44 protein-coding genes (1 of these 44 cut by a window edge) are annotated in these 57,671 nt (G+C 59.8%); 14 read left to right on the top strand and 30 right to left on the bottom strand.

From position 1 onward, the window contains the following. From QVP03_RS10050 to QVP03_RS10040, 3 genes are all read right to left on the bottom strand, one after another. Positions 1 to 207 carry the 5' end (the start) of a TonB-dependent receptor gene (locus tag QVP03_RS10050; RefSeq protein WP_018695037.1) on the bottom strand. 2,130 nt of this gene lie to the left of the window's left edge, so 207 of the gene's 2,337 nt are visible here — the first part of the coding sequence; the start codon lies at positions 205 to 207; the stop codon falls past the left edge of the window. A gap of 65 nt (positions 208 to 272) precedes the next feature. Beyond that, entirely contained in the window at positions 273 to 686 is a 414-nt protein-coding gene (locus QVP03_RS10045) for a hypothetical protein (RefSeq protein WP_018695036.1), read from the bottom strand. A gap of 46 nt (positions 687 to 732) precedes the next feature. Next, a complete protein-coding gene (locus QVP03_RS10040; protein ID WP_022333324.1) occupies positions 733 to 999 on the bottom strand; it encodes a PqqD family protein in 267 nt (88 codons plus the stop codon). A gap of 74 nt (positions 1,000 to 1,073) precedes the next feature. On the opposite strand from QVP03_RS10040, the gene QVP03_RS10035 reads away from it, so the two are divergent. From QVP03_RS10035 to QVP03_RS10020, 4 genes are all read left to right on the top strand, one after another. Beyond that, on the top strand, positions 1,074 to 3,008 hold the full coding sequence (locus QVP03_RS10035) for a RecQ family ATP-dependent DNA helicase (RefSeq protein ID WP_022333323.1): 1,935 nt from the start codon (positions 1,074 to 1,076) through the stop codon (positions 3,006 to 3,008). Between the two features lie 89 nt (positions 3,009 to 3,097). Further along, positions 3,098 to 3,709 (top strand): 3'-5' exonuclease, encoded by a 612-nt coding sequence (locus QVP03_RS10030; protein WP_117507179.1) that lies wholly within the window; start codon positions 3,098 to 3,100, stop codon positions 3,707 to 3,709. Beyond that, on the top strand, positions 3,706 to 4,905 hold the full coding sequence (locus tag QVP03_RS10025) for a class I SAM-dependent rRNA methyltransferase (RefSeq protein ID WP_022333321.1): 1,200 nt from the start codon (positions 3,706 to 3,708) through the stop codon (positions 4,903 to 4,905). The genes QVP03_RS10030 and QVP03_RS10025 overlap by 4 nt, the downstream gene beginning before the upstream one ends. Positions 4,906 to 4,931: 26 nt before the next feature. Then, on the top strand, positions 4,932 to 5,291 hold the full coding sequence (locus QVP03_RS10020) for a winged helix-turn-helix transcriptional regulator (RefSeq protein ID WP_022333320.1): 360 nt from the start codon (positions 4,932 to 4,934) through the stop codon (positions 5,289 to 5,291). 291 nt (positions 5,292 to 5,582) lie between these two features. On the opposite strand, the gene QVP03_RS10015 is transcribed toward QVP03_RS10020, so the two are convergent. The 4 genes from QVP03_RS10015 to QVP03_RS10000 form a co-directional block, all read right to left on the bottom strand. After that, positions 5,583 to 6,437, bottom strand: a complete 855-nt coding sequence (locus tag QVP03_RS10015) for a hypothetical protein (RefSeq protein ID WP_278808654.1) — start codon at positions 6,435 to 6,437, stop codon at positions 5,583 to 5,585. A 556-nt stretch (positions 6,438 to 6,993) separates the two neighbouring features. Continuing rightward, positions 6,994 to 8,940 (bottom strand): membrane protein insertase YidC, encoded by a 1,947-nt coding sequence (yidC, locus tag QVP03_RS10010; protein ID WP_018695028.1) that lies wholly within the window; start codon positions 8,938 to 8,940, stop codon positions 6,994 to 6,996. A 40-nt stretch (positions 8,941 to 8,980) separates the two neighbouring features. Then, positions 8,981 to 10,600 carry a CTP synthase gene (locus QVP03_RS10005; RefSeq protein ID WP_022333318.1) on the bottom strand — a complete coding sequence of 540 codons (1,620 nt, stop codon included), beginning with the start codon at positions 10,598 to 10,600 and terminating at the stop codon, positions 8,981 to 8,983. Between the two features lie 12 nt (positions 10,601 to 10,612). Further along, positions 10,613 to 12,748: a DUF349 domain-containing protein gene (locus QVP03_RS10000; protein ID WP_407934856.1), complete on the bottom strand. Its 2,136-nt coding sequence runs from the start codon at positions 12,746 to 12,748 to the stop codon at positions 10,613 to 10,615. Between the two features lie 261 nt (positions 12,749 to 13,009). Here QVP03_RS10000 and QVP03_RS09995 point away from each other — a divergent pair, with 261 nt between their 5' ends. The 7 genes from QVP03_RS09995 to buk all read left to right on the top strand — a co-directional run bounded on the left by QVP03_RS09995 (position 13,010) and on the right by buk (position 19,793). Then, positions 13,010 to 13,681 carry a response regulator transcription factor gene (locus QVP03_RS09995; RefSeq protein ID WP_022333316.1) on the top strand — a complete coding sequence of 224 codons (672 nt, stop codon included), beginning with the start codon at positions 13,010 to 13,012 and terminating at the stop codon, positions 13,679 to 13,681. 30 nt (positions 13,682 to 13,711) lie between these two features. After that, on the top strand, positions 13,712 to 14,803 hold the full coding sequence (gene proB / locus QVP03_RS09990; protein WP_022333315.1) for a glutamate 5-kinase: 1,092 nt from the start codon (positions 13,712 to 13,714) through the stop codon (positions 14,801 to 14,803). 6 nt (positions 14,804 to 14,809) lie between these two features. Further along, positions 14,810 to 16,060 (top strand): glutamate-5-semialdehyde dehydrogenase, encoded by a 1,251-nt coding sequence (locus tag QVP03_RS09985; protein ID WP_022333314.1) that lies wholly within the window; start codon positions 14,810 to 14,812, stop codon positions 16,058 to 16,060. 107 nt (positions 16,061 to 16,167) lie between these two features. Further along, positions 16,168 to 16,536 carry a fluoride efflux transporter FluC gene (locus tag QVP03_RS09980; RefSeq protein WP_022333313.1) on the top strand — a complete coding sequence of 123 codons (369 nt, stop codon included), beginning with the start codon at positions 16,168 to 16,170 and terminating at the stop codon, positions 16,534 to 16,536. A 12-nt stretch (positions 16,537 to 16,548) separates the two neighbouring features. Beyond that, the gene (locus QVP03_RS09975; RefSeq protein WP_022333312.1) at positions 16,549 to 17,751 is read left to right on the top strand and encodes an acetate/propionate family kinase; all 1,203 of its coding nucleotides are present in this window, start codon (positions 16,549 to 16,551) and stop codon (positions 17,749 to 17,751) included. 19 nt (positions 17,752 to 17,770) lie between these two features. Further along, positions 17,771 to 18,679: a phosphate acyltransferase gene (locus tag QVP03_RS09970; RefSeq protein ID WP_018695020.1), complete on the top strand. Its 909-nt coding sequence runs from the start codon at positions 17,771 to 17,773 to the stop codon at positions 18,677 to 18,679. A 46-nt stretch (positions 18,680 to 18,725) separates the two neighbouring features. Continuing rightward, positions 18,726 to 19,793 carry a butyrate kinase gene (gene buk / locus QVP03_RS09965; protein ID WP_022333311.1) on the top strand — a complete coding sequence of 356 codons (1,068 nt, stop codon included), beginning with the start codon at positions 18,726 to 18,728 and terminating at the stop codon, positions 19,791 to 19,793. A 279-nt stretch (positions 19,794 to 20,072) separates the two neighbouring features. On the opposite strand, the gene QVP03_RS09960 is transcribed toward buk, so the two are convergent. From QVP03_RS09960 to aroQ, 3 genes are all read right to left on the bottom strand, one after another. After that, entirely contained in the window at positions 20,073 to 21,521 is a 1,449-nt protein-coding gene (locus tag QVP03_RS09960) for a lipopolysaccharide biosynthesis protein (RefSeq protein ID WP_018695018.1), read from the bottom strand. A 3-nt stretch (positions 21,522 to 21,524) separates the two neighbouring features. Further along, positions 21,525 to 23,000, bottom strand: coding sequence for a pyruvate kinase (pyk, locus tag QVP03_RS09955; RefSeq protein ID WP_022333310.1), 1,476 nt, complete (start codon positions 22,998 to 23,000; stop codon positions 21,525 to 21,527). Between the two features lie 149 nt (positions 23,001 to 23,149). Further along, positions 23,150 to 23,578, bottom strand: a complete 429-nt coding sequence (gene aroQ / locus QVP03_RS09950) for a type II 3-dehydroquinate dehydratase (RefSeq protein WP_018695016.1) — start codon at positions 23,576 to 23,578, stop codon at positions 23,150 to 23,152. Between the two features lie 262 nt (positions 23,579 to 23,840). On the opposite strand from aroQ, the gene thiL reads away from it, so the two are divergent. Beyond that, the gene (gene thiL, locus QVP03_RS09945) at positions 23,841 to 24,779 is read left to right on the top strand and encodes a thiamine-phosphate kinase (protein WP_022333309.1); all 939 of its coding nucleotides are present in this window, start codon (positions 23,841 to 23,843) and stop codon (positions 24,777 to 24,779) included. Positions 24,780 to 24,912: 133 nt separating this feature from the next. On the opposite strand, the gene QVP03_RS09940 is transcribed toward thiL, so the two are convergent. The 12 genes from QVP03_RS09940 to QVP03_RS09885 all read right to left on the bottom strand — a co-directional run bounded on the left by QVP03_RS09940 (position 24,913) and on the right by QVP03_RS09885 (position 49,220). Next, positions 24,913 to 25,188 (bottom strand): FtsB family cell division protein, encoded by a 276-nt coding sequence (locus tag QVP03_RS09940; protein WP_022333308.1) that lies wholly within the window; start codon positions 25,186 to 25,188, stop codon positions 24,913 to 24,915. After that, the gene (locus QVP03_RS09935) at positions 25,188 to 25,823 is read right to left on the bottom strand and encodes a 7-carboxy-7-deazaguanine synthase QueE (protein ID WP_022333307.1); all 636 of its coding nucleotides are present in this window, start codon (positions 25,821 to 25,823) and stop codon (positions 25,188 to 25,190) included. The genes QVP03_RS09940 and QVP03_RS09935 overlap by 1 nt, the downstream gene beginning before the upstream one ends. After that, positions 25,824 to 26,366 carry a hypoxanthine phosphoribosyltransferase gene (gene hpt / locus QVP03_RS09930; protein WP_022333306.1) on the bottom strand — a complete coding sequence of 181 codons (543 nt, stop codon included), beginning with the start codon at positions 26,364 to 26,366 and terminating at the stop codon, positions 25,824 to 25,826. A gap of 215 nt (positions 26,367 to 26,581) precedes the next feature. Continuing rightward, complete coding sequence (locus QVP03_RS09925) at positions 26,582 to 28,906, bottom strand: glycoside hydrolase family 3 N-terminal domain-containing protein (protein WP_022333305.1); 2,325 nt, start codon at positions 28,904 to 28,906, stop codon at positions 26,582 to 26,584. Positions 28,907 to 29,063: 157 nt separating this feature from the next. Further along, a complete protein-coding gene (locus QVP03_RS09920) occupies positions 29,064 to 30,911 on the bottom strand; it encodes a beta-N-acetylhexosaminidase (RefSeq protein ID WP_022333304.1) in 1,848 nt (615 codons plus the stop codon). A gap of 92 nt (positions 30,912 to 31,003) precedes the next feature. Next, on the bottom strand, positions 31,004 to 33,256 hold the full coding sequence (locus QVP03_RS09915; protein ID WP_022333303.1) for a glycosyl hydrolase family 28 protein: 2,253 nt from the start codon (positions 33,254 to 33,256) through the stop codon (positions 31,004 to 31,006). A gap of 24 nt (positions 33,257 to 33,280) precedes the next feature. Beyond that, positions 33,281 to 34,966 carry a RagB/SusD family nutrient uptake outer membrane protein gene (locus QVP03_RS09910; RefSeq protein ID WP_022333302.1) on the bottom strand — a complete coding sequence of 562 codons (1,686 nt, stop codon included), beginning with the start codon at positions 34,964 to 34,966 and terminating at the stop codon, positions 33,281 to 33,283. Positions 34,967 to 34,979: 13 nt separating this feature from the next. Continuing rightward, positions 34,980 to 37,967 carry a SusC/RagA family TonB-linked outer membrane protein gene (locus tag QVP03_RS09905; protein WP_022333301.1) on the bottom strand — a complete coding sequence of 996 codons (2,988 nt, stop codon included), beginning with the start codon at positions 37,965 to 37,967 and terminating at the stop codon, positions 34,980 to 34,982. A 32-nt stretch (positions 37,968 to 37,999) separates the two neighbouring features. After that, positions 38,000 to 39,976: a RagB/SusD family nutrient uptake outer membrane protein gene (locus QVP03_RS09900; RefSeq protein ID WP_022333300.1), complete on the bottom strand. Its 1,977-nt coding sequence runs from the start codon at positions 39,974 to 39,976 to the stop codon at positions 38,000 to 38,002. A gap of 13 nt (positions 39,977 to 39,989) precedes the next feature. Continuing rightward, positions 39,990 to 43,223 (bottom strand): SusC/RagA family TonB-linked outer membrane protein, encoded by a 3,234-nt coding sequence (locus tag QVP03_RS09895; RefSeq protein ID WP_022333299.1) that lies wholly within the window; start codon positions 43,221 to 43,223, stop codon positions 39,990 to 39,992. 13 nt (positions 43,224 to 43,236) lie between these two features. Further along, the gene (locus QVP03_RS09890; RefSeq protein WP_018695004.1) at positions 43,237 to 44,802 is read right to left on the bottom strand and encodes a hypothetical protein; all 1,566 of its coding nucleotides are present in this window, start codon (positions 44,800 to 44,802) and stop codon (positions 43,237 to 43,239) included. 299 nt (positions 44,803 to 45,101) lie between these two features. Then, positions 45,102 to 49,220, bottom strand: a complete 4,119-nt coding sequence (locus tag QVP03_RS09885; RefSeq protein WP_022333298.1) for a hybrid sensor histidine kinase/response regulator transcription factor — start codon at positions 49,218 to 49,220, stop codon at positions 45,102 to 45,104. 240 nt (positions 49,221 to 49,460) lie between these two features. Here QVP03_RS09885 and QVP03_RS09880 point away from each other — a divergent pair, with 240 nt between their 5' ends. Beyond that, positions 49,461 to 49,604: a hypothetical protein gene (locus tag QVP03_RS09880; RefSeq protein WP_193759115.1), complete on the top strand. Its 144-nt coding sequence runs from the start codon at positions 49,461 to 49,463 to the stop codon at positions 49,602 to 49,604. Positions 49,605 to 49,679: 75 nt separating this feature from the next. Here QVP03_RS09880 and rsxA read toward each other — a convergent pair whose 3' ends face one another. The 8 genes from rsxA to QVP03_RS09840 are packed head-to-tail and all read right to left on the bottom strand — an operon-like array spanning position 49,680 to position 56,852. After that, positions 49,680 to 50,258, bottom strand: a complete 579-nt coding sequence (gene rsxA / locus QVP03_RS09875) for an electron transport complex subunit RsxA (RefSeq protein ID WP_022333297.1) — start codon at positions 50,256 to 50,258, stop codon at positions 49,680 to 49,682. A gap of 2 nt (positions 50,259 to 50,260) precedes the next feature. Then, a complete protein-coding gene (locus QVP03_RS09870) occupies positions 50,261 to 50,845 on the bottom strand; it encodes an RnfABCDGE type electron transport complex subunit E (RefSeq protein WP_022333296.1) in 585 nt (194 codons plus the stop codon). Continuing rightward, positions 50,838 to 51,515 (bottom strand): RnfABCDGE type electron transport complex subunit G, encoded by a 678-nt coding sequence (locus tag QVP03_RS09865; protein ID WP_229065184.1) that lies wholly within the window; start codon positions 51,513 to 51,515, stop codon positions 50,838 to 50,840. Before QVP03_RS09865 ends, QVP03_RS09870 begins: the two co-directional genes overlap by 8 nt. Before the next feature lie 13 nt (positions 51,516 to 51,528). Beyond that, on the bottom strand, positions 51,529 to 52,494 hold the full coding sequence (locus tag QVP03_RS09860; protein ID WP_022333295.1) for an RnfABCDGE type electron transport complex subunit D: 966 nt from the start codon (positions 52,492 to 52,494) through the stop codon (positions 51,529 to 51,531). A 21-nt stretch (positions 52,495 to 52,515) separates the two neighbouring features. Next, on the bottom strand, positions 52,516 to 53,859 hold the full coding sequence (gene rsxC, locus QVP03_RS09855; protein WP_022333294.1) for an electron transport complex subunit RsxC: 1,344 nt from the start codon (positions 53,857 to 53,859) through the stop codon (positions 52,516 to 52,518). 28 nt (positions 53,860 to 53,887) lie between these two features. Next, on the bottom strand, positions 53,888 to 54,844 hold the full coding sequence (locus tag QVP03_RS09850; RefSeq protein ID WP_022333293.1) for an RnfABCDGE type electron transport complex subunit B: 957 nt from the start codon (positions 54,842 to 54,844) through the stop codon (positions 53,888 to 53,890). Beyond that, positions 54,844 to 55,266 carry a SoxR reducing system RseC family protein gene (locus QVP03_RS09845; protein ID WP_288210750.1) on the bottom strand — a complete coding sequence of 141 codons (423 nt, stop codon included), beginning with the start codon at positions 55,264 to 55,266 and terminating at the stop codon, positions 54,844 to 54,846. The genes QVP03_RS09850 and QVP03_RS09845 overlap by 1 nt, the downstream gene beginning before the upstream one ends. A 5-nt stretch (positions 55,267 to 55,271) precedes the next feature. After that, positions 55,272 to 56,852 (bottom strand): NAD+ synthase, encoded by a 1,581-nt coding sequence (locus QVP03_RS09840; protein ID WP_022333291.1) that lies wholly within the window; start codon positions 56,850 to 56,852, stop codon positions 55,272 to 55,274. A gap of 518 nt (positions 56,853 to 57,370) precedes the next feature. On the opposite strand from QVP03_RS09840, the gene QVP03_RS09835 reads away from it, so the two are divergent. Beyond that, on the top strand, positions 57,371 to 57,671 hold a 301-nt coding region (locus QVP03_RS09835; RefSeq protein ID WP_288210749.1), incomplete at its 3' end, for a cupin domain-containing protein.

Below are 57,671 nucleotides of genomic sequence, written 5' to 3'. Positions count from 1 at the left end.
CAGATTGTCGTAACCTTTTACCCGGTGGAGCAGGAACGCCCCCTGGGCATCGGTGCTGGCACCGATCGTAGTACCCTCCCAGTAAACCGAAGCGCCCACCAGCGGCTGGTTGTCGGCGTCGCGGACTACACCCCGCAAATCCTGTGCGCAGAGGGTACCGCACACGGCAAGGGAAGAAACAGATAAAATGATTTTGTTGATTTTCATTACATTCCGTTATTGGTTAAAACTATTTGCGGGCGGATGCGCGCAGCATCCGTCCCAAAAAGGTTTTAAGCCAATGCGGGAGGGGCACGAAGCCCTGCGGAGCGCACATGGCCCCGCATGACGAAAGGAGCGCCGCGTTCGGGAAGCGTCTCCCCGAAGAGCTTGAGGTCGGCCGCAACCGGAGCCTCCGCAACCAATGCGGGCGGCAGGTCGGTGACCGTGCAGCGGATGAATTTCTCGTGGTTATCGGAAGAGGAACCCGTATAGAGTTCGATTTCGGTCGAATGGTGGTTGCCGCAGCAGGGAGCCTTCAGCGACTCGCCGGCACCCGCGGCATCGGCGCCGTGCTGGCAGTGGTGGCAGCAGACATGCGACGACATCGTGACGCACTTGCACGAAAGCGACACATACGCAGGGCCGCCCCACGCCGTCAGGTAGATGGCGAGCAGCAACAGCGATATGAGTCTTTTCAATTTCATGCTACCTTTCAAGTTTTCCGTCCGTGCGCCGGACACGTGCCGCCGGTTACTCCAGCACGCCGCATTCGGCGAGCTTCGCAGCCCAGGCCTCGGCATCGCGCTGTGCGGTGGCTTCGTCCACGTCGTAACGCTCCAACAACAGGGCGGCTGCATCCCCGGTGGTAAAGTCCTTGCCGCCGAGCGCCTCCCAAAGATAGAGCGACGAATCGTTGAGCGCCAGGATACGGGTCATGTCGGCACCGCAGCGGCCCGGCATGATAATCACATGCTCCCCCGCCATCTCGCGCACTTTGAATTTTTCGCTTATCTTCATTTGTCGAACGTCTAATCCGATGCAAAAGTATAAAAAATTCCGGGAAACACCTAATTTTTCCTACCTTTGTATTCATGGAAAGGCCAGCGGACAAGATATACGACGTGCTGAAACACTACTGGGGCTTCACCGAATTCCGGCCCGTACAGGAGCGTATCATCCGTTCGGTGATGGACGGGCGCGACACCCTGGCCCTGATGCCCACGGGCGGCGGAAAGTCGCTTACCTACCAGATCCCCGGGCTTGCGCAGGAGGGGCTGTGCATCGTCGTGACGCCCCTGATCGCCCTGATGAAAGACCAGGTCGACCGCCTGCGGGCACGGCACATCCCGGCCGTGGCGATCCATTCGGGGCTCTCGCCGCGTGCAATCGACATCGCGCTGGACAACTGCGTCTACGGCGACGTCAAGTTCCTTTACGTCGCCCCCGAGCGGCTCGCAACAGAGGCCTTCCGCCTGCGCGTCGTGCGCATGAACGTATCGCTCGTGGCCGTCGACGAAGCCCACTGCATCTCACAGTGGGGCTACGATTTCCGCCCCTCGTACCTGCGCATCGCCGAGCTGCGCGAGAAGTTGCCCGGTGTCCCGGTGCTGGCGCTCACGGCCTCGGCCACGAAACTCGTGGCCGAAGACATCATGCGCCACCTGCGGTTCGGCGAACCGCATATCCTGCGGAGCAGCTTCGCACGTCCCAACCTTTCGTACAGCGTCCGCCACACCGACGACAAGAACGGGCAGCTGCTGCGCCTGGTACGCAACGTCCCCGGTTCGGGCATCGTCTACGTCCGTACGCGCGAAGGCACCGAGCAGGTCGCCGACATGCTGCGCAGGGAGGGTATAACGGCCGCGGCCTACCACGGGGGCATGGGGCATGCCGAACGCTCGCTACGACAGGAGGAGTGGGTCTCGGGCAGGACGCGCGTGATGGTCGCCACCAACGCCTTCGGCATGGGCATCGACAAACCCGACGTGCGCTTCGTCGCCCATTACAGCATGTGCGACTCGCTCGAGAGCTACTACCAGGAGGCCGGCCGAGCGGGCCGCGACGGCATGCGGAGCTACGCCCTGCTGCTGGTATCGTCGGACGACGGCGAACGCATCGTGCGGCGTTTCGAGCAGGAGTTCCCGCCGCTCGAAAAGATCAAGGACATCTACGAACGGGTCTGCTCCTACCTGCAGGTCGGCATCGGCGACGGCGCCCAGGCATCGTTCCTGTTCAACATCCACGACTTCTGCGCCCGCGAGCACCTCTACTCCGGCACGGTCGTAAGCGCCCTGAAGCTCCTGCAGCAGAACGGTTACATGACGCTGACCGACGCACAGGAGAACCCGGCGCGGATCATGTTCTGCGTGAGCCGCGACGACCTCTACAAACTCCGCGTACAGCGCGACGAGCTGGATCACTTCATCCGCACGCTGCTGCGCCTCTACAACGGGGTCTTCACCGAATTCCGGCAGATCGACGAGGGCGAGATCGCCACCTGGAGCGGCTATACCGTGCAGCGGGTCAAGGAGCTGCTCAAACGCCTCTGGCAGTTGCGCGTGATCCGCTACGTCCCCTCCAACCGCTCGCCGATCCTCTTCATGGACGAGGAGCGGCTGCCCCGCGCCGACCTCTACATCGCCCCCGAGACCTACAAACGGCGGCAGGAGCTGATGCGCGAACGCTTCGAACACATGCTCGCCTACGCCGCGAACGAGACCCGTTGCCGCAGCGCCGTCCTGGAAGGGTATTTCGGCGAGGGCGCCCCTGCGGCATGCGGCGTATGCGACATCTGCCTCGCACACAAACGTGCCGGGAAGCGGCAGGCGCAGGACGGCGCTGCGCCGTCATCCGACGGCGGGCTGCGCGAAAAACTGCTCCAAAGGTTGTCCCGCGGGGCTGCCGACCCGCACGAACTGGCCGCGGAATTCCCCGGGGAGGCACAGCAGATAGGCCGGGCGCTGCGCGAATTGCTCGACGAAGGCATCGCCGGCACGGGCAGGGACGGGAAAATCGGGTTAAAATAGGGTCGTAACCGCCCGCGGGGATGTAAAAAATCGCCCCGCATGCCGTTTTCCGGAAATAATTCCCTATTTTTGTGAGAATGTTCCACGGCATGACTACGACAAACAACTTTACGGATAAGATCAGCAACGAGGAGGCCGCAGCGCTTCCGGCCATCGAATTCAGGGGCGAAATACGCATCGTCGACAATGAGCGCGACATCGTCCCCGCCTGCAAATTCCTGATGAAACAACGCGTCATCGGTTTCGACACCGAGACCCGCCCGTCGTTCCGGCCCGGGGTGACGTTCCGCGTGTCGCTGCTGCAACTCTCCACGCCGCAGCTATGCTTCCTTTTCCGGCTGAACAAGATCCCGTTCGCTAAGCCGATCCTGCAGGTGCTCGAAAGCAAGGAGATCCTGAAGATCGGCGCCGACGTCGCCGGCGACCTGCGCTCGCTGCGCCAGATACGCCATTTCCGCGACGCAGGGTTCGTCGACCTGCAAACGATAGCCCCCCAGTGGGGCATCGGGGAGAAGAGCCTGCGCAAACTCTCGGCCATCGTGCTGGGGCAGCGCGTATCGAAAGCCCAGCGGCTGAGCAACTGGGAGGCCGCGACATTCACCGACAAACAAAAACTCTACGCCGCGACCGATGCGTGGGTCTGCACGGCGATCTACGACCGACTGCTTCACACACCCAAAATCAAACATCCCGAATTATGACACCCCAAGTATACCTGCGCAAAGGCAAGGAAGAATCACTCATGCGCCGCCACCCGTGGATTTTCTCGGGCGCCATCGACCACATCAAGGCTGAAGACGAATCGGAAATCACGGAAGGCGCCCTGGTCGAAATATATACCCGCACGGGCGATTTCATCGCCCTGGGACACTACCAGATCGGCTCGATCGCTGTGCGTGTGCTTACATTCGACAAGGAACCGATCGACCAGGCCTGGTGGAACCGGCGCATCGCCGTGGCCTACGACGTACGGCGCACGCTCGGACTCACGGACAACCCCGACACGGACTGCTACCGCCTCGTCCACGGCGAGGGCGACGGGCTGCCGGGACTCGTGGTGGACATCTACGGCACGGTGGCCGTCGTCCAGTGCCACTCCGTCGGCATGTACCTTGCCCGCCAGGATATTGCGCGGGCGATCCTGGCTGCCTACGGCGACCGCATCACGGCCATCTACGACAAAAGTTCGCAAACCGTGCCCTTCAACGCCAGGCTGGGTGCCGTGGACGGATACCTGTGGGGGAGCTCCGACCATTCGGCGCACGTGGTGACGGAGAACGGCGAGAAATTCCTCGTCAACTGGGAGCAGGGGCAGAAAACCGGGTTCTTCCTCGACCAGCGCGAAAACCGGGAGCTGGTCAAACGCTACTCGAAGGGGCGCACGGTGCTCAACACCTTCTGCTACACGGGGGGCTTCTCGGTCTATGCCATGGCCGGTGGCGCCGAGAAGGTCTGCTCGGTGGACTCTTCGGAACGCGCCGTCGTGCTGGCCACGGAAAACATGAAACTCAACTTCGGCCCGCAGGCCAACTTTACGGAAACGGCCGCCGATGCCGTGGAGTACCTCAAGGACATCGAAGACAAATACGACCTGATCATCCTCGACCCGCCGGCCTTCGCCAAGCACCACAAGGTGCTGGGTAATGCCATGCAGGGCTACAAGCGCCTCAACGCCCGCGCCATCTCGCAGATACGCCCCGGCGGCATCCTCTTCACGTTCTCCTGCTCGCAGGCGGTGTCGAAGGAGCTGTTCCGCACGATGATCTTCTCGGCTGCGGCCATCGCGGGCCGCAACGTGCGCATCCTGCACCAGCTGACGCAGCCCGCCGACCACCCGGTGAGCATCTACCACCCCGAAGGCGAGTACCTCAAGGGACTGGTGTTGTATGTAGAATAAGGAAAGAAAGACCGCCCCGAACGGACATGGAAAAAACCGCACACCCGACCTACGCCCACTGCCCGATCCGCCATATCGTCGACCGCTTCGGGGACAAGTGGTCGCTGCTGGTACTCTACAACCTCCATACGAGCGGGTGCCTGCGTTTTTCGGAAATCCACCGCCGGACGGCCGACATCTCGCAGAAGATGCTCACATCGACACTCCGCAAGCTGGAACAGGACGGGCTGCTGTCGCGCAAGGTCTACCCCGAGGTGCCGCCCCGCGTGGAATATGCGCTCACGCCCCGCGGCGAGTCGCTCATGCCCCACCTCACAGCGCTTATCGGATGGGCGGAGGAGAATTTCGACGCTATCCTCGAAGACCGGGAACGGGAAAAGATATAGCGACGGCCAGGGCCCGCCCGGCAAATCAAGCGGATACCCGCGGACAGCCCCCTGTCGTCAGCCATCGGCAAAACGTCGTCAGTCGTCAGCAAAATAAGAACGCTCGCACAAAGAGCAACGGGAAACGGGAAACGCCCATCCGCGAAACCGGGCGTCCCGAAAACAGGATGCCGGAAGCCAGACGGGCGAAGTAAATCCCGAAAAAGCGCACGCAAAGGCATCGGCTGGCGGCAACGAGATCGGCATCCGGCACATACCCCTCAACAAAAAAAGTCCCTTCCGGGACTTTTCCTATTTTACCTTTTCATAGACATACACTTCGTGCAGTTCGCTGTCGTACCCCGGGTAGAAACCCCTGACCATTCCCAGCACGATGCGCGAACCCCGGTTCGAAAGTACCAGCAGCTCGTCCGTCGCAGGGTCGACGGTCAGTCCCTCGATCTCGCCCGCGCGCCGGAAATCGGACATCATACGGAACGGCAACACCGCAGCATAGCTTTTCCCGTCGCGCAGGTCGGCAATATAGAGGTTGTCCGGCTCGTCCAGGTCGGCATCGCCGTCGTCGGCCGAAATGAGCATCTGCCCGCCGGCCATATATATCCCCTGCTGCCACTGCGGCACCGGGCGCAGGTGGACTTTGCGCACATACTTACCCGTCGCCAGGTCATAACCGTACAGGTAGCGCCCGTCGATCCAGTCGGCCATCCAGACCATATTCCGGTCGCGGTCTACGGCCAGCCCGCACACCTCGACCTGCCCCGAAGCCGGTTCCCAATCGATCGACCGCTTCCATGTCAGGTCGTCGGCATCGTACACGGCGACCTGGATATTCTCACCCTTGCCGTCTTCGAAAGTCTCGATGCCGGCATAAATCTCACCGTTCCAGACGTCGATATCGCCGATATGGTTCGCGGCGAGCGGCAACCCTTCGAACGGCTGCCCGTTACGGGCGACCAGCCGCCCCTGCTTGTCGTACTTGTAGAGCACCGTGCTGCCCGAAACATAATAGTAGTTCGAGTCAGCGGCGATCCCCTGCCGGCCTTCGACCGGGAAAACCCGCGACAGGCGATACTCCCCGCCCAGTGTCTGCGCCTGGAGTGCGGTTCCGGCCGTCAACAGGAGCAATACAAAAAAAGTTCGTTTCATCGTTATCTGCAATACTATTTGGCAATCATATACTTGATACGCCCGGCCTCACGGCCCGGATTTTCGTTCCCCACTCTGCGCCCCTGGATTTCCGTACTCCAAATCCTGCGCCCCGGATTCACACCCGGCTTCGTACTCCGGCAGCTGTCGTGCCCCCTCCCGGGCCGCGCCCGAAACTCCGTCCCGCCCCGAGGCAACTTCGACCTTGCTGCCCGGATTTATTCATCTCCGGCTGCGCGCCCCGGCAGCTGTTGTGCACAGCCCCGGCTGCGCCCGCGGCCCGATCCTCCCCTGAGCGCTTTCCGAGGAGACTTCTGCCTCGCCGCCCGGCAACACCTGAAAAGGCCGCCGCCGCGTAGTCGGGATATACGATCGCAAACCCGACGGAGCAAAAACGAGGCCGGAGCCGGAAACCCGCATCGCAGGAACCGCCTCCGGCCTATTCATATCGCGTATCGTCGGGCTTCGCGGAACCGCGCGGGCCACCGGGCTTCACGCATCGGCCTGCACCGTATCCGGCAATCCCCGCCGCCGGCCCTGCGCCGGTGCGAACCGTTTACTTGCGTTTGGTACGCTGCTGCGCCTCCTGCTGGCGGAGGAGCTCCTCGTAGCGCTGCTGGAACTTCGACTTCTTGCCCTTGCTCCGTTTGGCGGCATTGGCCTGCATGACGGCATGGATCTTATCGTCGTCGACCATGCGGCGGATCAGCAACGTCTGGCCGATGGTAAAGAGGTTCGACAGCAGGTAGTAGTAGCAAAGGCCGCTCGAATAGCTGTTGAACCACAACAGCATCATGATCGGCATCATGTAGACCATCATGAACTTCATACCGGCCATCTGGGGCTGGGACGAAGCCGTCTGCTGGTAGTTGAAATACGAATACCCGAACAGCGACACGGCCATCAGCAAGGCGAAAAGGCTCACATGGTCGCCGTAGAACGGGATCGAGAACGGCAGGTTCACGATGCTGTCGTACGACGAAAGGTCGTCGGCCCAGAGGAACGGTTGTTCGCGCAGCTCGATCGAAGCCGGGAAGAAACGGAACATGGCGATCAGGATCGGCATCTGGATCAGCATGGGGATACATCCGCCCATGGGGTTGATGCCCGCTTTTTTGTAGAGCTCCATCGTCGCCTGCTGTTTTTTCATGGCGTCCTCCTTCTTGGGGTATTTCTTGTTGAGCTCGTCCACCTGCGGTTTTATCAGGCGCATCTTTGCCATCGAAACGTAACTCTTGTACGTGAGGGGCGAGATGACGAGTTTCACCAGGATCACCAGGATCAGGATAATGATGCCGAAGCTGGCGATATAGTTGCGCAGGAAGTCGAAGACCGGGATCACGCACCAGCGGTTCACCCAGCCGAAGATACCCCATCCCAGCGGGATCAGGCGCTCCATGTGCAGTTCCTCGCCGTCCGCAGCGACGACCTTCTTGAGGATGGCGTATTTGTTCGGGCCGAAATAGAATGCGAAATCATACCCTTCGGTCTGCACCGTATAGGGCACGGTCATCTGCGCCGAAAAACTCTTCAGCAATTCCGAACCGGGAGCCGCCGTATCGAACGCCAGGTTGGCGTTGGTGACATTTTGCGGGGCGATGAACGCCGACGAAAAGAACTGCTGCTTGAAAGCCACCCAGTTGACCGATGTGGAGATGCTCTTCGACTTGGATTTTTCGCTCATCCCCAGATCCTCGATCGAGCTCTCGCCCGGGAACCGGTACGAAATCGTCGTGTACATGTTCTCGTTCTGGAATCCCTTTTCGTTCTGGTAGGAATTGTTCGACCAGTCGATACCGATCGACGCCTGGTTGGCCATCTGCGGCGCCATATTCACCAGCCGCACGTTGAAGTCCACGAGGTAGTCGCGCTCGGGCACCTGCTTATTATATATAAGGTACTCATATTCGAGCCAGGCATCCGCTGCCACGGGCAGGCGCATCACCACCCTCCGGGCATCGCCTTCGACCTGCTCGGGCTGCGCCCGGAAGACATAGTCCATCGTGTTGACCTTGACGTTGTTCAACCCGTTCTTCACGTAGAACGAAAGGTCGAACCTGGCACTCGCGGGATCCATCAGCTCGATCAGCTGGTCACGCTTGCCGCGGGGTGCATACTTGGTATAATCCTTGAGCGTCACGCCCGTGATCCGGCCGCCGCGGGTCGAAAAGGTCACGATCATCACATCGTTCTCGACGGTAAACTCCTCCGCCTCCGCGTCACGCGCACCGGCGAGGTATTCGCCCAACGCAGCGACCTGCTGCCGGCGTACGGCATCGGCGGCATTTGCCGCAGCCTCGGGCGCAGCCGTATCCGAAGCCGCCACGGCCGTACTGTCGGCTACGGGAACTACGGGGCGCGTCGCAGCGGCCACAGAATCCTGATAGGCCTGATACGCGGCCATTTCCTGCTGATATTTCTCCTGCTGTTTGGTATTGAAATAGGCGAACCCCAGGAAAAGCGCCGCCACGACGACAATACCTAAAATTGTTTTTTTATCCATTTAAAAATGTTTCGTTCTTTCGCTGTGATAAGTGTTGTTACTATTTCTTCCCGGCATATTCGAGCGCCGCTCCCACAAATGCCACGAACAGCGGCGAGGGGCTCAACACCGTACTCTTGTACTCGGGATGGTACTGCGTACCGACGAACCAGGGATGTCCCTCGACCTCGACGACCTCGACCAGCCCCGTGTCGGGGTTGATGCCCACGGCCTGCATACCGGCACCTTCGAACGCAGCCATATAGTCGTTGTTGAATTCGTAACGGTGACGGTGGCGCTCCGAAATATGGAGTTTGCCGTAGGCCGCCGCGACTTTCGAACCCTTCTTCAGCGTACAGGGATAAGCGCCCAGACGCATCGTGCCGCCCTTGGCCGTCACCCCCTTCTGCTCTTCCATCAGGTCGATCACCGGATGGGGCGTAGACTCCATCTCGCTCGAGTTCGCATCGGCGATGCCCAGCACGTTGCGCGCGAATTCGATCACGGCGCACTGCATGCCGAGGCAGATTCCCAGGAACGGGATCTTGTTCTCACGGGCATAGCGCACGGCGACGATCTTGCCTTCGATGCCACGGTTGCCGAAGCCCGGGGCCACGAGGATACCGGACATCCTGCCCAGCTTCTCGGCCACATTCTCGGCGGTGATCTTCTCCGAATTGACATAGCGCAGCTTGACCTTGCAGTCGTTCACGGCGCCTGCGTGGATGAACGATTCGCAGATCGACTTGTAAGCGTCGGGCAATTCGGTATATTTGCCGACCAGCGCGATCTCGATCTTCTTGGCAGGGTGCTTCACCTTCTCCACGAAGGCCGTCCACGCCGCCATGTCGGGTTCCTTCTCGGCCGGCAGGTTCAGTTTGTCGAGCACCACCTCATCGAGGTGCTGTTCGTGCATCTTCAGCGGCACTTCGTAGATCGTCGGGACGTCGATCGACTCCATCACGGCGTTGGCGTCGACATTGCAGAACAACGCCACCTTGCGGCGCAGGTTGGTCGACAGCGGATGCTCCGTGCGCAGCACGAGGATGTCGGGCTGCAACCCGTTTTCGAGCAGGGCCTTGACCGAATGCTGCGTGGGCTTGGTCTTCAGCTCGCCCGAAGCGGCCATATAGGGGATCAGCGTCAGGTGCACGAGGGCCGTGCTCTTGTAGCCCAGCGAATAGCGCAGCTGGCGTACCGATTCGATGAACGGCAGCGACTCGATGTCGCCCACCGTACCGCCGATCTCGGTGATGATCACGTCGTAAACTTTCTTCTGCGCCAGCATCTGGATACGGCGCTTGATCTCGTCGGTGATATGGGGGATGACCTGCACGGTCTTGCCCAGGTACTCGCCCTTGCGCTCCTTCTCGATCACGCTCTTGTAGATCTTTCCCGTCGTGACGTTGTTGGCCTTCGACGTGGGCTGGTTCGTGAAACGCTCGTAGTGCCCCAGGTCGAGGTCGGTCTCGGCGCCGTCCTCGGTCACGTAGCATTCGCCGTGTTCATAGGGGTTCAGCGTGCCGGGGTCGACGTTGATGTAGGGGTCGAGTTTCTGGATGGTCACCGAATAGCCTCGGGCCTGCAGCAGGCGGGCGATCGAGGCCGAAATAATACCCTTGCCGAGCGACGATGCGACACCGCCCGTAACAAATATGTACTTGGGTTTGGAAAGTTTCATTACTGACTATATCTATTTATTTTCGTTGTGCTCCTGGTTCTCCTCCTGTGCCTGGCGGTCGATGAGCTTCACCTTCTCGATCGCGGCGGCCATCTCTTCGCGGGCGCGGTCGATCTTGGCCTTCACATCGGCGACGAGCGCCTCGGCGTTCTTCGACTTGGCGAAGAAACCGATGTTGTTCTCCAGCAGGCCGATCTCCTGTTCGAGCTGGCGCACCTTATTGTAAAGGCGCTCGCGCTCCGAACGCAGGCGGTTGCTGCCCGCCGATTTGAGCGTCGAGACCTTCTCGCGGAAACGGTTCATCGAACGGTCGCGCTCCGAACCGCGCAGCGTGTTGAACAGCGCATCGACGGCGGCTTTGTATTTCTTCTGGACAGCATCCTTCTGCTTGATGGGCACGAACCCGATCTCGCCCCAGCGGCGCTGGAACTCGCGGATCACGTCGTATCCGCCGGCCTTGACGTCGGCCGCGGCCATCTCATCGAGCAAGGCGAGTTTCTGCCGGAGGTTCTCCTCGTGCTCGCCGTCCACACTGGCAAAATGCGAAGCCTTGCGCTCGAAGAACTTGTCGCATGCGGCACGGAAACGCTTCCAGATCGCATCCGAATGGCGGCGCGACACGGCACCGATCTCCTTCCAGCGGGCCTGCAGGGCGATCAGCTCGTCGGTGGCCTTCTTCCACTCCTCGCTGTTCATCAGCGACTCGGCGGCCTCGCATATCTCGGTCTTCAGCTGCAGGTTGTGCTCCATCTCGGTCTTCACCCCGGCATAAAACTGCCGCTTGGCCTCGAAGAACCTGTCGCATGCCGTGCGGAAACGCTCGTAGATACGGTTGTTGTCCTTCTTGGGTGCGAAGCCGATGGTTTTCCAGGTCTTCTGGATCTCCAGCAGGCGGTCGCTCGCACGGTTCCACTCCTTGCGGGTCGTGAGCGGCTGCGCGGCCAGCTCCTCGGTGGCGGCACAAAGCTCCGTCTTGAGTTCGAGGTTTTTGACCTGCTCGCCCTTGAGCGATTCGAAATGCTCCTGATGCTGTTTGTTGATACGGCTCGACGCCGCCTTGAAGCGCTCCCAGAGCACCTCCTTATATTCATTGGCTACGGGGCCCGTCTCGCGCCACTCGTCATGCAGCTTCTGCAACTTGTGGAACGCCTCCACGACCGAAGGCTCCAGCACCAGCGCTTCGGCCTGCTCGCAGAGGGCGATCTTCTGCTCGTAGTTCTTCTTCAGGTCGAGGTCGCGCAGCTCCTTGTTGATTTTGATGAAGCTGTAAAAATTCTCGACATGCAGGTTGTAGGTCTCCCACAGGTCTTTGACGTTCTGCTGCGGCACGATGCCGGTCTCCTTCCAGCGCTGCTGCAATTCGCGGAACTTATTGAAGGTATGGTTGAGCGTCTCGTCCGAATTGACCAGTTCCTTGAGCTCCTCGATGATCCCGAGCTTGACCTGGAGGTTCTTCTCCTTCTCGGCCTCGAGGTTTGCGATGAACTCGTCGCGGCGATGGCGGTACTCCTTGAACAACTCCTTGAGCTGTACTTCGGCGCCGTCCACGGCCGGTGCGAAATCCTCCTCGCGGCCCCCTTCCTCGACGAACTTGCGGCGTGCGGCCTCGACCTCGGCGCGGCGGATGCGGTAGAAAGCGATCTTCAGCGCCTCCACATCCCGGCGGATCGACTGCACGGGCTGCTCTTCGAGCATACGCATAAAGAGGGCTACCAGCTCTTCCTTGCCCTTCCCGGCAAACTTGTCCTCGGCGGACGGCGCTTCCTGGGCCAGTTGGTCGGCAGCGGCCTCTTCAGCCGTCTCGCCCTCCAGTTCCAGCCCGGCATCCTGCGCGGCGAGCGCCGCCTCCTCGTCCGCGAAATCCACTTCGGCACCGGCCGGCACGGCCTCCTCGCCAGATTCGGTCTCCACCGCCTCGGCAACGGGCTTGATACGGGCACGCTTCGCACGCGGCGCGGCCTCGGGTTCCGCCACGGGCTCCTCCGCCGCAGGCGCTTCAGCCACGGGCACCTCTGCCGCGGGCACCTCTGCCGCGGGCGTTCCCGCAACGGATTTTTCCGTCTCGGGTTCTTCTGCCGCGGGTGTTTCCACGACGGGTTCCGCCTCCGCTGCTGCGGAGGCCTCGGTTTCAGGGACTTCGGAAGTCACTTCGGAAGTTACGGTCTGCACATCTTCAGCAGCATCGCTGACTCGCTCCTCGGGAGCAGGAAGATTCGGATTTTCAGTAGCCATCTCAGTACACGTTTTTGATTTCCATATATACGGAAGTATATAAATCTCGCAAATATAACCATTTTTCCCGGGCTACCGAACGATTTAGCCGGAAATTTGCTAACTTCGCCCGAGATATGAGCGGCACGCAACCGCGCCCAATTGCCGCGTGCGATACAAAACCTGTCAACCGGAACCATGAGCCACCGCATCCTGCTTGTCGACGATGAAATCGACATCCTCGAATTCGTGAGGTACAACCTCCAGAAGGAGGGCTACGAAGTATTCACGGCGCAGAACGGCGCCGAGGCGCTGAAGGCCGCCGCCAAGTACCGTCCGCACCTGATCCTGCTGGACATGATGATGCCCGTCATGGACGGTGCGCAGACCTGCCGTGCCATCCGCCAGGATCCGCAGCTGCGCGACACGATGGTGGTATTTCTCTCGGCGCTGGGCGAGGAGGATCAGCAGCTTACGGGCTTCGGCGTCGGGGCGGACGACTACCTCACCAAGCCGATCAAGATGAAGCTGCTGGTCAGCCGCGTGCAGGCCATCCTCAAGCGGATCGACGCCGAAACCGCGCCGGCGGAACCTGCCGCGGCAGGTATCGCCGTCGACCGCGAGCGTTACACCGTGACGCGCGACGGCAACGAGATAGCCCTTCCGCGCAAGGAATTCGCGCTGCTCGACCTGCTCTATTCGTCGCCCGGGAAGCTCTTCTCGCGCGAGGAGATATATACGAAGATCTGGGGCACCGAGGTGGTCGTGGGCGACCGCACCATCGACGTGCACATCCGCAAACTGCGCCAGAAGATCGGCGACGAACGCATCGTCACCATCAAGGGCGTGGGCTACAAATTCGAACCCTGAGCCGGGCCATTCCCGGCGAATGAAACGCATATGGACACACAGAACAAATACCGGCGCATCGTCATCAAGGTGGGCAGCAACGTGCTGACGCGCGACGACGGCCGTCCCGACACCACCCGCATCTCGGCCCTGGTCGACCAGGTGGCCCGGCTCCACCGCGCGGGCACCGAGGTCATCCTGGTTTCGTCGGGGGCCGTGGCCTCGGGGCACAGCATCCTCGGGCAACGCGCCGGGAAGCTCGATTCGGTCTCCGCACGGCAGCTCTTCTCCGCCGTGGGGCAGGTCAAGCTGCTCAACCGCTACTACGACCTCTTCAACGAATACGGCATCGTCTGCGGGCAGGTGCTCACCACCAAGGAGAGCCTCTCCACACGGCGGCAGTACCTCAACCAGCGCAACTGCATGGTGACGATGCTCGCCAACGGCGTGCTGCCGATCGTCAACGAGAATGACACCATCTCGGTCACCGAACTGATGTTCACCGACAACGACGAGCTCTCGGGGCTCGTCGCGGCCATGATGAACGCCGAGGCGCTCATCATCCTGAGCAACATCGACGGCATCTACGACGGCTCGCCCGCCGACCCCGCGTCGCAGGTCATCCGCCGCGTGAAACCCTCGGAAGACCTTTCGCAATACATCGACCCCGTACGCTCGTCGCGCGGCCGCGGCGGCATGGCCACCAAGAGCCGCGTCTCGTCGCGTGCGGCGGCCGAAGGCATCGAGGTCATCATCGCCAACGGCCGCCGCGACGGCATCCTCACCGACCTCGTACTGGCCGCAAAGGATGTGCCCTGCACCCGGTTCGAACCGGCTCCGAGGGCAGCCTCGGGCGTCAAGAAATGGATCGCCAGCAGCGAAGGGTTCGCCAAGGGCATCCTGCGCATCGACCAGGGCGCCGCCGAAGCCGTCCGCGCCAGCAAGGCCGCCAGCATCCTCGCCGTGGGCGTCACAGCCGTCGAAGGCGACTTCGAGCGCGACGACCTGGTGCGCATCCTCTCGCCCGACGGGGCACAACTGGCCGTGGGACGCATCTCGTGCGACAGCGGCACCGCCCGCCGCAACATCGGACGCAAAGGGCTCAAGCCCCTCGTCCACTGCGATTACCTCTACCTGGAATAAACGATTATGGACTACGAATCCCTGTTCAAGGCCGCCCGGAAGGCCGGGACGGCGCTGACCGACGTCGAACCCGAACGCCTCGGCCGCATCCTGCAACACGCCGCAAGGCTCCTGCGCGGGCATACGCCCGCATTGCTCGAAGCCAACGCCCGCGACATCGAGGCCATGCCCGCCTCGTCGCCCATGCTCGACCGCCTGCGGCTGACCCCCGAACGCATCGACGCCATCGCCTCCGACATGGAGGCCATTTCGCACCTGCGCTCGCCTCAAGGCGAGGAACTGGCGCGCTGGACGCGCCCCAACGGCATGACCATCGTCAAGCGCCGCGTACCGTTCGGCGTGATCGGCATGGTCTGCGAAGCCCGCCCCAATGTCACGGCCGACATCTTCGCGCTCTGCGTCAAGACGGGCAACGCCTGCGTCCTGAAAGGGGGCAGCGACGCCCGCCATTCCAACGAGGCGATCGCGGCGCTGCTGCACGAAGCGCTCGGCGCCGAAGGCATCGACGAAAACACCTTCACGCTGCTCCCCGCGGGGCACGAAGCCGTGGGGGCGCTGCTGAGCGCCGTGGGCTATGTCGACGTAGTCATCCCGCGCGGCGGGGCGGGGCTGATCCGCTTCGTCCGCGAGAACGCCCGCATCCCGGTCATCGAAACGGGCGCCGGCATCGTCCACACCTATTTCGACATCGACGGCGACCTCGAAAAGGGACGTGCCGTGGTCTGCAACGCCAAGACGCGCCGCGTGAGCGTCTGCAACGCCCTCGACTGCCTGGTCATCCACCGCGGCCGCCTCACCGACCTTCCGGAGCTGTGCGCACCGCTGGCCGGGGCGCATGTGACGGTCTACGCCGACGAAGAGGCTTTCGCCGCCCTCGACGGGCACTACCCCGCCGGGTTGCTGGAACATGCCGCCGAAGAGCATTTCGGCACCGAGTTCCTCGACTACAAACTGGCCGTCAAGACCGTCGCATCGCTCGACGGGGCACTGGCGCATATCGCCCGCTACTCGTCGCGCCATAGCGAGGCCATCGTCACCGAAAACAAGCAGGCCGCCACGCAGTTCACGCGCAGCGTCGACGCCGCCTGCGTCTACGTCAACGTCTCGACCGCCTTCACCGACGGCGGGCAGTTCGGCTTCGGCGCCGAAGTGGGTATCTCGACGCAGAAACTCCACGCCCGCGGCCCGATGGGACTGCCCGAGCTCACGACCTACAAGTATATCGTCTCGGGCGACGGACAAATCCGCCAACCTTAAACCCCGATACGACAAAAAACCTCGAAAAAACGGCAGGAAAAATAACAATCCGTAAGCATTTTTTCTGTAAATTTGCATATCCTTAAAATTTGGCGTATATTTAACTTATGATTCGTGAACTTCTGGCCGTAGGATGCGGCGGTGCTGCCGGCAGCATCGTCCGTTACCTGCTTTCCGGCGGGATCATGGCGGGGCAGACGCTGCTGGGATTCCCAGCGGGTACGTTCACGGTCAATGCCGCGGGTTCGCTGCTGATCGGCATTCTACTCGAAGCTACCAGCTCCGAGACACTCGGATGGCTGCTCATCGTGGGTTTCTGCGGCGGGTTCACCACTTTTTCGACCTTTTCGGCCGACGCGGTGCGCCTGCTGCGTGCGGAATGTTACACGGCGGCGGCCTACGTGGGGCTGAGCGTGGCAGTATGCATTGTTTTTGCAGCCGCCGGCATGTGGATAGGAACGACATTTAGAAATTAACTATAAAGAGAAATGGTAATTTTGGTATTGAACTGCGGCAGCTCGTCGATCAAGTATCAGGTGATCGACATGGAAGCCGCATCGAGCAAACTGCTCGCGAAAGGAATCGTGGAACGCATCGGCCTGCCGGAAGGCGACCTCACCCATAAGCCCGTCGGCAAAGAACCGTTCGAGCTGCACCGTCCCATCCCCGACCACACCACCGGCATCAAACTGGTGCTCGACGCGCTGACCGACCCCGTACACGGCGTCATCGGCTCGCTCGACGAGGTGAAGGCCGTCGGCCACCGCGTGGCACACGGCGGCGAGTTCTTCCCCGAGAGCTGCATCGTGACCGAGGAGGTGAAATCCAAGATCCGTTCGCTGTTCGAAATCGCACCGCTGCACAACCCGGCCAACCTCGAAGGCGTGCTGTCGATCGAGAAAGTCCTGCCGGGCGTCCCGCAGGTCACCGTCTTCGACACCTCGTTCCACCAGACCATCCCGGCCGTAAACTACATGTACGCCCTGCCCCACGCCTATTACGACAAGTACCGCGTGCGCAAGTACGGCTTCCACGGCACCAGCCACAAATACGTGGCACAGACCGGCGCCCGGCTCGCGGGCCTCGACTTCGAGAATTCGAAGATCATCACCTGCCACATCGGCAACGGCGCATCGGTCACGGCCGTGCTCAACGGCAAGTCGCATGACACGTCGATGGGCTTCTCGCCCGTGGACGGGCTGGTGATGGGTACCCGCTGCGGCAACGTCGACCCCAGCGCCATCACCTTCATCGGCGAAAAGGAGGGCATGTCCTACGCCGAGGTGAACGAGATGATGAACAAGAAATCGGGCGTTTTGGGGCTCACCGACCTTTCGAGCGACATGCGCGACATCGACCGCGCCTACGACGAAGGGAACCCCCGCGCCATCCTCGCCCGCGACATGCACTACGGGCGCATCCGCAAATTCGTCGGGGAGTATGCCGCCGAAATGGGCGGCGTCGACCTGATCGTCTTCACGGGCGGCGTGGGCGAGAATTCGTGCGAGATGCGCGAGACGGTCTGCACGGGGCTCGAATTCATGGGCGTCGAGTTCGACCACGCAGCCAACAAGGGCGCCCGCGGCATGGACAAAATCCTTTCGAAACCCTCCTCGCGGGTCAAGGTCGCCGTCATCGCCACCGACGAGGAACTGGTCATCGCCACCGACACGTACAATCTGGTAAAATAAATAAAAGCACAACACCACAATGATCCAACATCTTACAGAAATCGTCGACGAGGCGAGAAAAAGGGGTAAAAAACGGCTGGCCGTAGCCTACGGCCAGGATTCGCATACGCTGGAAGCCGTCTACGAAGCCTACAAGGAAGGTATCGTGGAGCCCACGCTGTTCGGTGAGAAGAAAGTCATCGAGCAGGTATGCGCCGAAAACGACATCGACATCAAGGCATTCAACATCGTCGACGAGGCCAGCGACGTGAAATGCGTGCAGCAGGCCGTGGCCGCCGTCGTGGCGGGCAACGCCGACGTGCTGATGAAGGGACTTGTCTCGACCGACAAGTACATGCGCGGCATCCTCAACAAGGAAGCCGGGTTGTTCCCCCCGAAGGGCGTGCTGAGCCACGTGTCGATCGTCGAGATGCCCTGCTACCACAAACTGCTGGTCATCTCCGACGTCGCGGTCATCCCGCTGCCCGACTTCAAACAGAAGATCAAGCAGATCGGCTACCTTGCAAAAGTCGCCAACCTGCTGGGCATCGAAACCCCCAAGATCGCCTGCATCGCCCCCTCCGAGCAGCTGCTCCCCAGCGTCATTTCGTCGACCGAAGGCGCCCTGCTCGCCAAAATGGGCGACCGCGGACAGCTGGGCAACGTCATCATCGACGGCCCCCTGTCGCTCGACGTAGCACTCTACAAGGATGTCGCCGAGCACAAGAAAGTCAAAGGTTCGTCCGTAGCGGGCGACCCCGACTGCCTGCTTTTCCCCAACCTGGAGTCGGCCAACGTCTTCTTCAAGTCGGTGACGCACCTCTGCGGAGGCGAACTGGCCGCCATGGTCGCAGGCACGAAGGTGCCCTGCGTACTGACCTCGCGCGGCGACACGAGCAAGACCAAACTCTACTCGATCGCACTGGCTTGCCTGGCCGTAAAACAATAGGCACACACCTACACCAACCTACCAACTACTAACCGGAACCGAATTTATGGGCTTCAAAATCTTAGCGATAAATCCCGGCTCTACGTCCACCAAGGTCGCCCTCTATGACGAGGAGCGGCCTTCGTTGGATCTGACCCTGCGCCACACGGCCGAACAGATCGCACGTTACGCCAACATCATCGACCAACTGGACTGGCGCCGGGAAATGATACTCACGGCGCTGTCCGAACACGGGTTCGACATCATGCAGCTGTCGGCCGTCATCGGACGCGGCGGGCTCGTACGCCCCATCCCGGCCGGCGTATACGAAGTCAACGAAGCCATGCGGCGCGACCTGACGAACGCCACGATGGAACACGCCTCGAACCTCGGGGGATTGCTGGCCGCCGAGATCGCCGCCATGGCGGGCGTCAAAGCCTACATCGCCGACCCGGTGGTCGTCGACGAGATGGAGGAGGTGGCACGCCTGAGCGGCCATCCCGACTGCCCGCGCAGGTCGATCTTCCACGCACTCAACCAGAAAGCCACGGCACGCCTGCACTGCGACCGCATCGGCATCGTCTACGAAAAGGCGAACCTCGTGGTCGCACACCTGGGCGGGGGCATCTCCGTCGCCGCGCACAAACAGGGACGTGTCGTCGACGTCAACAACGCGCTCGACGGCGACGGTCCCTTCGCACCCGAGCGGGCGGGCAGCCTGCCTGCGGGCGAATTCGCCGACCTTTGCTTCTCGGGGCGTTACACGCGCCGCGAAGTCCAGAAAATGCTGGCCGGCCAAGGCGGGCTCGTCGCGCACCTGGGCACCAATTCCATGATGCAGGTCTCGGAGCGTATCGCGCAGGGCGACGAAAAAGCCCGGCTCGTGGCCGAGGCCATGTGCTACGGCATCTCGAAGCAGATCGGCGCCATGGCCGCCGCCATGTGCGGCCGGGTCGACGCCGTCATCCTCACCGGGGGCATCGCCCACAACGAGTTCGTCGTGCGATACATCGAACAGCACTGCTCGTTCATCGCCCCCGTTTCGGTCTACCCCGGCGAGAACGAACTCGAATCGCTGGTCGCCAACGCACTGGTCGTCCTCCGCGGCACCATCGTCCCGAAGGTCTACGCCTGACGGGTAAAGGAGCTGCGCACGCGACGGAGCCACCCAAGCGGCAGCGACCGCCAAGGCAGCAAGTCCCGGACACCGCATACGCCGTGCAAAACGGCGAACCGCGCGCCAAACAGAAACCGGGCTGCAAAACGGAACCGCGCGCCAAAGCACCTCACAGGCAAACAGGAAACACACCGCCAAACAGGTACCGCGCCGCAACAGAAACGTCCGCCGGATCAATATCCGGCGGACGTTTTGCCTGTGTATATCCGGCAGTGACGGCCAGCCCCGGCAGCCGGCCTATTTGCGGATGAACTGGCGCCTGGCCAGTGCGACCACCTCGCGGAAGGCTTCGAGCCGGAACAGTGCAGAAAGCAGGACGTAGCTGACCACGCCCGCGGCGACTTCGGCCAGCAACCGCAACAACGCATTGCCCGGCACCGCCAGCGCCGTAACCCGCACGAGAGCGTACATCGCCCCGGCCACGAGCAGCATCGGCAGCACCGTGCGCACGAAGCGTCCTGCGCCGAATGACGTGAAACGGGTCGTGGCGAAGAAGTTGATCGCCATCTCGCAGAAGGCGATCACCACCAGCCCCCAGATGACGGCCTGGACGCTGACCGGAATCGTCACGGCGAACACCACCGACATCATCACTTTCTTGGCGACCTCCAGTTTTACGATCAGCGCACCGCCGCTCTTGACTTTCAACACATTGTAGGCCACCAACCCCAGCGGGTAAAAAAGCCCGGCCAGGCATACCGCTTCGAAATAAGGCACCGTCGCCATCCACTCCCCTCCCAGGAAGACGGCGAACATGTCCTCGGCGATGGCCGACAGACCGAGCATCACGGGGAACATGGCATAGGCCACGACCATGACGATCTGCCGGTAACTTTCGGCCAGTTTCGGCGCGTCGTCCTTGATCTTGGCCAGCGCCGGGAAGGTCACGTTCTGCACGGCCTGCATGGCCGAAGTCGCCGGCTGGTCTTTCAGCTTGACGGCCTGCTCGTACGAGCCGAGTGTCTCCTGCGGATAGAGTTTCCCGAGAAATATCTGGGGCACCTTGTTATAGAGGGTCGAGATGAAATCGGTAGCCAGCAGGCTGAAACTGTACGGCGCCATTTCGCGCAGCGGCCGCCGGCTGCACTTCCCGCAGGGACGCCAGTCGCTCAGCCACCACAACAGCAAGGCCCGCACGGAGGCCTGCAATACGCGCTGCACCACGATGCACCAGATCCCGAACCCGGCCAATGCGAGGCCGATGGCCACCATCCCGGCGATGAACCACGAGGCGAAGGTGACCTTCGAGAGCAGTGCGAAGCGGAATGTCCGGACAAAAATCGTATTCTGGATCGCACATGCGGCGCTCAGCGGCAGTTGGAGGAAGAATACCGGTGCTATCCGCGTGATTTCCGGCATGTCGTAGAACCGCGCGATGCTCCCCGCCAGCGCTACCAGCACCCCGTAAAGCACGAGCGCAACCCCGACGTTGAAGGCGAAGACCGATTTGTAATCGTCGGCCGTAGGTGTCCCCTTGCGGATCAGCGCCTGCGAAAAGCCGCTGTCGGCAATCACGATCGCCACGGCAAGGAAGGCCGTCGGGATCGCAATCACACCCATGATGGCGGGGTTCAGCAGCCGCAGGATCGTAAGGCTCACGGCCAGCTGGAGAAGCATCGTACCGACTTTCTCGGCCATGCTCCACGCCACGCCGCTGGCTACCTTATCCCTGAGCTGCCCGTCCACAGCCTAAGATTTTTGCGCGGCAACGATCTCTTCGTTACGCTTGCGGATATTGAGGATATTGGCGATCTCGACGTAAGACGCACCGCCGTCGGGGCCGAAACTGCCGCCCACGATTGCCAGCAGGTCTTGCCCGTCGAGCTTCTGGTGCTGTTCGATGACCTCCAGCGCGTCGATCAGGAAGTGGTACCTGTCCTTCAGCTCCTGGTTGCGCAGGATCGGCACCACGCCGTACGACAGGGCCAGGATACGCTGCGCATGCAGCTGATAGCATACGGCCATCACGGTTTTCTGCCCGCGGAATGCCGCCAGGTAACGGCCCGTACGGCCGGTCTTGGTATCGAGCACCACATATTTTATCGGCAGGTTGGTCGAGGCACGCACGGCCGAACGTGCCAGCTGCGCCGTGATCTCGTGGTTCACCGAGACCATGTCCATGTCGATCATCGGTTTGAAATGCGTCTCGTCACGCTCGATCTCGCGGGCGATGCGGGCCATCGTTTCCACCGATTCCACGGGAAAGTCGCCCATCGCCGTCTCGTCGCTCAGCATCACGGCGTCCACGCGCTCGTAAATGGCACTCGCCACGTCGCTCACCTCGGCGCGCGTCGGACGCGGGCTCTTGACCATCGAATAGAGCATCTGAGTGGCGATAATCACCGGACGCTTGGCGCAGATGCACTTCTCGACGATACGCCGCTGGGTATTGGGAATCGCCTCGGCGGGAAGCTCCACGCCCAGGTCGCCGCGCGCCACCATGATGCCGTACGACGCTTCGATGATCTCGTCGATGTTGTCGAGCCCCTCGCGGTTCTCGATCTTCGAGATGATCTTGATCTTGCTGCCGTGGGCATCGAGGATGTCCTGCACGGCTTTGATGTCCCTGGCGCTGCGCACGAACGAATGTGCGATGAAGTCCACGTCGTTCTTCACGGCCCACTCGATAAACCGGCGGTCTTTCTCCGTCACCGAAGGCAGGTTGATCGACACCGACGGCACGTTGACGCTCTTGCGCGAACGCATGGCGCCGCCCACGACGAATTCGCAGATCAGCTCCTCGGCGGTCTTTTCCACAACACGGATCTCCAGCTCGCCATCGGCGATGAGCATCCGCGCCCCGACGGGTATGTCATCCACGATGTTGGGGACGTTCATGTAAACCACCTTGCGGGTCGTCTTGTCGCTGCCGTCCGAGCCGCGCACGGCGACACGGTCGCCCGGCCGGAAATTGATGCTGTTGCCGTACTCGTCGGCGATCGTCGTGACACGGATTTCGGGGCCCTTCGTATCTATCATGATCGGGATAGCCGGGTTAACGCGGTGTACGGTCTCGACAATATGCGTAGCGCCCTCTTCCGAGACATGCGCCGAATTGACACGAACCACGTCCATACCGGCATCGAAAAGGTTTTTCACGAACTCTTCGGTGCAACGGAAATCCGACATTGTTGCGACGATCTTGGTTTTTTTCATTCTATACATAAAAGTATGATGCTAAAATATTAGTATTTCGACATTTTACGTTACGCCCGGTGCCGCTCCTGCACACGCTCTGCGCGGACAGCCCCGGGGAACTTCCGCACGCCCTCCCCTACCGGGCCGGGGAATGGGCCGCTCCGGGAACCCGGGGCTTACTCCCTGCCGCGGAGCAACAGGGCCTCGACGCCCAGCCGGTATGAATCCAGCCCGAAACCCATGATCGACCCCACGGCCACGGGAGCCAGGAGCGAGACGTGGCGGAACTCCTCGCGCGCGAGGATCGACGAAATGTGCACCTCGACGACCGGCACCGACACCGCCGACACCGCATCGCGCAGCGCCACCGACGTATGGGTATATCCGCCGGCATTGAGCACCACACCGTCGTAGGTACCGTCGGCCTGCTGTACGGCGTCGATCAGCTCGCCTTCGAGGTTGGACTGGAAATAACCGAACCCAACGGCCGGATAGAGTGCTTCGAGCTCCCCGAAAAAGGTTTCGAAAGTCCGGGTGCCGTAGACCCCGGTATCGCGCCGCCCCTGCAAATTGAGGTTCGGGCCGTTGAGAATCAATATCTTCATCTTCGAGACTGTTTGACACGCACGGCATACCCGGCGCAATCCGCAGGCAAAGATAGTGATTTTAAAGAATTTTTAATACCTTTGTTCGACATCGCCCGTTAAATAATGATTTCAAACGCCGCCCACGCCCCTGCCGCGGTTCGCACAGGCTTCGTTCCCGTCCCCAGGCGGGGACTCCGCCCCCGGGGCGGCAGCCGCACGTGAAAAACCCGAAAACCCGCACCGGCCGGCGGGGCGCCGCGGCCGGACACACCCGAGAACCATGACCGAATTCGGATTCATAGACCACATAAAAGAACTCTTCGCCGCTCTGCCCGACAACGGGTTCGAAGGGATCGGCGACGATTGCGCCGTGCTCCCCGTCGGGGAGGGCGAATCGCTGGTCTTCACGACCGACATGCTCGCCGAAGGCGTCCATTTCCTGCGTCCCGCAACTTCGCCCCGCGAACTGGGGCGCAAATCCCTTGCCGTAAACCTGAGCGACGTCGCTTCGATGGGCGCCCGCCCGGTGGCTACCCTGCTGTCGCTGTCGCTCCCGGCCGACACGGCCGGCACATGGGCCGAAGAGTTCATGCTCGGCTACCGGGAACTCTCCGAAGCGTTCGGCGTCACGCTCGCCGGGGGCGACACGACCCGCTCGGCGGCAGGCATCACGATCAATGTCACGGCCATCGGCCGCATCGCCGACGCACACATCAAGCGCCGCAGCGGGGCACGCCCCGGCGACGCGATACTCGTCGCCGGAGAACTCGGACTTTCGGGCGCCGGACTGCATGACATCCTCGCCGGACGCTACGACACCCCCGCCGCCGCAGCCCACCGCAACCCGCTGCCCCAGGTGGCCGAAGGCATCTGGCTCGGTGCACGCTCCGAAGTACACGCCATGATGGACCTCTCGGACGGGCTGGCCTCGGATATCCGCCACATCATGGAGCGCTCGGGGGTAGGCGCCGCGATCGACATCGGCCGTATCCCCCTCGCCCAAGGGGCAGACGTCGAAACAGCCGCCTGCGGGGGCGAGGATTACAAGCTCCTGCTCACGGCCGACGCGGCGGCCGCCGACAGGCTCGCCGCCGATTTCCGCGCACGCTTCGGCACGCCGCTCCACCCCGTCGGCCGCATCACGGGCAGCGGCAAATTGGAGTGGCTCGAAAACGGCCGGCCCCGGGCCCTGGACTGGCACGGGTTCACGCATTACTGACCGGGTGTTGGCAACGGCCACCACCCCGGATTTACCGGGCAGGCGGAAAACGGCCGCATCCCGGCAGGCACGGCTGTAACACAAAAAAACGGCAGCCCGCCGGGTCGCCGTCAAGTCATACGGATCGGAAAAATCACTCCTTGATGATGTATACATGCTCGTCGCTGCGCTGCATGTGATAGTTCTCGCGGGCATACTCCTCCAGATAGTCGTCGTAGCGCAGGCGCTCCAGCAGCGTGCTGTCCTGTTCGATCCTGGCCCGGTAAAACTCCCGTTCCCGCTCCAGGGCGTTGATCTGCCGCTTGATCTTCACTGCATGCAAAAGGTTCCGCCCCACCACGAACAACGTGACGACGACGATGACCGCCGTGGCGGCGATCCAGAACTTTTTGCCTACTTCGAAGCCCATCAGGGTATGTGCATGTATTTATGAGTCTGGATCGAGATATTCCATTTCGGATGCGCCTTCGCATACTCGACGATCGCGGGCATCATGCGTTCCGCAACGCTCCACTCGGGTTGCAGGTAGAGGATGCACCCGGCTCCCACCCGTGCGGCATTGCGCTCGGCCCATTCGAAATCGGCCTCGTCCCCGACGATCACCTTCAGTTCGTGCGCCTTCCCGAACGCTTCGTCCAGCGGCGGTTGCTGCCGCTTGGGCGACAGGCACACCCAGTCGAAATACCCCGAGAAGGGGTGCGTCCCCGACGTTTCGAGGAATATCTCCAGCCCCTTGGCGTGCAGTGTTTCGGTCAGCACCCCCAGCGGATAAAGCAGCGGTTCGCCGCCCGTGATGACGATCGCCTGCGCAGGACATGCCGTAGCACGGTCGATCACCGTCCGTACGTCGGTCGGGGGATAGAGCCTGGGGTTCCACGTGTATTTGGCGTCGCACCAGCGGCATCCCACGTCGCATCCGCCCAGGCGGATGAAATAGGCGGGTTTCCCGGCATGGAAGCCCTCGCCCTGGATCGTGTAGAAATCTTCGACCAGGGGCAGCTTGCGCCCGCCGTCGAGCTGTTCGATATCGGTCTTCAGAGCCATCTATTCGGTAACCACGTAAATATCCTTCAGGCTGCGTCCCAACTGGTCGTAGTCCAGGCCGTAGCCCACGATGAACTCGTTGCCGATCTCCATGGCGCGGTACTTGATCGGCAGTTGCTTGCGGTAGGAACCCGGTTTGAAAAAAAGCGTGCAGACCTCGATGCTCGCGGGATTATGCGACTTCAGCTCGCCGATCATGTGCTCGATGCTCTCGCCCGTGTCGACGATGTCCTCGACGATGATCACATGGCGGCCTTCGATGCTGTTGTTCAGCCCGATCAGGTTCTTCACGCACCCCGTCGAGCAAGTACCTTCGTACGAGGCCAGCTTCACGAACGACAGCTCGTTGTTGAACTCGATTTTCTTGATCAGGTCGCTCATGAACATGAACGAGCCGTTCAGTACGCCCACGAACAACGGCGTCTCCTTGTCGCGGTAGTCCTCGTTGATGCGGCAGGCTACGGCGGCCACGGCCTCGTCGATCTTGGCGGCGGGGATCATGATCCTGAACTTTTTGTCGTGAAGTTTGATGATATCCTCCATTTCAGTTACGGTTATTTGTGCAAAAATAACTATTTGCCTGCAAGAAACGAACGATTCCGACAAAAATAATCCGAAATAATGCGAATCCCCCAAAGGCTGTTGCCCGTTTCCGAGCCGGCAGCAGGCCGGATCGACAACACATAATTCCGGCAGGAGGCAAGAAAAAACCGTCCCATGCAGTGAGGACGGCCTTTCAATATTACACCTAATCGTACTTACGGGATATTGGGTGTATCCCAGACTTTGGTTTGCGTGCAACTGATCCGAAGCGTTTCACTGCCGCAGCGCATCCTGAATTCCCCCTCCTCGAGCCTCCAGCAGCCGTCGTGCCCGACGAAGGCCAGGTCGCTGGCCGGAACAGCGAACGTCACCGTGCGGGATTCGCCCGGTTCGAGCGCAACCTTCTCGAAATCACGCAGGCGGATTACATCCGGTGTAAGGCTGGCGACCAGGTCGCTCGAATAGAGCATCACGGCCTCCTTGCCGGCCACTTTACCGACGTTGGTCACATCGACCGTAAAGGTCAGCACATCGTCGGCACCGAACATGCGGCGGTCGACACCGAAATTGCTATATGCAAATTCCGTATAGCTCAGCCCATGCCCGAACGGCCACTGCACATCCATCACGGCGTCGTAATTGTATTCGCCCGTCATGGCTGCCATATTCTCGCAGGGCTTATAGTCGTAAGTCGCCAATGCACCGACCATGCGCGGATAAGTGAACGGCAATCGGGCGCTGAAATTTGCATCTCCCGCAAGCAGGTCGGCCAGGGCATCGCCGCCGTAATTGCCCGGCAGCAGGATGTCGACCACGGCCTGCGCAAGCGGCTCGATATCGCCTATGACGCGCGGGCGGCCTTCATTGAGGATCAGCACAAGCGGCTTCCCGGTCGCCGCAAGGGCCCGCACCAGCTCCTTCTGGTTCTGAGAAAGGTTCAGGTCATCCATGTTACCAGGCGTTTCGCAGTAGGAATTTTCGCCTATACAGGCAATAATCACATCGGCTCCGGCCGCCGCTGATACGGCCTTGTCGATCCCTGTCACGCACTCTTCCTGCCAGTTGTCATAGCGGGGCGGCGCATACTCCACACCGGGGACATAGTCCACATGGTCGAATTTATTGCGTAAAGCCTCATAAATGGTATTGTAGTCCCCGGCAAATTCGTCACAGCGGTCGCCCTGCCACGAATACGACCATCCTCCGTTGAGGCAGCGCATCGAATTGGCATTCGGCCCCGCGAGCAGTATCCGTGCAGACCGCTCCAGCGGCAACAGGCCGCCTTCGTTCTTGAGCAGTACCTCCGACTCCACGGCAGCCTGCAATGCCACGGCAGCATATTCGTCACTGGCGAATTCCGGGAAATCGCCGGTATTCCAAAACGGTTTTTCGAAAAGGCCGAGGCGGAATTTCAGGCGCAGCACACGGCTCACCGCATCGTCGATGCGCTCCATGGAGACCTGCCCCTCCTCGACAAGTTCCCTGAGATAGATACAGAAATCCCAACTCGACGGTACCATAGCCATGTCGATACCGGCATTGACCGCAATGCGCACGGCATCCTTACGGCTCGCGGCAATATGGTCGCGCTCGCAAAGGTTGTAGATGTCATTCCAGTCCGTCACGATCAGACCGTCCCAGTTGAGTTCCTCCTTGACCCATCCCGTGAGCAACTCCCGGTCTGCATGGAACGGCATACCGCCGTTGCTGGCCGAGTTGACCATCAGCGACAGCGCCCCGGCCCGAATGCACTCCATAAAAGGAGCGAAATACTTCTCCCTCAACACATTTCGAGTCACCGAAGAGGGTGTGCGATCCTTGCCCGACACGGGTACGCCATAGGCCATGAAATGCTTGATGCAGGCCGCGACATGACGGTCGTCGACACGGTTGGGATCATCCCCCTGGAATCCGAGCACCGACGCCACGGCCATCTGCGAATTGACGTAAGTGTCCTCGCCGTAACTCTCCCACATGCGCGGCCAGCGCGGATCGCGCCCCAGATCCATGACCGGGGCAAAGGTCCACGGTATCGCACATGCCCGGGTCTCATAAGCCGAAATTTCGGAGCATCTGCGCATGAGTCCGCGATTGAACGACGCCCCCATATTGATGCCCTGCGGAAAGAGGGTCGCCCCCTGCGTATAGGATGCGCCGTGAATCTGGTCTACCCCATAGATACAGGGAATCCCCAGTTCGTCGAGCGAACGTTGCTGGATGCAATTGATAAACCTGGCCCACACCTCACGGGGCTGCCCCACGCCGAAGGGAATATTCAGGATCGACCCAACCTTATAGCGGCCGATCACCGTATCGAGCAGCGCCTCGCTCAACACCGGGTGCTGCGGGTCGCTCTGGTCGATCACCACCCCGGCCGTCAACTGGCACATCTGCCCGATCTTCTCTTCGAGGGTCATCTTTTGGAGCAGCTCCCCGATGCGGGTTTCTATCTTTTTATCGGGCGCTATGGCCGGGGGTATCCGGGTACATGCGGCCAGTCCGCCCAGCAAGCCCAGAAACAAAATCGGAATTTTTTTCATTTCTATTTTTGATATTCGGTTTTCTGGTATATCCACTCAAGGTCTTTTCTGAACCGGCACCTGCCCCGAATCCGTACCGGCAACGCAAATACCACAGGTACAAACCCCGGAGGCCATGCTGTCCGGGTTCCGGCACGAGAGAATCAGGGGGGGGGCATCAGCGGTTCGTCGAAGCATATACCTCGGGAGTTTCGAGATAGGTATAATAATTCTCCACATCATGACACGCGTCGACGTAGAGTTCGGCAATGCTGCCGGCAGGTTTCCCTCCGGCAAACAGGGCCGCCTTCACGGTCGTCCCGGCCTCCACGACGAACGGGCCGGAGTAGATGTCCGACCCGACCGTCGGGTCGCTGCCGTCGAGCGTATAACGCACTTCGGCCGGATATTTTTCCGTATCCAGCGTAACCCGGGCCTTGCGGCCCTCCCTGACGATGCGTGCCGTGATCTCGACATCGTTGCTAAGCGTGAAGGCATTGACCCCACGGGCAAGCAAGCGGGGGATCTGGCTATTGACACGACGGCGGAAGTCCGCCCACAGACGGCGCTCCCGGGGTGTCCATCCCAATTCGGCAATGGCGAGCAGGCGCGGAAAAATCATGTATTCCAAATGCTCGGGAGTACCTATGAACTCGGCCCATGTGCATCCCTGCACCCCGATAATATGCGATGCAGCATTCGGGCGGATGTGCTCGACCGAATCCGGGGCCACATATTCGCCTTTAACAAGCGACTCGTTGGCCGCAGCCCTTTCGGGCGTATCGGGGACAGGTTCGAAGCTGTACATTTTCTTGATGGGTGAGAATCCGCTCATCGCCCGCGGCTGCGTGTGCGGATTAGCCTGGTACCAGTCGAAATAGATGATTTCGCCCGGAGACATGACCGCGTCGTACCCGCGGTTGGCGGCTTCGATAGCCCCCCTCTGTCCGCGGTACGAAATCGCAACGGACGTAGGCCGCAGATTGTTCCGCAGTATCTCGTCCCACCCGACCATCATCCGGCCGTGTTCGGCAAGGAATTTTTCGGCATGTTCGATCAGGTAACACTGCACTTCGTCCAGACCACCCAGCTCCTTGGCGAGCAACTGGCATTTGGGGCAGGTTTTCCAGGCGGCCTTGCGGGCTTCGTCGCCGCCGATGTGTATCCGCCGGGAAGGAAAAAGCTCCATAACCTCGGTCAGCACACCGTCCATGAATTCGAAAGTTGCGGGATTGCCTACGCAGAATTCGCCGCTCGTATAGGGCTTTCCGCTGCAACACAATTCCGGATAGCCGATAAAAACCTCGTCGGAGTGCGCCGGGAATTCAATCTCGGGAATCACCTCGATATAACGGGCCGCAGCATAAGCCACGATCTGCCGGATGTCATCCTTCGTATAATAACCGCCATAGGCCCCGGGCGTCCCCTCCGGAACGTAGCGTCTGTCGCCGAATTCCCACCACTTGAGCCAGTCGGCCTCCGTCCGGAAAGCTCCGAGCCGGGTCAGCAAAGGGTACCTGTCGATCTGAATGCGCCAGCCACCGTTGTCGGTCAGGTGCAGGTGGAAGACATTAAGCTTGTAACGTGCCATTTCATCGAGTATCTTGAAAACCTCTTCTTTGGCAAAGAAATGGCGCGAAACGTCGAGATGGATACCCCGGTAGCCGAAACGCGGATTATCGGTAATCTTCACACACGGGATACCTTTTGCCGTGAGCAGCTGCAGCAGCGTCTGCCGGGCATAGAACAGCCCGGCGGAGTCGGCCGCGGTGATCCGGATGCCGTCGCTGCGGACTTCGAGCCCATACCCCTCGCGTGAAAGGTTCGGCGAAGAGGCATCGAGTTCACAGACGACCCTGCCGTCGGCGACACCCCGGGCGAAAGACACGCTGTCGGTCTGGAAATAGCCGCCGGTAAAGGTCATCTCCGCGGGCAGGGGAACAAGGTCTGCACCCGGCTGCGGATCGTGGCATGCCACCGCAAAAAGCAGGCTCGCGGCAACGGAAATCTCTGAAATGATTCTCATATACGGAATAGAAATTAATACTCCTTGCCGGGGAGCCCGGACAACCGGGCTCCGCCGGAAAGGGCAGGAATGAATAAAATGGATTGAATGTACTATTTGAACGATATCCAGGTGTGTTCCCAAGGCTCGCTCGAAGCATCTTTCAGGACGATCTCCTTGCCGAAGGAGGTGATCTTGCGCGAATTATAGATCAGGTTGTCGAAATCTATACTCGTATAGGTATTGTTGACATTTACCTGCGAGGGCTGGCACCCGAGCCCGTCGAGGATCGTCACATTGCGGAAGACCACATTCTTCATCTCGCAGGACTCGCCTTTGTTGACCTGGCTGGTATAGATCGGGGTGCCCGAAGAATGGATATTGTCCACCACGCAGTCTTCGAAGAGCACGTTGTCGATCAGCGCCGGCCCTCCGGCCTCCGAAAAATCGCCCAGTTCCTGCATAATGGCGAGCGCCTGTCCGCGGGCAGCCTCCAGCACGGTACAGTTGCGGATCTCGATATTGCGGATATCGCCCGATGCCCACCATACGTTGCCGCACTCGGGGCCCACGACGATGCCGCGGGCATAGTCGCCCCAGATGATACAGTTGGTGATCCTGATGTCGTGGACATTGCCATAGGGATCGGCATTGGAACGCACCTTGAGCGTGATGCAATCGTCGTAAGCACGCAACATGCAATCGTTGATCGTGGCCCCGGTGACCGTACACAGGTCGATACCGTCGCCGTTGAGATCCCAGTGGATCATATTGATGTTTTCAATGGCCACGTTATCGGTATTCATGACGCGCAGGCACCAACTCGGGGCATCGATCATCGTAACGCCTTCGATCCGGAAGTCCGTATAGCCGCCCTCGTGTTTGTTCCCCTGCACGTCGATCATCACATCGGCGTTGGAAAACTCCTCGCCCCAATGGCGCATCTTCTCGCCGGAGATGACGCCCCGGCCTGCAATCGTCACGCCGTTGCCCCTGACCTGTATGTTCTGCGGATAGAGCACCGCCCCTTCGTCGACATAGAGCGTTTGCCCCTCGGTCAGGACGATAATGCCTTCCGTATGCTCACCGGGGCCATAGTAGCTCACATTGCCGCCCGACACCGCAGGCTTCCGTGTATCGGGACGGCTCGGCATGAGGAACAGGTTGTGGTAGCGGTCGCCGTCGAACTCGACCGACACCTTGCGTTTCTCATACGCCGGAAGCGTGAATTCGACCGTATTGCTGCTGGCGCTCTCCTTGGTCGTAATCCCGTACGCCGACGGACGTACGGCCACACGCGAAAATCCGCTGCGTTTTTCGACCTTCACACGCACGGCATCCGCAAAATCGTGGGTAAAGAGCGCATAACACATCGTATCGCGCAGTTTCTTGGAGTTGTCCCAGTCATTCCATATTTCCTCGTGATGGTTCGGGGAATCGGAACAAAGGGCATTGCGCACCTCGACGGTCTGCCAGCGGCGATCCTTGAGCACGTATACGTTGTAATAGGGATTCGCGTCCCTGAACTTGTCGTCGCCCGGCAGCACCGGGAAGAATTCGCCCTTCGTCAATTCACCGCCCTGTTCACCGTAGGCCGCAACGCGGTAAGCCACATCGTACGTGAACTCCTCTTCCAGTTTCGAGAAGTCTATCTCCAGGTCGATCGTCTGCCCTGCAGCGACACCCTCCCGCAGCATCATGTAACCATCTGCTTCCGAATTGGGGAACCTGACCTTGAACCCCAATTTCCAGGCCGCTGTCTGCCGGGCCATCGGGAAGATGTTGAACTCCGCCCCCGCGCGGCCTACCTCGACCTGTTTTTCCAGCGCCTCACCGAAAGGTTCGGTCTTTCCCGAAGCGATGTAAAGCGCATCGGTCATACGCGGAAGGGTGAGTACGACGGATCGCAGCGTATCGGGGGCATTTACCAGTACCACCTTCACGGACGAGGTAAGCGGTTTGAGCGTAAAACCCTTGCTTATCTGCTGCCGCGTCGCGCATTGCATCCAGATCGCAGGGATTTCGGCGTCGATATCCTCCACACGCAGGATATACTCGGTCGAGTGCGCCCCGGTGGAGGTGTTCGTAAACGAGAGGTTGTCCTGCGAGGCGAATGCGAGCGCCGTCGCCCGGTTGCCGGATGTTTCGATCCCCCGCAGGGCAGCCTGGCTGGGAGCCATTTCCACCTCCGTACAGCGGTTGTCGTCGAAGCAGAAGATAGCCTGCGGCCAAGAGGCGATCCCGTCAGGAGTATACCCGTCCTGAGTGTTGTAATCGGGATTGAAGGCAAACGTATCGTCCTCGGCGCAGGATGCCGAACAGAAGATCGCCGCAAACGCGAATGTCGCCCAAATCTTGTTTTTCATCGTATCGTATTTTTATCGGTTTGACTATTTCCAACCGTCGTTTTGGACGAGGTTGTGATTTTTGAAAAGCTCGGCATCCGCAATCGGATAGAAATTCATCCTGTCCTCCCAGCCGCGCTGCTGGATCACCGACCGCATATAGCTGAACGAGCCATCGTTCTGCGGAGTAATCGTAAGCCCATAAACCTTCGTCGTTTCGGCACCGATCTTCCAGCGGCGGATGTCCCAGAAACGATGCCCCTCGAAGGCCAGTTCCACACGACGCTCGTAGCGCAGACGCTTCACCACACGACGCTCGTTGCGCAGACGCTTCACGAAGGCCGCATAATCCGTTTCCGTAATCCCCGGCATATTGTACCGGGCACGGACTGCATTGAGCGCCTCGCGTGGTGAGAGCGTATACTCCACCTCCCCCTTCATGCCCGTAAAATCGGGGTTCTGCGTAGCGGCAGCCAATGCCTCGGCATAGTTCAGCAACACCTCGGCATAACGGAAGAAGGGAAAGATGTGCTGATAACTCATCTCGCTGCCCGTCACGAAACTCGTCGCCTCGACAATGTGTTTGCGCAGGTAGTACGAAGTCGGTGTAGCACCGTCGAGCGGCCGGCCATTACGGCCGCCGACATACGACTGGACGGGCTGTCCCTTGAACGTCGCCCCGTTGTATATCAGCGTCCTGGCAAAGCGCGGATCGCGTGCCGACGCAATGAACATCCGCGACCGCATCGACTCGTCGTTCCAGTCGAACGGTTCGCCCGTCGCCATATCGAATGCCTCGGCGAGGTTCTGCGACGGGCAGACGCCCGAATTCCCGCCTTCGAAGCCTACCGGGAAATTGGCCGCCTCGAAATCGCTGCTCACCGGGCACCACTTGCCGAAGATCAGTCCCTGCGCATCGGCATTGTTCGTGGTTTCCTCGCTGACAAGCTTGTAAATACCGGCATCTATGAGCTCCTTGGCCGCGGCCGCGGCTTCCAGGTAACGGCCTGCATCACCGCCGGGGTTGTTGAGCGGACTGGCGGCATATAGCAGCATACGCGCCTTGAGCGCCATCGCCATGCCCTTTGTCACACGGGCGACTTCACCCTTTTCCGTCCCCAGATAGGTCTTGGGCAACGACGGGATTACGGCATCGCATTCCGAGACGATCCATCCGGCGGCATCGTCGTACGAGACCGGAACGAGCGTATTGACCTCCTGCATCGTGAACGAACGGTCACCGATCACGATCCGGTTATAGCGCCGGAGCAATTCGAAATGGAAATAGGCACGCAGGGCCCTCACTTCGAACGGATAGTTCTTGAGCTCCGCCAGATTCGTCTTGTAATTGTCCTGATACTGTGCCTCGGGAAAATCATCCGGGCAGTTGTCGAGGAAATAGTTGGCCGCGGCAATAGCCGAATAGAGCGAAGCCCAGCGGTCGTCGATCAGATTCGTACCGTTCCAGCTCCCGTCGTAAAAGCGTTTGATACCGCCCGTAGACCAGGCGTATACCGCATCGTCGGTCGCAGCGTCGATCATCGTACCTTCGACATCCAGCAACCCTTCCTGCACATACGAGTAGACGTTCGTCGCACTCTGCTTCACGCGGTCGAAGGTCGAGAATTGATATTTCGTCGTCTGGTACACCGACTCGTCGAGTTCCAGGAAATCGCTGCACGCAGCCATCAGGAGCGTGCATCCGGCTAATAGGATCAGGTATTTTTTCATCGTTGTGGCGTATTTAGAATATGACATTCAGGCCGATCTGGTAGCTGCGTGACGAGGGATACCCCGTGCTGACGTATTCCGGATCGAGAATACCGACATGGTCGGCCGAGAAAAGGTTCAGGCCGCGGAAATAGAAGCTGCATTCGCGCATACGCAGTTTGCGGGCAATCTTCGACGGCAATTTGTAGTAAGCCTGCAATGTACGCAATTTCAGGAAATTGCCGTTTTCCGTCCATAGTGAACTTTGCGTGTAGTTATTCCCGTTTGCCAATGTGGTCAGGCGCGGATAGCGGCCTTCGGTATTGAAGCGTGACCAGCGGTGCTCCATATAGTACTCCGAAACGTTGCGGTCGTTGCCGTACAGCGGCTGGTAGATGCTCGACAGCGTCGTCTCCAGCGTCGAATGGGCGACACCCTGGAAATAGGCGCTGACACCGAAGCCCCTGTATTTCAGCTCGACGCTGAAGCCGTAATAAATCTCGGGCACCGCGGCATAGAGCTGGTAGGTGCGGTCGTAGTCGTCGATCCTGCCATCGCGGTTCAGGTCGCGGTATTTCACGTCGCCCGGGCGTACCGTATTCTGGTACGAGGAGACAGGAAGCCCCTCCCGGAGCGAACCGTCGGCATTGAAATCGCCGTCCTGGTACATCCCATCGGCCACCAATCCGTAGAACGTCCCTACCGGCTGCCCTGTAATACGCATATAGTCAAAAGGTTTGTATTCCTCTTCCTTGTTGAGTATCTTATTGCGGGCATAGGCGATATTCCCCCGCACGGCATATCCGAAGTCGCCTGTGCGGCGGCGCCATCCCACAGCCAATTCCCCGCCATAGTTGCGCACCTTACCGGTAAAGACGTCGGGCACGCCGACTCCCAGCACGCTGGAAACGGTACCCGCGGCCGACGTCCGGATGTTATGACGCATGTTGCGGAAGAAATCCACCTCGACGCTCAGGCTTCCCAGCAGGCTGAGTTCCAACCCGACATTGGTTTTATAGTCGCGTTCGGGTTCGATCCCCGCAGACGGCAACGCCCCTTGCGCGAGGCTGTTCGACGAAGTGATCCCGGCAAAAATATAACTGTTGCCCGGGCCGTTGAACTGCTTGTCCATGTCATACGACAATCGCGCGTCCATACCCACAATGCCGAACGACGCGCGCAGTTTCAGCAGGTCGACGACACGGCTGTCACGCAGGAACGCCTCGTTCGAGATGATCCATGCGCCCGACACGGCAGGATAGAAGCGGTACTTGTCCCCGTAGGGCATACGGCTGCTCCCGCCGTAAGTAGCGACGGCATTGACCACGTAGCGGTCGTCGTAATTGTAGCCGGCGCTGGCAATATAGTCACGGTACATGTACGTATTGTTGGCTCCGCGGTAACGGGATTTGTTCTCGCTGAAAATCAGGCGCCCCGTCACCGTATGTTTTCCGAAAGAACGGTCGTAGAGCACCTTGGCCCACACCGACGCCCGCATGACCGAATAGGAAAGGAAGCTGTCGAATGCCAGTTCGGTATCGTTCCCCTGCGGAACGAATGCCAGGGAAGCGGCATTGCCGTCCGCATCGAAGACCGTCGAGGTATTCGAATAGGCGTATTTGCGTGAGTGCGCATCGGTAATCTCCGCGGAATTGTCATAGGCGACACGCACCTGTACCGAAAGTCCCGGGGTTAGTGCCGACAAGTCCTGATCGATCGTCAGGTCGGCGAACAGCGTACGTTGCAGCAGCGTGTTGTACCCGCCCGCGGTCTTGTCGGCCAGGGGATTGGCGAACAGCTGGCTGCGGGCCCAGCCCCCGCCGGGAACCCGGATCGGGAACGCTGCCGACGGCGTGTCGTACATATCGTCGAGCGCGACGCCCGCATTTGGCAGTTGGTATTGCATCAGCCGCCCCATCAGGTTCATCCGTGCAGTCGTGGTTTTCGTGATCGCGGCCTCGAGATTCGAACGCAGCTTGAGGGAGTACATCTCGACCTGGGTCGAATAGCCGTCGTTCAGGTCGGTATTATCCAGGAACCCGCGGTTGGAGTTGTAGTTGGCCAGCACGAAATAGCGCATACTGCCGCCGCTCCCGTCGAACGAGAGATTCAGGTCGTGGTTGAAACCCGCATTGCGGAGCACGGCCTTCCGCCAGTCGACATTGGGCAGTACATCGGTGCGCTCCCCCCGCACCATCGAACGGATGTCGCGCTGCGTATAGCGGGGTGCGAGCCCGTCGTTTTCCAACGCCTCGTTGACAGCCGTCGCATAGGTCGCGGCATCGGCCATATCGGGAATCCGGAACGGGGTCTGCACACTGAAATTGTAGTCGATACGGGTACGCAGGCCGTGGTCGCCGCCGCGCCGGGTCGTAATGGCGACGATACCGTCGGCGCCCCGGTTACCGTAGAGTGCCAGCGATGCGGCGTCCTTCAGCACGGTGATGTGCTCCACTTCCTCCCGATCCAGGCAGGCCGCATCGCGTTCGATGCCGTCGACCAGTACGACCACACTGTTCCCGCCGAACGAACCGACGCCGCGCACATTCAGGTCGGGCGCCGAGTCCCACGGCAGGTTCTCGCCCTGGCGCACGCCAAGTCCCGGAATCAGGCCGTAAAGGTTGCTCATCAGGTCGGTACGGCCGCCCGCTTCGATCTCACGTGCCGTAGCGCCGGCGAGCGATGCCGACGCGGAGCCTTTGCGGATGCGCTCGTCATAGCCCACGTCGAACAGCACGTCATCGTCCGTCAGACGGATATGCATCTCGCCACCGCTGACGGCTACCGTGCGGCTCATGCGGTTCAGAAGGGTAAGCGTCATGCGGTCACCCTCCCCGGCATCGACCTCGGCCATGCCGTCGGCGCCCGTAACCGCCACGGGGGTTCGCCCGCGGCCGAGCGTCACGGCAACCTCGCCCAGCGGCTTGTCCCATGCATCGGTCACATACACCTTGACGCGCTGCGCCTGTGCCAGCGGGCAAACGGCAGTCAGGAACAGCAGTATGATTGATATCTTTTTCATTGTATGCTCTCTGTTTGTTTAACCATGTATGTCTACCATCCGGCATTCTGAGTCAGGCCGTACCCCTTGTTGACTTCGTTCGAAGGAAAGGCACTCAGATACCACTTCGGATCAAAGCTGTTCTTCCAGGCGCGGTCGGTTTCGGGAACCGGCTCAGAGAAATTGAACCGGAAATTCGAGGAATCCGTTCCGTCCAGGATCGTCACCCTGATCCCGTAAAGCGTCTGCCGGAAAATATCGGCACGTTTCCAGCGCACGATGTCGAACCAACGAATCTCCTCGAAGGCGAATTCCCGGGCCCGCTCGTCGAGTATCTCCTCGCGCAGCTCGGCATCCCCGGCAAGCGCACATTCGGGATAGGACGGCAGCACCTTGTCGCGGTGCAGGCGGTGCAGCAATTCGTCGGTCATGGAGGGCAGCCCCACGCGGTTGCGGGTTTTGTCGAGCCACTTGCAGGCCTCGTCCTTGCGCCCCGTCTCGTTCAGTGCCTCGGCATAGGCCAGGTAAACCTCGGCCAGGCGCATATAGGAATAGTTCATCGGTTTGTCGTAGAACGTCGCACGGTTATAGTCCCAGAGGTATTTACGGTTGCAGAAACCCGTTGCGGCCCGATCCTTGGCATAGTTCACCAAATCCTCGCTGCCACCGCCTTCCCACATCTGGGCCACACGGTCGCGGAACGGGCCGCCGGGCACCATCACCGACTGGTAGAGGCGCGGATCCCGGTTCGAGAAAGGATTGTCCGTCACCGTTCCGGCCGAATTGTGCGTCCGGATCCATTCGGCATAAGGCGCCGGTTCCCCGTTCGAGAAAGGGAATTTATCGACATAGTTAAGCGTCACGCAGCCACCGCCGTACCCCTGGGCGTTCGCGCCGTTGAAATCGGTCGAAATGCCGAAGTAATAGGCATGGTAAGTATCGCCGTAGGTACGCTTCGACCGCCCGGTGGCAATCAGTATTTCGCCGTTGTAACGGTCTGCATAGCATGCACCGAATGCCTTTCCGTAACCTTCGGCCGTCTTTTCGGTCGCCTCGACGAGTTTATAGGGATTGCCGTTGTTGGCATTCTCCGTGATGAACTCTTCGCAAGCCGTAACCACGCGGTTCCAGCGCTGGGCATCGTAATTGCCGTACCATGCCACTTTACGGACACTCTCCTCGGCGATCTTGCCGATATTGCCCAGTACCGGTTGTTGCGGCTCGGCATAAGGCTGGTTCGCATTGAACAAGGGGCTGGCCGCATAGAGCAGCACACGAATCTTGAGCGCCAGCGCCGAAGCTTTCGTAAAACGCCCGTCATCGGCCGGGTCGACCGTCCATGGGAGCTCCCGGGCAGCCTGTTCGCACAGCGCGACGATGTATTCGACCGTCTCTTCGAAAGTCCGGCGCGAATAGTCTATATCGGCCTCCTTACCCGCCTCGACGGCTGTCTTGAGCAGGGGAACCCCACCGAAGTGGCGCAGCAATTCGTGGTACTGGCACGCAATGACCATTCGGGCCTCGCCCTTGCGCCGAATCTTTTCCGCCTCGCTCATATCGGGCACACGGTCAACATTCTCGATGTAGAGGAACGCCTTGCGGATACCCGTCCACGTCACGTCCTGCTCGGGGTTAAACCCCATCTTCGTACCACTCGACTCATTCTCGGTCTCGGCGTCGTATGCGCCCCCGTAATACATGCTGTAAACGCCGCCCCACGAACAATGCGTGCTGATGATATCGGTCAGGGCATCGAGGTTGTCCCATGCCAGTTTGTTACCGGCATTCTGGTGTTCGTACGACCCGCCGTTAACGCTGGGATTGTGCATCGTGAGCCCGCAGCGCAACGTGGCATAGGCCGAATTGAGGGCCCGGTCGGCATAGAGCTTCGACGAGAAGATCGTGTCGACGGTCACATCGCCGCCGGGCGCTTTCTCCAGGAACCCGTCCCCGAATTTCAGGTCGCTGCAATTGGTCAGTCCCGACACGAAACCGCCCAAGATCAGAATGGATATTATCGTCTTTTTCATAGTGGAGTGTCGATTAGAATGTGATGTTAACACCGAAGTTGAAAATGCGCACGTTCGGGTAGGAATCGATATTCGAACCGCTCGTCGCCCCCTCGGGGTCGATATCGATGTCGTTGAGATCCGAGAAAAGCGTCAACAGGTTGTACCCGCTGAAATAAACCTTCAGCGACTTGACGCCGACCTTCCGGAATGCCGGAATATCCCTGAACGTATAACCTATTTCGGCAACCTTCAGCCGCAGGTACGAGCCGTCCATCAGCCACAGGTCGGAATCCTCCAGGTAGTGCGACTTGTTGAGGAAGGTCAGCCGTGGAAAACGCGCATCGGGGTTCTCGGGCGTCCAACGCCCGTCGGCCAGGAATTTGAGCAGCGCACGGCCGTTTGTACTGCCGAAAGCATTACGGTATTCGCCGCTGAGCATACGCGAGGCATGCAGGCCGGCCGTCCACTGCATCGAAATTTCGAAATTCTTGTACCGGAATCCGCCCAGCAGGCCGAGCACATAGTCCGGACGCTGGCTGTAACCGAAGTAGGTCTTGTCGTTGCCGTCGATCTTGCCGTCCCCGTTGAGGTCTTTAAAGAGCGCGTCGCCTGGACGGGGTGATCCCAGCGACATGACGGGTAGCAGCGGCTTCCCCTCCCCGTCGCTTTTCAGGGCTCCGTCGGCATCGAAGTCGTCGGCTCGCAGGAAACGATCGAACCTGTACCCGTAGTTCAGTCCCGTGCTGCGTCCGGTCTGAGCCATCCACGGATAGTTGGGCATGACTTCGTCCATAAAAATAATCTTGTTCTTCGAGTAGGAGACGTTGCCCTGTACCCACCAGTCGATCTTCTCGGTACGCGAATTCCAGCCCAGTGAGATTTCATAGCCCCGGTTATCGACCTCGCCCAGATTGATCAGCGGCAGCTCGATGGCGACGATCGACGGCAGCGTATTGCGGGTCGAAAGAATGTCGTAGCGGTGTTCGAAAAAGTAGTCGGCCGTCAGGCTGAGGCGCGCACCGAACATTTTGAGGTCGATGCCATAGTTCTGCTTGCGTACTTTTTCCCACGTCACCTCGGAGTTGCCGACCGTATTTTCGACCGCATCGGGCAGCATCGTCATACTTCCGCCCATACCGAACTGGTAGCTGCCGTAGCCGTTCTGCCATACGGCATGGTTGCCCGTCCACGAGCCGTCGAGGTAGAGGAAACGGGCACCGCTGTACTTGTCGTTCCCGACCAGTCCGAACGAGGCCCTCAACTTCAGGAAGTCGACGGTTTGCTGGTTCTTCATGAAATTCTCCTCGGAGACGATCCAGCCCACAGAACCTGCCGGGAAGAACCCGTAGCGCTTCTTCGGGGCGAAATTCTCGGAGCCGTTGTAACCGGCGTTGAAATCGACCAGATAGCGGTTCTTGTAAGCATAGGTCAAACGCCCCACATAACCCACATAGGCGGTCGGGATGTCGGTATACTGACCCGGGTAGTAGGTCTTCGACTGGTTGTAAAGCAGCAGTGCCGACACCGCGTGGTCACCGAACGTACGCTGGTAGCCGAGGCTCGCCTCTATATACCAGTTGCGTGATTTGCCCGACCCGTCCTCACCATAGGTCATCGGCTCGCGCATACCCGTCACGCCGTCGGTCTGGTAGACGATCGTATTGTCGAACCTCGGGTCTGAGACATCCATTCCGGGTTGGGTGATCGTCCCCAGATAAATCGGCGTATAGGAACTGTTCGTACCGGTCGGGGCGCGTTTGGTCGCCAGGTAGTAAGAGGTATTGTATGCTCCTTTCACATTGAGGGTCAATCCCTTGGTAATCACATCGAGGTTCTGGGAAAGCGCAAGGTCGAGGTTCAGTTCATTCTGGGTCGTTTTGCGGTAACCCCAGTTGTAGTAGCAGTCCAGCCCGCTCGTGAGTTCCGTAAGCGGGATGTAGTTGTTCTTGTAATTGTAGATGTACTTCCCGTCGACGAAACCCGGACTTGCGAACGGCGTACACCACATGATATTCTGCCAGAGCGAATAGGTCAGCGGTTCGCGTTTGTCGCTCACGCGCCCGCCGATATTGACTTTCAACTGAGTCGTATTCGTAATGTCTACGTCGATGTTCGAGCGGTAGTTAAAGCGCTGATAATTGTAATTCGGGTCATAACTCTCGTCGAAACGCTTCATCATGCCGTCCTGATCCAGGTAACCCAACGACACGAAATAGCGGATGCGGTCGCCGCCGCCCGACAGGGTCGCATTATGTTGTGTCTGCCAGGCGACGTTCTTGAAGATGTATTTGCTCCAGTCCACATCCGGGAACATGATCGGATCGGCCTTCGTGCGGAACATTTCCGTTACGAACGGCGAAAAGGTGAGCTGGTCATCCTTAATGCCGGGATTGTCGGAGCGCTGGGCCTCGGAATAGAGCGTAGCGTAAGTATAACTGTCGACACCGGTCAGGTGTCGCAGCGACTGAGTCAGTCCGAAGGTCGAGTTCCATGAAATCTGTGGCTTGCCCTTCGTACCGCGCCGCGTCGTGACCAGAATGACACCATTGGCGCCGCGAACCCCGAATACGGCCGTCGACGATGCATCCTTGAGGACGGTCACACTCTCGATCTCGTGCGAGTCCATCTGGAAAAACGAACGCTCGACACCGTCCACCAGGATAAGCGGCTTCGACGCCTCGTTCGAAAGCGATCCCGTACCGCGGACATAAATATCGGGGTCTTCGGCACCGGGCTGTCCGGAAATCTGTACCGACGAAATGCCTGTCACGGCCCCCGCAAGGGCAGTGCCGGCACTGCCGCTCGGTGACTTGAGCAGGTCTTTGGTATTGATCGAGGCGATGGCGCCCGTCACCGACACCTTTTTCTGTTGCCCGTAGGCGATGACCTGCACCTCCTCCAGCGCCTGCGCCTCTTCCTTCAGGCGGATTTCATTGTCCGCCGCAGCCACGAGCACCGACTCCCGGGGCTGGTAGCCAATATAGGAAACCGACACGAGCGGTTGATAGCGGACGGGAATCGTGATCCGGAATTCACCCTCGGAGTTGGTCGTCATACCGATTTGCGGGGCGTCCTTGACAACAATGGCGACACCGGCGAGCGGTACGGAACTTCTTTCGTCGACCACACGGCCCTTATACGTTACCGACCGGCTGCCGCCCTGGATGGCCTGCAAGCCCGCCGCATCCGGCTCTCCCGCGCCGGCGGCAAGTGCAAACGCCGGGAACATCAGGCAGACGGCGATCAGATATATGGTTTGCTTCATGATTTGCGAGTTGTTACTGTTTGACATCTATGGCGATTGCATATTGCGCGGCCTGGTCGGCCTTTCCCACGACGACGTTTCCGCCCACCTTGAGCGTCGGCGTGAAACCGTCATCCAAGTAGTTACTTCCGGCCACGTAGAACACGTCTTTCCAGCCCATCTTGTAGAGCAGCCACGCAGCCTGGCAGGTTCCCGTCCCCTCGGACACGGCGGCGACACCGAGTTTGTTGTCATAGGTCAGCCCGATGTACGAACGGCTGCGCGTGCCGTTCCAGGCTTCGCCCAGGGCCGTTTCCCATCCGGTATCGTTCCAATACATCTCCAGGCGGGTCAGCAGATGCCCCTCGCGTACCAACCACGGGTGTCCCGACGCCGCGGAGACCACATCCCACGGAGTCCCCGAGGCAAGATACCCGTCGCGTCCCGCCTCATCGACCCATTGGGTCATCCTGACCAGTTCGCCGTCGCGGATACCCGCATTCCAAAATTCAACGTGCCCGTCCTCGTAGAAACCGACCGTCCCGCGCCAGTCGCCCTCGGAATTGCGGTCGGAGAGCACTTTCCCATTGTAGTAAATCATCGTGCTCTCCTTGGTCATCATCCCGGTGAGTGCGACCAGCGAGGCCACGTCGTCCATGACCACCGAGCGGGCATCGTTGCTGACCATATAGGCTTTCGCCTTGTCAATGTCGATCGTGGCGAAGGCGAATTCGATTCCCTCGATCGTTTCGGTCGGGCGGTTTGCGGCCCAGTTGCCGATAAAGGCAAGGTAAACGTCCAGGTCACCGGCACCGGGATCCCAGCTCCATGGGGTTTCGGATGTTGCCGCACCGCGTACGGGTACGCTGTTGACCGTAGTTGCCTTATAGACATTGAGGAACGGATAGAGCTGCTGGTCGACATAATTGCCCGTGACCTCGCTAAACCCGTAGACGATCGGTTTGTCCATCACTTTCGAATAGTCTATCCTGACGTTGTAGATGCGCTCTTTGCCATCCATCTCGACTTTCAGTTGCCGGGTAAGCGACTCCGTGAAATCGAACGTCGTAGACGAGGCGATCGAAGCTCCCTCCATCAGGGCACCTTCGGCAAAATCGAGTTCGATTTCACCCCGGTTCATACTCCGCTCATAAGTGATCGTAAGCGTCTTGCCCGATACGGAAACGCAGCCCCCGATTCCCGAAGCAGTCACCTTCGTAGCATCGGTGATCGGAAATGCCTTCGACGAAATCGTGAACCACACCTTGACGATCCGGTTATCGGGTGCCCGGAAGTTCAGCACCGGATAGGTATCCAGGTCGGCGGCGGTAACGTCCGTCGGGAAAATGACCGAATAGCCCTCGTTGAGCTCGACGTCGATCCGGGCATGTGAGAAATCCTCGGCCATATCGAATCTCAGGGCCAGGTTTTTATCGTCTATCCGCTCCGCCGTGACTGTCTCGCCGTCGACGGTCACGCGGATTGACTTATAGGGCAGACCGCCGGACGAGACCGTCCGATCGTCGGAACAGGAGCAGAAGGACAGCGCCGCTGCGACGAATACGGCACTCATGTAATTCTTGTAGAAATCTGCTTTCATAGATTAGGGTTTAGTTGGTTTATTCGGAAAAAAGGGAAAGGGATCGGACACTACGGTTCATCCGGGATGGCTGCATCATGTCATGGCATTGTTTTTTAGGTTAGTTTTCGGTTCCGACAGCCCCGTCCGAAGGGCTTTTGCCGGATACGAAAATACTCTGCCCGGACGGCTTCGAGGTTGAAATTTTACCGTAAAACGGCTCTGACGCAAATCGGCCGGCTGCAACAGCCGACCGACACAACGCAGGCAATACAATGCATAACAACACATTACACAAACACCTCCGGAAAATATCCGGGTTATACGATTTTTTCACCCTTGCCATCGAGTTGTTCGATGAATTCCTTGGGACTGACGCCGAACTTTTTCCGGAAACAGGTGCTGAAATACTTCGGGTCGTTGAACCCTACGGCATAAGCCAGATCGGCGATCCGCATGTGGCGCTGCTGTTCCAGCAACCGGTAAGCCGCGCGCAACCGTATGTCGACCATAAACGCGGTCGGAGTAAGCCCTGTCAGCGATTTGAGTTTCTCGGTGAGGACGGTACGCGACGTGTTCATCTCCCGCGTGAAATCGGCCTGCGAAAATTCGCCGTCGTCGATATGCGCATTGACGCACGCCATAGCCCGGCGCATGAAATCTTCGTCCATCGAGGTATATTCCAACGCTTCGATCTCAAAGACAAGCTGGTTGCGGAAATGCGAACCTTTGCGCTCCTGCTTTCTGAGCTGGTTCACGATCTGTGCATGGAGCAGCTTGAAGTTGAACGGCTTGGTAACATAACCGTCAGCCCCCGAGTCATACCCTTCGATACGGCTGTCGTCCGTGTTTTTGGCCGTCAGAAGGATGACAGGGATATGGCAATATTCGAACGTCCCCTTGATCTTGGCGCACAACTCGATCCCGTCCATCCCGGGCATCATGATGTCGGAAACGACCAGATCGACCGGTTTTTCGGCCAAAAGTTGCAGTGCCTCTTCGCCTCCGGATGCCATTTCGATGTGGAAATAAGCCGCCAGCAAGTTGGACACCAGCACCCGCAGTTCCTCGTTGTCATCCACGATCAGAATCGTATACATCCGCCCGTCTCCGGCAACCGCCTCGTCCGGCCGCATGGACGGCAACTCCGCCGATCCCGGCATCAAATCCGCCGAATCGGGCCCTGGCACCGATTCGTCGACCTCTTCCCCGGAGTAGGCGTCCCGGCCTATGGGCAATACGACCCGGAAACAATTTCCCTCCCGTTCGCTGCTCGAAACCCGGATATGCCCCTTGTGGATATCGGTCAGATCCTTCACCAGCGACAACCCGATACCCGTACCGATGGTATGGAACTTACGGTAATTACCGTCGTAGAAGCGCTTGAAAAGCCCGTCGATAGTCTGCTGGCTCATGCATTCACCGCTATTGGCGATCATTATACCGACAAAACCGGGGCTTTCCATCCCCACACGGATTTTTATTTCCCCTTCGTCGGGTGTGTATTTGGCAGCGTTGGAAAGCAGGTTGTAGACGATCTTATCGAGTTTGTCGGAATCGAACCAGCCTTCGATACGGTCGGCAGAACTCTGGAAGTAGACCCGAAGGCGCTTTTTCGATACCAGCGGGGCGAATGCCTCGACACATTTGCGAACGAATGCCGCCACATCGCCTTGCGAAACCCGGATCTTCAGGTTACCACTCTCGACCTTGCGGAATTCGAGTATCTGCTGGATGAGGCGCATCAGACGCGTCGCGTTGACCGAGATTACGTTGTAGAGCGCCTCCCGGTCTGTGGAGGTGCTGCGCAGGCTGTCAAGCGAGGTAATGATGATCGTCAGGGGCGTCATCAGCTCGTGGGTGACATTGGTAAAGAACTGCAATTTCGCGTGGTTCAGCTCCTCGGTTTTCCGGCGTTCGAATTTCGAAATGCGGATTTCATGCTGCATACGCAGTCGGTAGCGCAGGAAGCGGATCGCGCCGTAGGCCACCCCCGCAAGGGCTGCGAGATAGAACGCCACGGCCCACCACGAGCGCCAGGGTGCCGGCAGGATACGCACCTTCAGCACCCGCTCGTTGCTGCTCCAGACACCGTTGCCGCCCGCCGCCTGCAAATGGAAGGTATAAATGCCCGCAGGCAGGTTGTTGTAGGAGGCGAAGCGGTGCTGTGAATCGACCAATACGTACTCCTTGTCGAACCCGTCCAGCTTGTATTTGAAGATGTTGTCCCTCGGATTGGCATAGGAAAGCATCGAAAATTCGATATAGAAATTGTTTTGCCGGTGGGTCAGCGTCACCTCATCTGCATAGTCGATCTCCCGGGAGCTGATATGCTCCCGCTCCTTTTCCGGCATGGTACGCAGGGACTGGTTGTGAACCCGGAAATCGGTCAATACGATCGGAAGTTTCGACTGGTGGGGCTGGATGCGGTTGCCCGTAAAGATGCGCAGTCCGTTCGAACCGCCGAACGCCATGCGTCCGTATTCGACACGTGCCGATGCATTGCGGTTGAAGAAGAACGATTGCAGGTCTGCCGTAATAATATAGGTGTTGATATGCTCGGGAGTACCGTTTTCGTCGGGCGAGAACGAGAACACGGCATCGTTGGTCGTAATCCACATGCGGCCGTTCTCATCCCTAGCAATGTTGGTGATCCCCTTTTTCTCGATGTTGGGAAATGCCGTGACCGCCTTGAAACGATCCTCCGAGGGCGAATATACCGCCAGTCCGTCGGCAATCGTCCCCGCCCAGAGGTTACCCGCATCGTCCGTACCGAGGCAATAGACGTTATCGGCCGTCATCCCCGCCCCGCGTCGATACTGGATCCAGTCACGTCTTTTCGTATCGACACGGATGATCCCGTCTCCGTTGGTCGCAATCCATACGACCCCGCCGCCGACGCAGCAGATATCGAATATGCGCGTCGATGCGAAGGGCGTCTTCCGCCCCAGCCACATGTCGAGCGTCGAGAGCTGCCCGGACGCCGATTCGATATAAATTCCCGACCTCGAACCGATCCACAAATTCCCGTCCGGATCCTCCCGCAGCGCGAGCACGCAGTCGTCGGCAAACAGCGGCAGCGTATTCCGGTTGATCTGGCGCACGCGATGGCGTTTCTCGTCGTAGCACCATACACCCGAACTCCACGTCGCAAAGCACAGTTCCGAAGTGGCGTTCCTCCTGATTATGGCATTGACGGTCGAAGTATAAGGCAGCACACACAGGTCGGGATGCTCCCGGTAGCTGACGATACGGCCGCTGCGGGTATTATACCTGATCAGCCCGAAATCGAGCAGCCCGAGCCAATATTCGCCCTCGCCGATGTAATACATACTCCGTACGGAACTGGTGTTGAAGCGGGCACGCACCGGATCGAGCCGGTTGAATTCGAATTTCATGCCTGCGGTCTGTATCTTGCAGACGCCGCCGCCCAGCATCCCGATCCACATGAGGTTGTCCCGGGCCCGCATAATCGAATTGACCTCGTTGTATGGCAGGTCGCCCACATCCTCGCCGGGTTTGAAATTCTGGAACGAGGGCCGGTGATCCGGGTCATGCAGGATACTCAGTCCGCTGCGGGTTCCCACCCACAGCGTGTTCTGCGTAATATCCTCTTCGATGGCATAGACAATGTCGTCGAGCAGCGCCGTATCGTCGTCTTCACGGTGCATGTAACGGGCATATTGCATCCGCCCGGGAGCATAGGGGTTTATCAGGCGGATCAGGCCCGCGCCCCAGGTGCCCACCCAGACATTCCCGCCCGCATCGCAGAAGACGACATGCGCATGCCGCAGGATCTCGTCGTCATACGTGTAGGTACGCTCTTCGCGCAGATCGTAGCGCAGCAATCCGCTGCCGTAGGAGGCGACCCACAGGCTGCAATTGGCATCCTTGACGACCGAAGTGATGTCCGTGACGAGCTTCCCGTCGGCATTGCGCATCGTAACCGGACGGAAATAATGTTCCGAGGCATTTTTCCGGAACAGGCCTTTGTCGCTTCCGACCCATATCCCGTTACCCGTATCGCAGATAATGACCGAAATGTTGCAATCGTCGACCGCTTCGCAGCCCGTCGCCGAGATCGTGCCCGTCTTCTTGTCGAGCCGGAACAACCCGCGTTCCGTCCCGATCCAGATCACCTTGTCGCGGTCTTCGGCCACGACATTCACGAACGAATTGAACGCCACGCCCGAAACGTCGTGCATACCGTAAGTGACCACTCCGTACCCGTCATACCGTGCCAGGCCGTTATAGGTCGGAATCCAGATATACCCGTCGGAATCCTGATAGAGCTTGCGCACTTCGCTCGACGGCAGGATGTCGGAAGGGATCGGCTCGAACCGGATTTTGGAATAGGGTTCGGCAGACACGTACCCCACCATGGCAAGCATGGCCGACACAGCTGCAAAAAGGCGGGAAAGTATCAGATTCGGACGCATGAACGGTAGTTTTCGGAATTCTAAATTACACATTTTTTCCTCATCCGCAACGCCGGACACCCGATTTACCCCCGCGAAAGGCACACAAGAGAGGCTTTCCGGTAAATTTTCGACCTCCGACGAAGTTGACCGCCTTACTTTTATCCATCCGGAAGAAAATCCGGTAAAAATTCGCGGCCTCGACAAACCTTCCGGGCCGAAAACGGATTTACCCTGCAACCGTGGGATCTTCGAACACCATTGCCAATCGACGGACGGCCCCGTGAATCCGATTACGTCCCGGTCTTCATCCGCAAGCCTGAAAACGGCAACCGCTACGGCTTCGCCTTCGGCATCGACCAGGAAGGCGTGATCGGCGCCGCCCGGGTTCGGATATACCGGTAACCACAATCCCCCTCCGTTCCACAAAAACAGCCACCCTCATTTCCGAAGGTGGCTGTTTCGCATTGCGGGACGTCGTTATACCAGCCCCGAGAATCCCATGAAGGCCATGGCGAGGATGCCGGCCGTGATCAGCGCGATAGGCACGCCCCTGAAAGCCTTGGGCACGTCCTCGAATTCGAGCCTCTCGCGGATACCGGCGAAAAGCACCAGCGCCAGGGCGAATCCCAGCGCCGTAGCCACCGAGTAGGTGACGCTCTGCAAAAGGTTGAACTCTTTCTGGATCATCAGGATCGCCACGCCCAGCACGGCGCAGTTGGTCGTGATCAGGGGCAGGAAGATGCCCAGTGCCTGATATAACGAAGGCGAAAGTTTCTTGAGCATGATCTCGACCATCTGCACCAACGCGGCGATCACGAGAATGAAAACGATCGTCTGCATGTAGACGATGTCCAGCGGCACAAGCACATAAGCCTGGATCAGCCAGGCCACCACGGCGGCGATTGCCATGACGAACGTTACGGCAGCGCCCATACCCATCGAGGTCTCGACCTTCGACGACACGCCCAGGAACGGGCAGATGCCGAGGAACTGCGCCAGCACGACGTTGTTGACGAAGATGGCGCCGATGATGATTGCGAAATATGAAAGCTCCATAACTATTTCTTGGCTAATTTATTAAACAATACCATGAGGTACCCCAGCACCAGGAATGCCCCCGGTGCGAGGACGAAGATCAGCGGCATGTAATCGGCCGTTCCGAGGCTGATGCCGAAGATCGCGCCGCTGCCCAGGATCTCGCGCACGGCACCTACGGCCGTCAGGGAAAGCGTAAAGCCCAAACCGATCCCGACACCGTCGAGCACCGAATCCAGCGGCGTATTCTTCGAGGCGAAAGCCTCGGCACGCCCCAGAATAATGCAGTTCACCACGATCAGCGGGATGAAGACGCCCAGTGCCTCGTACAGGGGCGGCGTGTAGGCTTTCATCAGCATTTCGACCACGGTCACGAACGAGGCGATCACGACGATGAACGCCGGGATGCGCACCTTGTCCGGAATGATGTTCTTGATGAGCGAGATCACCAGGTTCGACATGATCAGCACGGCCATCGTCGCCAGCCCCATGCCCATGCCGTTTTCGGCCGAGGTCGTCGTACCCAGCGTGGGACACATGCCCAGCACCAGCACGAACGTCGGGTTGTTCCTGACGATGCCGCTCAGAATGATGTTCAGTTTATTCATTTTGCCCTCCTTCCTGAGCCGCCGGCCCGTTGGTTTGTTCCTCTGCCGAATCTCCGGCCGCAGAAGTCGCTCCCGACGATACGTCTGTCGGCGCCGTACCCGTCGCTACGCTCTTGTAAGCCATCCAGGCGCGGTTGATCGCATCGACATAGGCGCGCGAGGATATGGTCGCGGCCGTCAGTGCATCGACGTCGCCGCCGTCCTTCTTCACGGCCAGCTTGCCGTCCACGAGCTTCATCGTTTCGAGTTTCTTGCCCTGGATGCTCCCCAGCAGCACATTTTCCTTGTCGGCCATCTTCGTCCCGAGCCCCGGGGTCTCAGCCTGCCTGAGCACGTTGACGTTGACCACTTCACCGTCGGGCGTGAAGCCCACCATCATGCTGATCGCGCCGCCGAAACCGTTCTTGGTCATCGACTCCACGGCGTAACCCGCGACCTGTCCTCCCTTGGTTGCGGTGTAGACCGTGATCGGCATATCGTCGATCGTCAGCGCTTCGGGTGCGGTCTGGTCGAACGGCGGAAGCACGACCTTCAGCGCCTCGACCTTCGCCGCCTGCTCGGCCTGGGCGATCGGTTCGGCCGTAATCATGTTCACGGCGCCCACGCCGGCCGAAGCCACGAGCGTGATGCCGAACAGTACGGCCGTCATATTCACAAGTGTACTTTTCATACTGCGTCACCTCCTATTTAACGCCGAAGCGCTTGGGTTTGACATATTTGTTGATCAGGGGCACACAGGCGTTCATGATCAGTATCGCGAACGACATACCCTCGGGATAGGCGCCCCACAGGCGGATGCACATCGTGATGGCGCCGATACCGATGCCGAAGATCACACCCCCTCTGACGGTCATCGGCGAGGTCGAATAATCCGTCGCCATGAATATCGCGCCCAGCAGGGCTCCGCCGGCCAGTACATGGAACAGCGGGAGCTGCCACAGCACCGCCCCGGTACTGCCCGAAGCGAGGGCCACGACAAACGCGAATACGGCCATCGTACCGAGCACCGACACGGGAATCTGCCACGTGATGACGCGGCGCCAGAGCAGGTATACGAAGCCGCAGATCAGGGCCAATGCCGCCACCTCGCCCAGCGAGCCGGGCATATTGCCCAGCAGCAGTTCCTGCACACCGAGCACGTCGGGGGCGGCGCCGTGTTTCACGGCCGCCAGCGGCGTAGCGCCCGAAAGTGCGTCGAAAGCTCCGTTCGCCGGCATCGGGAACGAAGTCATCTGCACCGGGTAGGCGAGCAGCAGGAACACACGCCCCACCAGCGCGGGGTTGAACGGATTTTTGCCCAGCCCGCCGAAGGTCATCTTGGCGATGGCGATGGCGACGAATGCGCCGATCACGACGATCCACCAGGGAATCGAGGCTGGCAGGTTGAAAGCCAGCAGCACGCCCGTCACCACGGCCGACCAGTTCCCGATTGTCAGCGAGCCGCCGACGAGGAACCGCTGGATGAGGTACTCGAACAACACGCAGCACGCCACGCAGAGCGCCGTGACACGCAGCACGTCCACCCCGAACACCACCGCCGAGACGACCAGCGCAGGCATCAGCGCGATCACGACGTCGCGCATGATCCTGGCCGTCGACTGCGAAGTCTGCACGTGCGGTGCGGGAGCAACAACAAGTTTGTTTGCCATAATATCTTTCTGTTTTTCCATTTACTTTTTCGGTGCCGCGGCACGTGCGCGGATAATGCCCATGACAGTCTGTTTCCCCAGGCGCACCCAGTCCAGCAGCGGCAGGTAGGCGGGGCACGAGGCCTGGCAGCAGCCGCACTCGATGCACGAAGTGATCATCTGCGCCTCGACTTCCTCCCAGCCTTTCTTCTGGGTCATCTTCGAGAGGTAATAGGGTTCGAGCCCCATCGGGCAGGCAGCCACGCACTTGGCGCACTTGATGCACTGCGAGGCCTCGCGGCGCTGGGCGTCGCGGCCGCTCATGACGGTGATGCCCGAGCACCCCTTCGTCACGGGCGAGGCGAGGTTGACCATCGCGCGCCCCATCATCGGGCCGCCGTTGATGACCTTGCCCGCATCGGCGGGAAGCCCTCCGGCCGCCTCGATCAGCGCCTCGACGGGCGTACCCATGCGGGTCAGCAGGTTCTTCGGCTCCCGGACGCCTTTGCCCGTGATCGTCACCACGCGCTCGATCAACGGCTTGTGCTTCTGCACGGCCTGGTAGACCGCATAGGTCGTCGAGGCATTGCACACCACGGCGCCCACGTCGATCGGGAGTGCGGGCGGGGGCGGCACCTCGCGCCCCGTAATGGCCGCGATCAGCTGTTTCTCACCGCCCTGCGGGTATTTCACCTTGAGGGGCACCACCTCGATACCCTTATACCCTTGGGCCAGACGGCGCAGGTGTGCGATAGCGTCGGGTTTGTTGTTCTCGATCCCGATATAGGCTTTCTCCACGGCGATGGCCTTCATCAGGATCGTCACGCCCACGAGCAGCTCCTCGCCGTGCTCCAGCATCGTACGGTGGTCGGACGTAAGGTAAGGCTCGCACTCTACACCGTTGATAATCAGCGATTCAGCCTTTTTCCCGGGAGGAATCGAGAGTTTCACGTGCGTAGGGAACGTCGCGCCGCCCATGCCGACGATGCCGGCGTCCTTGATCCGGGCGACGATCTCCTGTGCCGAGAGCGTACACTCGCGGACGAGCGTCTCCGAGCGGTCGATCCCCTCGGCCCAGTCGTCGCCCTCGCGCTTGATCGTAATCATCATCTGGCGCAGCCCCTGCCCGTTGGACACCATGTCCACGGCCGTTACCGTCCCCGAAACCGGGGCGTGAATGTTGGCCGACATAAAGCTGCCCGCCTCGGCGATGAGCTGCCCCGTCACGACCTTGTCGCCCTTGGCGACCTTGGCCACGGCGGGGGCGCCGATGTGCTGTGCGAGCGGGATCGTCACCACGTCGGGCAGCGGAAGCACCTCGATCGGTTTGGCGCCGCTCAGTTTATTTTCCGACGGATGGACTCCGCCTATTGGAAATGTCTTCATATCTTGTGTTTCTCTGATTTGACGGTACTTATTCGGCTTTCGGAGTTTCGGCAGCCGGCACAGCCGGGGTAGCCCCGGCATCGGGCGCTGTCGGAACTCCGGCAGAAGCCTCCTTAGCAGCAGCAGGTGCGGCTTTCGGGGCAGCCGGTGCCTTCGGTGCCTTGGGCAGCGGATCCATGCCCGCCAGCACGATGGCACCCGTCGGGCACTCGTTCACGCACTTACGGCAGAGCTTGCACTTCTGCGGGTCGATATAAGCGAGGTTGTTTTCAATGGTGATGGCACCGAACGCGCAGACCTTCTGGCATTTGCCGCATCCGATACAACCCGCCTTGCAGGCCTTCATCACCACGGCGCCCTTGTCCTTCGACACGCACGACACGTACACCGCCCGGTTCTTCGGCCACTTCTTGCGCAGTTCGATAATCATTTTGGGACACGCCTTCACGCAGGCCCCGCAGGCCGTACATTTGTCGGGGTCGACTTCGGGAAGCCCCGTCGCGGGATTCATGCGGATCGCATCGAACGCACACGAGACGACGCAGTCCCCGAACCCGAGGCAGCCGAATGCGCAACCCGTCTCGCCCACATAGAGCGACGACGCCACGGCGCACGACCTGGCACCGTTGTACTCGTTGGTGCGGGGGCGCTTGTCGCAGGTGCCGCCGCAGCGCACGGTGGCCACCTGCGGCTCCTTTTCCGGTGCCGACTTGCCGAGGTAGGCCGCAACGGCCTTCATGCAGTCGCCGCCGCCCACGGGGCAGAAGAGCGCCGAGATGTCGTCCTGTTTCACAAGCGCGTCGGCCATGCCGCGGCACCCGGCGAAGCCGCAGCCGCCGCAGTTGGCACCCGGCAGCATCTTCTCCACCTCGTCGATCCGGGGATCTTCCTCGACCCTGAATTTTTGGGCCACGAAGTAAAGGATCACCGCGGAAAGCACTCCCAGCGCACAAAGCGTCAGGATTGTGTAAAATAATACTTCCATCAGTAGTTTTTGGTTATTGAGAAATGAATTGTGTGTTCGATTTTATGCCTGAAGAGCCATAATACGCAGTAATAGACACCCACGGCTCCCAGTGCGGCCAGCGCGCCGCGGCCTTCGCTCCAGCCGAGCACCGCAACGGCGGCGACCAGCACGGCCAGCAGCACGGCCAGCGCCCCGACATAGGCCAGTATAACAGCGACAGCGCCCGCACTACGACGGACGCCGACCATAACCTGTTCCCCGACGGCGAACTGCGCCGCGTCGGGACTCTTCACGACCACGATCTTGTCCTGCGCTTCGGCCAGGCCGCACGCTTCGCGGGCCTTGCAGCTACCGCAGGCACTGTGGGAGGTGATCCTCACATAGACCGTGTCGCGTTCCGTGCGTTCCACCACGCCGCTATGTTCAATCCGTGAAGCCACCGCCCTCAATCGCCGTATTTGTTGGTAAGCGGCATAAGGCGCTCGTGCCCGAACGAGCACATCGACAGGCGCAGTACGGGCGGGAACTGGTAGCGCTTCTTCTCGTTGCGCATGATCATGGCGTGGATCTTCTCCACGACCTCGGAATCGAATCCCGCATTGACGATCTCCTCACGGTGCTGCCCCTCCTCGATCATGCGGTAAAGGATCGCGTCCACCACCTCGTACGGCGGCAGGATGTCGCTGTCCTTCTGCCCCGGGTGCAACTCCGACGAGGGTTCCTTGTCGAGGATATTGCCCGGGATCGGGTCGCCCTGCGTACGGTTGATATAGCGCGCCAGATCGTACATCTCGCTCTTGTAGAGGTCGCCCGTAGGGCTGAAAGCGCCCGCCGTATCGCCGTAGAGCGTACAGAGCCCCAGCGCATTTTCGCTCTTGTTCGACGAGTTGAGCAGGATGTAATCCGCCTTGTTCTGCACGGCCATCAACAGCACCGTGCGGATACGGGTCTGGATATTCTCTTCCGTGGCGTCGAACTCCCGGCCGCCGATGACCGGCTTGAGGGTGTTCACCACGCTGGTGTATATTTCCGTGATGGGAATTACGTTGTACTCGATGCCGAGGTTCTCGGCCAGCTTCTTCGCATCTTCGACCGAATGGTCGGAAGAGAACTGCGAGGGCAGGAGCAAAGCCCGGATATTTTCGCGTCCCAGCGCATCGGCGGCCAGGCAGGCCACCACGGCCGAGTCGATGCCGCCCGAAAGGCCGATGCAGGCCTTTTTATAGCCGTTCTTCACGAAAAAGTCGCGCAGGCCGCACCGGGCCGCCTGGTAGACCATCCGCGTACGGTCGTTGTAGGTCGAGGGGATCGAGACCGGCTCGCCGGCCGCCTTGGTGTCGAAAATCTGGAAATCCTCCTCGAAGTGCTTCATCATCAGCACCAGCTCCCCGCGGTTGTTGAACGCCCCCGACGTACCGTCGTAAACGATGTCCGTCGAACCGCCTACCTGGTTCACCAGCACAAGGTTCTTACCCTCGACGAACGACAGGTGGCGCATCATCTCGTAACGGTAGGTCATCGTCCCCCGGCCGTATTTGCGGGCGTTTATCGAGATGACGGTCTCGACCGACTTGTCGAAGTCATGCTCGCGGCTCAGGTCGTCGCCCACGACGATGGCGCACTTGTGGCCCTTGATCGTCGCGTACTCGAATCCCTTCGAAGGGACGAGGAAGCCCATTTCGCGGCGTGCGGTGATATATTTCTTACCCACGTAGCGCAGCACTTTGCGATCCTGGATCAGCGCCGCGGCGCTGATGGTACCTTCGCGCGTCAGGATCGGGAGTCCCACGATGGCCGCGATACCGTCGCAGCACGACGCGATTTCGACCAGCGCATCCTCGCACAGTTCGAGGAAGGTCGTTTTACGCAACAGGTCGAAAGCCGGGGTTCCGCTCACGGCCTGTTCGGCAAAGATAACCAGGTCGGCACGCTGCGCTTTCGCTTTGTTGATCGAATCGATGATTTTCGAGGTATTGCCGTCGATATCCCCGATCGTATAGTTCAACTGGGCAAGGGCTATTTTCATCTATCAGTAATTTTAGTAGGCAAATTACAACTTTGCAAAGTTAAGGATTATTTATAAAATAGGAAGGATTTTTGGTGTTAATAAATTAACATTCCCCAATTTACAAAAAAATTTAAAAACCCGAAACCCCGGCACTCTTACCTGCCCCGGCCGCAAACCGCCCGGCAGATACCGTTCCCCAACCTCCCGGCGCCCAACAAGCTCCCACCCAGCCCAGTAAAACCGCCTGTCCGGCCGCTATTCCCGCAGCCGGCCAGCACACGCCGAGTCCCTGCCCGGCAGGCTTTGCGCGGGAGGGCAAAACGCCCCGTATCACGGCCGCGCGTGTCGCCGCGCACATGCTGCCTGCAAAAAAATCTTTTTTTTCACCCGGATTTCTGCCTGACATACAACATCAGTTACCTAAATGTTAGCAACATACGCCAGCGTACCGTCTTGCACGAACGCTGCATTCTCCTTACCTTCGCAACGGCAATACAGGCAACACGATTCATAAACGCTTTAATAATCCGTAAAAAATGAAAAAGGTAGAAAAAGTAGCCTCAGGCGCGAATTTCGCAGCCGTGACGGTCGGAAAAACCGAAGAGTTGAACCAGTACGCGCTGCCGCTGGCACCGGGCGTGGAGATCCCGGGAAAAGTATTCGTAGGCGGCGATCTGCAGGCCACCGGGGCCGAGATGTCGTTCCAGCAGTTCGCACCGGGCGGCAGCGTCGGGTTCCTCCACACCCACAAGACCCACGAAGAACTTTACATCATCCTCGGCGGAGACGGGGAGTTCCAGGTCGACGGGCAGGTCTTCCCCGTAGGCGAGGGGAGCC

The organism is Alistipes sp. CAG:29, assembly GCF_000435435.1.
In the GTDB taxonomy this organism is placed as follows: Bacteria; Bacteroidota; Bacteroidia; order Bacteroidales; family Rikenellaceae; genus Alistipes; species Alistipes onderdonkii.
Note: the sequence above shows the minus strand (reverse complement) of the source record. Positions and strands in the feature narration are given on the sequence as shown.

Coding starts and splice junctions, on each gene's coding strand:
- QVP03_RS09910 (WP_022333302.1), bottom strand. CDS start 34,966: ATGAAAAAATACCTGATCCTATTAGCCGGATGCACGCTCCTGATGGCT.
- QVP03_RS10035 (WP_022333323.1), top strand. CDS start 1,074: ATGGAAAGGCCAGCGGACAAGATATACGACGTGCTGAAACACTACTGG.
- QVP03_RS09850 (WP_022333293.1), bottom strand. CDS start 54,844: ATGGAAGTATTATTTTACACAATCCTGACGCTTTGTGCGCTGGGAGTG.
- rsxA (WP_022333297.1), bottom strand. CDS start 50,258: ATGGAGCTTTCATATTTCGCAATCATCATCGGCGCCATCTTCGTCAAC.
- QVP03_RS10020 (WP_022333320.1), top strand. CDS start 4,932: ATGGAAAAAACCGCACACCCGACCTACGCCCACTGCCCGATCCGCCAT.
- pyk (WP_022333310.1), bottom strand. CDS start 23,000: ATGTATAGAATGAAAAAAACCAAGATCGTCGCAACAATGTCGGATTTC.
- QVP03_RS10045 (WP_018695036.1), bottom strand. CDS start 686: ATGAAATTGAAAAGACTCATATCGCTGTTGCTGCTCGCCATCTACCTG.
- QVP03_RS09970 (WP_018695020.1), top strand. CDS start 17,771: ATGATCCAACATCTTACAGAAATCGTCGACGAGGCGAGAAAAAGGGGT.
- proB (WP_022333315.1), top strand. CDS start 13,712: ATGGACACACAGAACAAATACCGGCGCATCGTCATCAAGGTGGGCAGC.
- QVP03_RS10030 (WP_117507179.1), top strand. CDS start 3,098: ATGACTACGACAAACAACTTTACGGATAAGATCAGCAACGAGGAGGCC.
- QVP03_RS09920 (WP_022333304.1), bottom strand. CDS start 30,911: ATGAGAATCATTTCAGAGATTTCCGTTGCCGCGAGCCTGCTTTTTGCG.
- QVP03_RS09985 (WP_022333314.1), top strand. CDS start 14,810: ATGGACTACGAATCCCTGTTCAAGGCCGCCCGGAAGGCCGGGACGGCG.
- QVP03_RS09980 (WP_022333313.1), top strand. CDS start 16,168: ATGATTCGTGAACTTCTGGCCGTAGGATGCGGCGGTGCTGCCGGCAGC.
- hpt (WP_022333306.1), bottom strand. CDS start 26,366: ATGGAGGATATCATCAAACTTCACGACAAAAAGTTCAGGATCATGATC.
- thiL (WP_022333309.1), top strand. CDS start 23,841: ATGACCGAATTCGGATTCATAGACCACATAAAAGAACTCTTCGCCGCT.
- QVP03_RS09940 (WP_022333308.1), bottom strand. CDS start 25,188: ATGGGCTTCGAAGTAGGCAAAAAGTTCTGGATCGCCGCCACGGCGGTC.
- aroQ (WP_018695016.1), bottom strand. CDS start 23,578: ATGAAGATATTGATTCTCAACGGCCCGAACCTCAATTTGCAGGGGCGG.
- QVP03_RS09870 (WP_022333296.1), bottom strand. CDS start 50,845: ATGAATAAACTGAACATCATTCTGAGCGGCATCGTCAGGAACAACCCG.
- QVP03_RS09900 (WP_022333300.1), bottom strand. CDS start 39,976: ATGAAAAAGACGATAATATCCATTCTGATCTTGGGCGGTTTCGTGTCG.
- QVP03_RS10040 (WP_022333324.1), bottom strand. CDS start 999: ATGAAGATAAGCGAAAAATTCAAAGTGCGCGAGATGGCGGGGGAGCAT.
- QVP03_RS10005 (WP_022333318.1), bottom strand. CDS start 10,600: ATGAAACTTTCCAAACCCAAGTACATATTTGTTACGGGCGGTGTCGCA.
- QVP03_RS09865 (WP_229065184.1), bottom strand. CDS start 51,515: ATGAAAAGTACACTTGTGAATATGACGGCCGTACTGTTCGGCATCACG.
- QVP03_RS10015 (WP_278808654.1), bottom strand. CDS start 6,437: ATGAAACGAACTTTTTTTGTATTGCTCCTGTTGACGGCCGGAACCGCA.
- QVP03_RS10025 (WP_022333321.1), top strand. CDS start 3,706: ATGACACCCCAAGTATACCTGCGCAAAGGCAAGGAAGAATCACTCATG.
- rsxC (WP_022333294.1), bottom strand. CDS start 53,859: ATGAAGACATTTCCAATAGGCGGAGTCCATCCGTCGGAAAATAAACTG.
- QVP03_RS09895 (WP_022333299.1), bottom strand. CDS start 43,223: ATGAAGCAAACCATATATCTGATCGCCGTCTGCCTGATGTTCCCGGCG.
- buk (WP_022333311.1), top strand. CDS start 18,726: ATGGGCTTCAAAATCTTAGCGATAAATCCCGGCTCTACGTCCACCAAG.
- QVP03_RS09995 (WP_022333316.1), top strand. CDS start 13,010: ATGAGCCACCGCATCCTGCTTGTCGACGATGAAATCGACATCCTCGAA.
- QVP03_RS09860 (WP_022333295.1), bottom strand. CDS start 52,494: ATGGCAAACAAACTTGTTGTTGCTCCCGCACCGCACGTGCAGACTTCG.
- QVP03_RS09885 (WP_022333298.1), bottom strand. CDS start 49,220: ATGCGTCCGAATCTGATACTTTCCCGCCTTTTTGCAGCTGTGTCGGCC.
- QVP03_RS09915 (WP_022333303.1), bottom strand. CDS start 33,256: ATGAAAAACAAGATTTGGGCGACATTCGCGTTTGCGGCGATCTTCTGT.
- QVP03_RS09840 (WP_022333291.1), bottom strand. CDS start 56,852: ATGAAAATAGCCCTTGCCCAGTTGAACTATACGATCGGGGATATCGAC.
- QVP03_RS09905 (WP_022333301.1), bottom strand. CDS start 37,967: ATGAAAAAGATATCAATCATACTGCTGTTCCTGACTGCCGTTTGCCCG.
- yidC (WP_018695028.1), bottom strand. CDS start 8,940: ATGGATAAAAAAACAATTTTAGGTATTGTCGTCGTGGCGGCGCTTTTC.
- QVP03_RS09925 (WP_022333305.1), bottom strand. CDS start 28,906: ATGAAAAAAATTCCGATTTTGTTTCTGGGCTTGCTGGGCGGACTGGCC.
- QVP03_RS09975 (WP_022333312.1), top strand. CDS start 16,549: ATGGTAATTTTGGTATTGAACTGCGGCAGCTCGTCGATCAAGTATCAG.
- QVP03_RS09890 (WP_018695004.1), bottom strand. CDS start 44,802: ATGAAAGCAGATTTCTACAAGAATTACATGAGTGCCGTATTCGTCGCA.
- QVP03_RS09935 (WP_022333307.1), bottom strand. CDS start 25,823: ATGGCTCTGAAGACCGATATCGAACAGCTCGACGGCGGGCGCAAGCTG.